This is a genomic window from Sphingobacterium sp. UBA865, from assembly GCF_002295765.1.
In the GTDB taxonomy this organism is placed as follows: domain Bacteria; phylum Bacteroidota; class Bacteroidia; order Sphingobacteriales; family Sphingobacteriaceae; genus Sphingobacterium; species Sphingobacterium multivorum.
Genome location: NZ_DBGB01000042.1, coordinates 346029 through 403699, shown reverse-complemented (window position 1 = coordinate 403699; position 57671 = coordinate 346029). Strand labels below are relative to the sequence as shown.

General features: G+C 38.0%; 38 protein-coding genes and 1 pseudogene (2 of these 39 cut by a window edge). 31 read left to right on the top strand and 8 right to left on the bottom strand.

All coding sequences use genetic code 11. The annotated features are described in order from the left end of the window. The 3 genes in view from B2O97_RS24710 to B2O97_RS24700 are tightly spaced (at most 10 nt apart) and all read left to right on the top strand, a layout consistent with a single transcriptional unit that may run on beyond the window. Nucleotides 1–296: the 3' end of a TlpA family protein disulfide reductase gene (locus tag B2O97_RS24710; RefSeq protein WP_088160802.1), read on the top strand. The gene continues 1057 nt to the left of window position 1, outside the view; 296 of the gene's 1353 nt are visible here — the last part of the coding sequence; its start codon lies off the left edge, out of view; its stop codon occupies nucleotides 294–296. A 7-nt stretch (nucleotides 297–303) separates the two neighbouring features. Continuing rightward, complete coding sequence (locus B2O97_RS24705) at nucleotides 304–3372, top strand: SusC/RagA family TonB-linked outer membrane protein (RefSeq protein WP_088160803.1); 3069 nt, start codon at nucleotides 304–306, stop codon at nucleotides 3370–3372. A gap of 10 nt (nucleotides 3373–3382) precedes the next feature. Next, entirely contained in the window at nucleotides 3383–4762 is a 1380-nt protein-coding gene (locus B2O97_RS24700) for a RagB/SusD family nutrient uptake outer membrane protein (RefSeq protein WP_286768326.1), read from the top strand. Between the two features lie 59 nt (nucleotides 4763–4821). Here the strand turns inward: B2O97_RS24700 and B2O97_RS24695 are convergent, their stop codons facing one another. The 4 genes from B2O97_RS24695 to B2O97_RS24680 all read right to left on the bottom strand — a co-directional run bounded on the left by B2O97_RS24695 (nucleotide 4822) and on the right by B2O97_RS24680 (nucleotide 9428). Further along, entirely contained in the window at nucleotides 4822–5169 is a 348-nt protein-coding gene (locus B2O97_RS24695) for a hypothetical protein (RefSeq protein ID WP_088160805.1), read from the bottom strand. Nucleotides 5170–5748: 579 nt separating this feature from the next. Further along, complete coding sequence (locus tag B2O97_RS24690) at nucleotides 5749–6708, bottom strand: helix-turn-helix domain-containing protein (protein WP_088160806.1); 960 nt, start codon at nucleotides 6706–6708, stop codon at nucleotides 5749–5751. A 112-nt stretch (nucleotides 6709–6820) separates the two neighbouring features. Beyond that, nucleotides 6821–7216, bottom strand: a complete 396-nt coding sequence (locus tag B2O97_RS24685) for a DUF3244 domain-containing protein (protein ID WP_088160807.1) — start codon at nucleotides 7214–7216, stop codon at nucleotides 6821–6823. A 532-nt stretch (nucleotides 7217–7748) separates the two neighbouring features. Further along, nucleotides 7749–9428 (bottom strand): tetratricopeptide repeat protein, encoded by a 1680-nt coding sequence (locus tag B2O97_RS24680; RefSeq protein WP_157698408.1) that lies wholly within the window; start codon nucleotides 9426–9428, stop codon nucleotides 7749–7751. Between the two features lie 704 nt (nucleotides 9429–10132). Between B2O97_RS24680 and B2O97_RS25300 the strand changes: the two genes are divergently transcribed. The 18 genes from B2O97_RS25300 to B2O97_RS24600 all read left to right on the top strand — a co-directional run bounded on the left by B2O97_RS25300 (nucleotide 10133) and on the right by B2O97_RS24600 (nucleotide 40358). Then, nucleotides 10133–10456, top strand: coding sequence for a DUF6660 family protein (locus tag B2O97_RS25300; RefSeq protein ID WP_088160810.1), 324 nt, complete (start codon nucleotides 10133–10135; stop codon nucleotides 10454–10456). Between the two features lie 209 nt (nucleotides 10457–10665). Continuing rightward, a complete protein-coding gene (locus tag B2O97_RS24675) occupies nucleotides 10666–14988 on the top strand; it encodes a CusA/CzcA family heavy metal efflux RND transporter (RefSeq protein ID WP_088160811.1) in 4323 nt (1440 codons plus the stop codon). Nucleotides 14989–14994: 6 nt separating this feature from the next. Beyond that, entirely contained in the window at nucleotides 14995–16338 is a 1344-nt protein-coding gene (locus tag B2O97_RS24670) for an efflux RND transporter periplasmic adaptor subunit (protein ID WP_088160812.1), read from the top strand. Nucleotides 16339–16359: 21 nt separating this feature from the next. Beyond that, complete coding sequence (locus B2O97_RS24665; protein WP_088160813.1) at nucleotides 16360–16956, top strand: HD domain-containing protein; 597 nt, start codon at nucleotides 16360–16362, stop codon at nucleotides 16954–16956. Between the two features lie 249 nt (nucleotides 16957–17205). Beyond that, a complete protein-coding gene (locus B2O97_RS24660) occupies nucleotides 17206–18087 on the top strand; it encodes a bestrophin family protein (protein ID WP_088160814.1) in 882 nt (293 codons plus the stop codon). 38 nt (nucleotides 18088–18125) lie between these two features. Next, on the top strand, nucleotides 18126–18584 hold the full coding sequence (locus B2O97_RS24655) for an MgtC/SapB family protein (RefSeq protein WP_198386059.1): 459 nt from the start codon (nucleotides 18126–18128) through the stop codon (nucleotides 18582–18584). Next, nucleotides 18571–19548: a hypothetical protein gene (locus B2O97_RS24650; RefSeq protein ID WP_088160816.1), complete on the top strand. Its 978-nt coding sequence runs from the start codon at nucleotides 18571–18573 to the stop codon at nucleotides 19546–19548. Before B2O97_RS24655 ends, B2O97_RS24650 begins: the two co-directional genes overlap by 14 nt. Nucleotides 19549–19553: 5 nt before the next feature. Then, the gene (locus B2O97_RS24645; RefSeq protein WP_088160817.1) at nucleotides 19554–21590 is read left to right on the top strand and encodes a heavy metal translocating P-type ATPase; all 2037 of its coding nucleotides are present in this window, start codon (nucleotides 19554–19556) and stop codon (nucleotides 21588–21590) included. A 1088-nt stretch (nucleotides 21591–22678) separates the two neighbouring features. Continuing rightward, nucleotides 22679–24352, top strand: coding sequence for a DUF6377 domain-containing protein (locus B2O97_RS24640; protein WP_088160819.1), 1674 nt, complete (start codon nucleotides 22679–22681; stop codon nucleotides 24350–24352). A 212-nt stretch (nucleotides 24353–24564) separates the two neighbouring features. Beyond that, nucleotides 24565–27558, top strand: a complete 2994-nt coding sequence (locus B2O97_RS24635) for a SusC/RagA family TonB-linked outer membrane protein (RefSeq protein ID WP_286768325.1) — start codon at nucleotides 24565–24567, stop codon at nucleotides 27556–27558. Between the two features lie 12 nt (nucleotides 27559–27570). Further along, nucleotides 27571–29064, top strand: coding sequence for a RagB/SusD family nutrient uptake outer membrane protein (locus B2O97_RS24630; RefSeq protein WP_286768324.1), 1494 nt, complete (start codon nucleotides 27571–27573; stop codon nucleotides 29062–29064). Nucleotides 29065–29103: 39 nt separating this feature from the next. Beyond that, a complete protein-coding gene (locus tag B2O97_RS24625; RefSeq protein WP_088160822.1) occupies nucleotides 29104–30567 on the top strand; it encodes a SusF/SusE family outer membrane protein in 1464 nt (487 codons plus the stop codon). An 80-nt stretch (nucleotides 30568–30647) separates the two neighbouring features. Then, nucleotides 30648–32399, top strand: a complete 1752-nt coding sequence (locus B2O97_RS24620; RefSeq protein ID WP_088160823.1) for a glycoside hydrolase family 66 protein — start codon at nucleotides 30648–30650, stop codon at nucleotides 32397–32399. A gap of 9 nt (nucleotides 32400–32408) precedes the next feature. Beyond that, complete coding sequence (locus B2O97_RS24615) at nucleotides 32409–34913, top strand: glycoside hydrolase family 31 protein (RefSeq protein WP_198386060.1); 2505 nt, start codon at nucleotides 32409–32411, stop codon at nucleotides 34911–34913. Between the two features lie 12 nt (nucleotides 34914–34925). Next, nucleotides 34926–37085, top strand: coding sequence for a glycoside hydrolase family 97 protein (locus tag B2O97_RS24610; RefSeq protein WP_088160825.1), 2160 nt, complete (start codon nucleotides 34926–34928; stop codon nucleotides 37083–37085). A gap of 282 nt (nucleotides 37086–37367) precedes the next feature. Next, nucleotides 37368–38303 (top strand): cation diffusion facilitator family transporter, encoded by a 936-nt coding sequence (locus B2O97_RS24605; RefSeq protein ID WP_198386061.1) that lies wholly within the window; start codon nucleotides 37368–37370, stop codon nucleotides 38301–38303. Nucleotides 38304–38465: 162 nt separating this feature from the next. Continuing rightward, on the top strand, nucleotides 38466–38789 hold the full coding sequence (locus B2O97_RS25295; protein ID WP_353681976.1) for a DUF6660 family protein: 324 nt from the start codon (nucleotides 38466–38468) through the stop codon (nucleotides 38787–38789). A gap of 741 nt (nucleotides 38790–39530) precedes the next feature. Further along, the gene (locus B2O97_RS24600; protein ID WP_286768323.1) at nucleotides 39531–40358 is read left to right on the top strand and encodes a phosphatase PAP2 family protein; all 828 of its coding nucleotides are present in this window, start codon (nucleotides 39531–39533) and stop codon (nucleotides 40356–40358) included. Nucleotides 40359–40635: 277 nt separating this feature from the next. On the opposite strand, the gene B2O97_RS24595 is transcribed toward B2O97_RS24600, so the two are convergent. Together B2O97_RS24595 and B2O97_RS24590 are read right to left on the bottom strand one after the other, a co-directional pair. Continuing rightward, a complete protein-coding gene (locus B2O97_RS24595) occupies nucleotides 40636–41829 on the bottom strand; it encodes an IS256 family transposase (RefSeq protein WP_286768322.1) in 1194 nt (397 codons plus the stop codon). 53 nt (nucleotides 41830–41882) lie between these two features. After that, nucleotides 41883–42590, bottom strand: a pseudogene (locus B2O97_RS24590) (NAD(P)/FAD-dependent oxidoreductase); the annotation flags it as partial. Nucleotides 42591–43348: 758 nt separating this feature from the next. Here B2O97_RS24590 and B2O97_RS24585 point away from each other — a divergent pair. From B2O97_RS24585 to B2O97_RS24570, 4 genes are all read left to right on the top strand, one after another. Then, complete coding sequence (locus B2O97_RS24585; RefSeq protein WP_088160829.1) at nucleotides 43349–43960, top strand: TIR domain-containing protein; 612 nt, start codon at nucleotides 43349–43351, stop codon at nucleotides 43958–43960. 23 nt (nucleotides 43961–43983) lie between these two features. Beyond that, nucleotides 43984–44532, top strand: coding sequence for a toll/interleukin-1 receptor domain-containing protein (locus tag B2O97_RS24580; protein WP_088160830.1), 549 nt, complete (start codon nucleotides 43984–43986; stop codon nucleotides 44530–44532). Beyond that, nucleotides 44529–45989 carry an SIR2 family protein gene (locus tag B2O97_RS24575; protein WP_198386063.1) on the top strand — a complete coding sequence of 487 codons (1461 nt, stop codon included), beginning with the start codon at nucleotides 44529–44531 and terminating at the stop codon, nucleotides 45987–45989. The genes B2O97_RS24580 and B2O97_RS24575 overlap by 4 nt, the downstream gene beginning before the upstream one ends. Before the next feature lie 206 nt (nucleotides 45990–46195). Continuing rightward, nucleotides 46196–46876: a hypothetical protein gene (locus B2O97_RS24570; RefSeq protein ID WP_088160832.1), complete on the top strand. Its 681-nt coding sequence runs from the start codon at nucleotides 46196–46198 to the stop codon at nucleotides 46874–46876. 8 nt (nucleotides 46877–46884) lie between these two features. On the opposite strand, the gene B2O97_RS24565 is transcribed toward B2O97_RS24570, so the two are convergent. After that, nucleotides 46885–47121 (bottom strand): hypothetical protein, encoded by a 237-nt coding sequence (locus B2O97_RS24565; RefSeq protein WP_088160833.1) that lies wholly within the window; start codon nucleotides 47119–47121, stop codon nucleotides 46885–46887. A 565-nt stretch (nucleotides 47122–47686) separates the two neighbouring features. On the opposite strand from B2O97_RS24565, the gene B2O97_RS24560 reads away from it, so the two are divergent. From B2O97_RS24560 to B2O97_RS24535, 6 genes are all read left to right on the top strand, one after another. After that, nucleotides 47687–48754 carry a ComEC/Rec2 family competence protein gene (locus B2O97_RS24560; protein ID WP_088160834.1) on the top strand — a complete coding sequence of 356 codons (1068 nt, stop codon included), beginning with the start codon at nucleotides 47687–47689 and terminating at the stop codon, nucleotides 48752–48754. Further along, the gene (locus B2O97_RS24555; protein WP_088160835.1) at nucleotides 48747–50060 is read left to right on the top strand and encodes an ABC-three component system protein; all 1314 of its coding nucleotides are present in this window, start codon (nucleotides 48747–48749) and stop codon (nucleotides 50058–50060) included. Before B2O97_RS24560 ends, B2O97_RS24555 begins: the two co-directional genes overlap by 8 nt. After that, nucleotides 50038–50595 (top strand): ABC-three component system middle component 1, encoded by a 558-nt coding sequence (locus B2O97_RS24550; protein ID WP_088160836.1) that lies wholly within the window; start codon nucleotides 50038–50040, stop codon nucleotides 50593–50595. The genes B2O97_RS24555 and B2O97_RS24550 overlap by 23 nt, the downstream gene beginning before the upstream one ends. Then, complete coding sequence (locus tag B2O97_RS24545) at nucleotides 50585–53749, top strand: hypothetical protein (protein WP_286768321.1); 3165 nt, start codon at nucleotides 50585–50587, stop codon at nucleotides 53747–53749. The genes B2O97_RS24550 and B2O97_RS24545 overlap by 11 nt, the downstream gene beginning before the upstream one ends. 15 nt (nucleotides 53750–53764) lie before the next feature. Continuing rightward, complete coding sequence (locus B2O97_RS24540) at nucleotides 53765–54826, top strand: restriction endonuclease (protein WP_286768320.1); 1062 nt, start codon at nucleotides 53765–53767, stop codon at nucleotides 54824–54826. An 833-nt stretch (nucleotides 54827–55659) separates the two neighbouring features. Beyond that, nucleotides 55660–55929, top strand: a complete 270-nt coding sequence (locus tag B2O97_RS24535) for a hypothetical protein (RefSeq protein ID WP_286768319.1) — start codon at nucleotides 55660–55662, stop codon at nucleotides 55927–55929. Between the two features lie 328 nt (nucleotides 55930–56257). Here the strand turns inward: B2O97_RS24535 and B2O97_RS24530 are convergent, their stop codons facing one another. After that, on the bottom strand, nucleotides 56258–57671 hold the 3' portion of the coding sequence (locus B2O97_RS24530; protein WP_286768318.1) for an ISL3 family transposase. The gene runs 212 nt beyond the window's last position; the window shows 1414 of its 1626 coding nt (coding positions 213–1626); its start codon lies off the right edge, out of view; it ends in the stop codon at nucleotides 56258–56260.

Sequence of the window (57671 nt, the reverse complement as noted above, 5' to 3'; positions counted from 1 at the left end):
ACAAAACGAAAATGAGGAAGTTGGACAATGTTATTCCCAAGGGAACATATATAACCGAACAAAATGGCTTGCCGGTAACTTTCAACGGCACATTTGGTAAGCTGACAAAATATCTTGAGGATGTGCATAAAATACCTTTTATAAATGATACTGGAATTGAAAAGAGGATATCCATGGTCCTTCCTCCTGAACTTACGGATGTAGTTATGTTAAAGGACTATCTACGGCAATACGGTATTGTTATGCGCGAGGAAGTACGTGAAGTGGATGTTGCAGTCATATCATTAAATAAATAGATAACCGATGAAAATACTTTTAATTATTGTAAGCATCCTATATGGTATGTATGGATTTAGCCAGCAGATATCGGGTACGGTAATGGATGGTGGCGGGAAGAGGTTGTCTTCAGTGACCGTTTCTGTGAAAGGGGGGATGTTAAAAACGCTGACGGATAAAGACGGGCGATTTCGGCTCAAAACGGATCCGAATGGCACATTGGTCTTTACGGGTATCGGATTTGAGATGAAGGAAGAGAACATAGACAAGCGCTCGACGATGAACGTGTACTTGACGGAGAAAAACAATACGCTAGATGAAATACAGGTGATCGGGTATGGTACGAATACCCAAAGGATGAACCTAGGCTCAGTCACAAAAATAAGGGCGGAAGATATAGAAAAGCAACCGGTTTCTAACCCTTTGTCCCTTTTACAGGGGAGGGTGCCGGGTTTGGTCGTTTCGTCGACAAGTGGTATCCCGGGCTCTTCATTCAAGGTGCAGCTAAGGGGCCAGAATACGATCAACACAAATTTTGGTGCTGCGGTACCGATGGACAATCCTCTGTTTATTATTGATGGGGTACCATTTGGCCCTCAGAATGAAAATATCAATAGTTTTGGATCTATGGCAGCTCCGGGTACGGGCCGCATGTTTAATAATTCCTATGGAGGAGTTAGTCCATTTAATACACTTAACCCAAATGATATCGAAAGTATTGAAGTGCTTCGGGACGCGGACGCTACGGCAATCTACGGCGCCAGGGCTGGAAATGGCGTGATCCTTATCACAACAAAAAAAGGTAAAGCCGGAAAAACGGAACTAACACTGAGCAGTAATATGGGAATAGCTTCATTAGGAGAGACAATGCCAATGATGAATACGGAACAATTTCTTGAAATGCGAAAGGAGGCGTATAAAAATGACAACCGTGTTCCCTCGGCCGATCCCGTTTCCAGTACATACGCGCCAGACCTGATGTTGTTTGATTCTGGAAGGGATATAGATTGGATAAGGGAATTTTTCCGAAAACCTTCATTTAGCAGCACTATAAATGCGGGACTGTCCGGGGGGAATTCAGATACTCAGTTTCGTTTTGGAACGAACTATCACAATAGTACATTTATGATGCCGGGGAATTTTTCGGACAGGAAGATTGGACTGAGCTTAGGGATACACCATCGCACTAAGGATCAAAAGTTGAATTTTGATTTTTCAGGTTCTTATAACCATGGTAAAAACAATTCTTCTCTATCCCCAAACTTACTGCTGACAGCAAATCTGCAACCCAATTATCCAGAACCAGTAAATGAGGCTGGTGAACTGGTTTGGTATCATAATGGGGCTGCCTTGAATGGAGTTGGGGCTCCCGTAAATCCATATGCTTACCTGCTGCAGAAATACCAAATTGCGTCCAATACTATTAATTCTAATATGGTAGTGAGCTATACTCCGGTCAAAAACCTGATATTGAAAACAAATTTTGGGATCAGCGACATGTCTACGGATGAGTATAGCGCGACACCAAAAAAATCTCGTTTTCCCGGTTTTGACCCACTTGCTGAGGCAAGTTTTGGTGCGGGGCGGTTTACCTCCTGGCTTATGGAGCCACAGTTAAATTATATGTTCAATCTGAATAGTTTACAGGTTACAACACTGCTAGGTGGAACCTTTCAGAATAGCTCACAAGTAGGGCGGCAGGTTTTTGCGTCAGGCTACCTGAGTGACGAGCTGATCGGTTCTATCTCTGGCGCGCCAGTCAAAAATGCCCAGGACCAATCAAGTATATATCGGTATGCAGCAATTTTTGGGCGTGTCAACCTCAATCTTTCCAAGAAATATCTTTTATCCATAAATTTTAGGCGCGACGGTTCGAGCAAGTTCGGGCCACAGAGGCAGTTTGGTAATTTTGGGTCGATAGCTGCAGGTTGGCTATTTAGCGAGGAAGAGGCCGTGAAAAAGTTAGTACCTGTCCTAAGCTATGGAAAACTACGGATGAGCTATGGTATAACCGGATCTGATGCGACCGGAAACTACAACTACTTGTCTAGATGGCGGCCAACAGACTATAGGTACGGCAATAGCTTGGGATATGTTCCGGTAAATCTAAGCAATAGCCTCTTCAGCTGGGCATCAACAAAAAAAATGGAAGTGGGTGCCGAGTTTGGCTTCATGAAAGATCGGCTTCTTTTTACCCTAGCCTGGTACAGGAATAGGACCGGCAACCAGCTGGTTAATTATACTTTGCCCATGATGACAGGCTTTTCAAGTGTGGTAGAGAACTGGGATGCTATAGTTGAGAATGCCGGCTTCGAAATAGTTGCCCAAGCGTCGTTGATCAAGGGGAAGAATTTTGCCTGGTCCGCAAGCCTAAATATTACGGTACCTAAAAATAAACTGATCTCTTTTCCGGGCTTGGAAGAGAGTGCATATGCAACCACCTATACAATAGGGAGGTCGCTTTCATCACTTTATCTTTTCAGATATGCCGGAGTAGACCACGAAACTGGATTGTTCAGCTTTTATAAAAATGATGGTACGACAAGCAGTACGCCCCAAGATGCTAAAAACGGCAATTTTAATGATTTGAGCTATTTTGGTAATACAGATCCACGTTTTTTTGGAGGGCTGAGCAATACTTTCCGTTATGGAAGGCTACAGCTTGATATCTTGGCGGAATTCAGAAAACAGCTGGGTAAGAATTATCTCGGGCAGGTCTATAACTATCGGCCGGGAGGAAACGCTAATATGCCCGCCGAGCTCCTTAACAGATGGCAGAAGCCGGGCGATATTGCTCAATTTCAAAAATTCTCGACCTACAGCAGTAGTCCGGCTGGTCGAGCGACCAGACCATTTATCGATTCCGATGCCGTATATGGCGACGCTTCGTTTATTCGGCTGAAATCAATATCGTTGTCCTATGGTCTTCCGGTAGCGGTACTCAGACGGATCGGCACGGAACAGCTCCAAATATTCTGTTCGATGCAGAATCTATTTACAATTACAAATTATAAGGGGAATGATCCCGAGACACAGAGTTTTTACGGTGTTCCTCCATTAAAGACATACACTTTGGGCTTTCAGGCCAAATTTTAAATATAGGGCTATGCAGATAAAAAGATTAATGATGGGAGTCATTCTAGGAATGGCATGTTATCTAAGTGCGTGTAAGGATTTCCTGGGCGTTGAATTGCCAAAGAACGAGCTAGTGACTGAAACAGTTTTCAGTGATAGCATTAATGCCAGCCAAGCGGTCCTAGGTATCTACATTGCTATGGTGAATGAGACTGGATTAAGCTTTGGTGGAGGAGCGTTGACTGTCTATCCTGGCCTAAGTGCCGATGAGATCAGGCTGTCCGCGGAAGGAGGAGAAGCAAATGAATTTGAAATTAATAGTATATCACCATTTAATAGCATCAACTATGCGCTGTGGAGCCGGGCCTATGAGTATATTTATAAAGCAAATGCCTGTATTGAAGGCATCAGCAATAGTACCGGCATCGGTAATAGTGCTAAAAACAACCTTATTGCAGAAGTGAAGTTCTTGCGCGCTTTTATTTATTTTAACCTGATCAATATTTTCGGAGATGTTCCTTTGGTATTGGGCGTTGACTATACGATCAATCGTATCATGGGCGCAACTGTAAAAGAGAATGTATATAAACAGATCGAAGAAGATCTTCTTTTTTCCCAGCAAGTGCTAAGAAATCTGTCCTTTAAATTCGAGAGGGCAAATTATTTTGCCGTAGCAGCATTGCTTGCCCGGGTATATTTATTTCAGAAGAAGTATAGCTTGGCAAAGAATGAGGCTGACAAAGTTATCAACTCCGGTAAGTTTTCCCTTGAAAAAGATCTGGAGAAGGTATTTCTATTGGATAGTAAGGAGATAATCTGGGCATTGCTTCCTGTACTTTCTGATAGGGAAACGGCAGAAGGCTACTTTTTTGTTCCTTCTTCTGATGCTGTTGCACCAACATATCTGATCAGGCAAGAATTATATAATAGTTTTGAGGATGGGGATCTGCGTAAAGTTTTGTGGGTTGGTGAACAAAAGATAGGAGGTAACGAGGTTCAATATCCACAAAAATACAGGAACAGGCGACCGGGAGGTTCGGCCAAGGAGATTTATTCGGTCTTGAGGCTAGCGGAACTGTACCTGATCAGGGCGGAAGCGAACCTCTTTATCGGTGACCTAAAATCTGCCTCGGACGATCTGAATATGGTCAGGACACGATCCGGACTAACAAAAAATACTGTTTTGGACGAAAGCAAAATCTTTGACACTTTGGTACAGGAAAGACGTAAGGAACTTTTCTGTGAATGGGGAAACAGGTGGCTTGACCTAAAGCGTTGGGATATGACTGTCGAAGTGATAGGAGATATAAAAGGTGGCTGGGAAGAAAAAAATAAGGTATATCCCATACCCCAAAAAGAACTTTCAGCGAATCCATTTCTAGAGCAGAATACAGGGTACGAAGATCTATAAGTTAAGCAAAACAAAGAAAGGGGAGCCATTGGCCCCCCTTTCTTTGTCATCAGGTGACGTTAATTTCGTGTACGTGGCGTTGACTTCGGTACTTGATTGTCGTCGATCAGTTCATTGGTAGAAGGGTTTACCTGATCAGAACTAAATCCCGATACACATTGATGTGGGTTATTAGTTGAACAGTTATTGCCCATTGGGGGTGTTGTTCCTTCTCCTAGATAGGCTGCGTCCGACTGTGCTACAGGCTCATTGGTGTCATAATCAGTCGATGATGAAATTTGGAACCATTTGTAGCTTGTTTGTTTTACTTCTACCTTTTTTGCCATAGCGTTTACAATGAAAAAACTGCCTAATAGTAATGTTAACGCTGTTGCGCCAGCAATAAATTTTGATTTTAAAGTTTTCATAATTAAGTACTTTAAGTTTATAAGTTTCATGAACTAACGTGTATGTCGATTTAACCTCATAGCCATACGATGGAGGAATTCTATTTGTATGCCAGTCAACTTCCTTGAAGTTGTAATGGCGAAATTATCTGGATACAATATTCTTTTGTTGTATTTTTTCTTTCTTATCTTATGTATCTGTCCTTTTTTGCTCAATTATTTTAAACTATCTCCCCCTGCAATTTTTAAACAGGGGGAGATTTCCCAATTTTCTGATGTCTTTCAATGTACTATCGCAGTAAGTGCGTCTCTGCCCCGACATCCGATCTCGACCCGGTGAAGCATACCAACGGATATTGATAGCAATTAAGATGGCAGCTATCTTGTCGAAACATTACCATCGAGAAATGGCCTGTACCTTGGTATGCAGACTAAATCTAGACTTTATAATAGTCCCTTATGTATTGTTAAAGTTCGGAGTATTAAGTATCCGGGGAGTAGGAAAAAACAAACCAAATTTTTGAATTTTTCAATAATTATTGTGAATAAATGTTTGTTTTTGTTCACTTTATTGAAATTCATGTAAAATATTTTTTATGCTTAGCGCTTTAAGCATTTAGATGGTGGAAAACCAAAGTGTTTTTTAAATTGTCTTCTGAAACTATGAAAATCTGAATAGCCGACAAGTGGATAAACGTGTGAAGGACAAATGCGGTCCGAAATCAATAATGTTTTGGCTTTTTCCATCCTGTAGTTCATTAGATAATAATGAGGTGTTATGCCAAATTCTTGTTTGAAGGTTTTTATGAGAGTTTTTTCGGTGATAAAAAATAAATTTGCGATGACTTTATTGTTTAAGTGGAGAACAGTGTAATTGTTTTCTATATAATCTTTTATCTGATAAACACGTTGGGAATATTTTAAATTCAGTAAGAATTGATATTGGTTAATAATTGCTTGAATGTATTTTGTCAATTCTATTTCCAAATCAATCGGATTTGTGGTTGTTAAATTGAACATTTGTTCTAACAAAGTATGTAAAGTTGGATCTATCCGACACGGAGAAAGGTTGCCAAACACTGTTTTGTCTTTTTTCATACTAGTTAGCAATTGTTCAATATGGGGATAATGGCCTTTCGCTCTATCAAGCCATGCTGTTCTGGGCATAATGTAGCAAAAGCTAGTTCTGCCAGTAGCCAAAGAGTAGTGAAATTCCCCTTTACGATTATATGTTGTGTAACAAGTGTCGTTTTCTATTTGTAAAATTTGTGTACCATCTTCTTTTGATAAAAATATGTTTCCTTCTAACATCATAATTAAAAAAAGCCTTTTCTTTTGGTTGAAATAGCTAGCTTTTAAATCGTTATGTAATACAAAAGTTGTGAATTCTAGAAAGAAGAGAAAGTGGCTGAAATATTGGATATACATTACTCCCTCTTGAAATACAATTTTTTGTGTTTTAGCAAAAGGTAACACCTTCCCGGATGAATCAGAAATACGTCCGGAGATATCTGCTGTTATTGCTTGGGAACTGAATTTATATGTTACCGTTCTACGCATTTTATTACCAAATTCAGATTAGGGAACTTATATCTAAGCTCTGGTAAAGCATTTTAATTCAGAGATCATGATTTTTGGTTTTTTATTCATGGTCTCTGAATTATTTAAATTTTTATAATACGAAATCTCCAGTCACTTCACCTGAGGTAGAAGTAAATGTTATCGAATAGTTTCCTGATGTAAATCCTGAAATTGGTATTAAAAATTCGCCAATTGAAGTGGACACTGTCTGATTATATACCATAGTGCCTGTAGCATTGGCAATGGAAATTTGCAATGTTCCTCCATCAAAATGAAATTGTGATCTAATTACAGTTGTTTCCAAAAATGCTGAGACAGCAGAACCTATTCTACGAATTTCACCAGGTTCGATTCTTCCTCTTAAATCAATTTCGTCAGATTGGGTGATTAAAGCACTGTTGGGAACCGGTGCGATTTGTGAACTTCCTAAAGCAGGAGCAGCAATAACACCTGATAATAATGCGATCAATAATATCTGTTTTTTCATACTAAAAGTGTTGTTGGGTTTAACTTTTAGTGGTCAAATATATTGGTGCGGTTTTTTGAACTATTACATATATAGGTTTAATTTTCTTTGGTATAGGTTTTTATTATTGATAAATTATAAGTTTCTTATTTTCTGTATATTGTGTTTTTTTAAATATAGGTTTTTGATCAGGTTATGGTAGTATCATTTTCTATATTTAACAAATGACAATGGAATTTTATTAATTATTAATGCCGTTGGAGAAAGGATGTGATAAAGTTATGCGGATTTAATTTTTAACTTTTAAAAGATATAATGTGTGAAAGTTTATCATCTGAATAAAATCCTTTTTTCAATAAAATCTTATGAAGCATTAATTATTTTGTTGAAGGGGTAGGTTGATTAAGTTAGGAGATGATATTGTGACGTTTTTGTTAGGGAAAGTCGTTGATTTTAAGTTGTTTTTATCGGATTATATATTTGATTATAAGGTCGATGTATTAGGGGGCTTAGCGCTGATGCCAATTCTTTTGGAATATTTTGATTGAAAAAATCAACCGCATAAGCTGTCTATTGATTCAGAGATGTCTCCGCCTTTAGGTACGCCAAGTTTTTGTCTTAATGACGTTCTTCGCGTCTGTACCGTATTTGGACTTTGTTGAAGAATAAGGGCTATTTCTTTAACACTGAAATCAGCGTAGGTAAGAATACATATCCGAAATTCTGTTTCAGTAATTTCTGGGAATAACTGTTTTATTTTTTCCGAATATTCGGGTCTAGCCTGACGGAAGGCTTGGTGCAGTGTTTCCCACTGTTCATCATAGGAATTTTCTCCATAGACTATAGTATTAAATCGCTTTAGTAACGAGTTACTATCTGATATAATTTTGTTGTTCTTGTTGATTTCTTTATTTAGTTTGATTAATTTTTTAGTAATATCAAATCTCCATAGAATTGTCCTTCGAAGGTCACGCTGTTTTTTTTGTACCATAGATTCTAAGTCGAGTTTCATTCCGTTCAAAGTCTCTATTTTGCCTTCAATTGCATGTAGTTTGTTTTTTTGTCTTGTACTGTAAGTTAGAAATGAAATTCCTCCTAAAATTACAATGCCCATTAACAAAATTATCCATTGTTGTTTTATCGTAAGTGCTTCAAAATATTCCTTTGTAATCTGTTCATAGTTGTATTTTTTTTCTATTTTGTAGATAGACTGCTTCTCGCGTTCTTTCATAATCTGATAAAGAACTTTCATTCGATCTGTTTGATAATCAAAAGCAGTTGAGATCCTGTTATTTTTTTTTTCGTAACGGATTAGGTAGTCTAATATGCTGTATTTTAAATAATTGTCTTTTATTGTGGGTAGCTCTTTTTTTAACTTTGCTGTATAATACGTTGTAGAATCATCAAGTGACATTTTACTGTAGAGTAATGCAAAGTTTAGATAATATCGTGGCAATCTGGTACTGTCAGTATTAAGAGAGATTGATTGCCATAGGTATTTTTGGGAGGCTCTGTATTCTTTTGTCTGTTCATATGCAACTGAGAGGCTTTCTGTCAATTGTCTTCTTAAATTTGTTCCTCCCAGATATTCTGCAATTTTTAGTCCTTTATGGAAAAAAAGAAAGGCGCTATCAGGATTTTGGCGAAATAGATACATTCTACCAATAGAGCTATATGAAAATGCTAGTTTGTCAGGGTATTGCTTATAGTAGATAGCTGCTTTTTGATATTTATTTAATGCTTTTCTGTAACGTCCTTGTTCGGATAAAAGGTCTCCCATATTGAAGTTAATTAGACCGATTGTTGAGGCATCATGAGATAGAAGTGCATATTTTTCGGCGTTTTTATAATATTCCATTGTTACATCATACTTTTTTTGTTCTCTCATGACGTTACCTGCGTAAAAGTATGCTAGTGAGGTTTGCTTGGGATTATTTGATTTTTTTTGATAATAGTTAACAGCATAAAATATAAGTGTATCCTCTTCAATAGGGAGATGATTTTTATAGTATATCTGAGTATGAGCAACTAGATAATACATGTATTGTTCTCTGTTTAAATTGGTTTTTGGTGAAGAAATAGAGTCAATGAATTTTAACGCTTTATCAGGATAATTTTCTGCGAAAATTCGAGCTTTTTGTAGCAATAGCAAATCCAAATTTTGTTGCCCACAGCCAGCCATAAAGAGAATAATGGCATAAAAGGAAAGGATAAACATAAATCTAAATTGCATAATAGTATTTATTAATAATTTATCTTGAATTTTATGATAGTTTGATAATAGTCTATTTTCAAGCCAATCGAACTTGATGTATACTAAAGAGGTTAATTTTATATAATTTTCTACTCTGAATTAAAGTTGAATCAGATTATATCATTACCTGGGCTATTTTTATGACTGTTTAAAATAATTGTTGGAATAGATCATTTCGCTTGTTTACAAGTACTATTCGTAGTTGGTTGATTTAAACTGGACTTTTCCCATAATACTTAAATTTAATTATTTACATCGAACTTTTAAGAAATATAAATAATTCACACAAATCTACTTTAAATACTTATATGGAGATTTAGAGGTATGTAAAGTTGTTCATATACTTTGAAAAGCGTTAGTCAAAAGATATATTACAGTTTTAAATAAAGCCATTTATTTATTGTTTTTTTATTAGAAACAATATGGCTGAATTGTAATATCAATTGCACGATATTAGAATGACTAATATAAATTTAAATACTTCCCCAATATTGATTTAAATAATTACTCTTTTATAGAGTAGGATGTTTGGACGAGAGACAATTGCACTAATGAACTAGTTTTAAAATTGTCGTTGTATTTATAATAGACAACTATAAATATTCTCATATTAAAGCAAGAAAACTATAAAGTCGTCTTTAAATTTAGTTTTGTTTGTTTTTTTTTATATTTTCGTTATAAATATGAGATGGAAAGCTACAATATTATTATTTTATATCCTTGCGCTATTTATGGTGCCTTGTGGGGATACGAATAATACATGTGGAACTCTTTCCAAATTTGCGGACGAAACAACGCATAGGCATAGCAATGATAGTGATGATTATTGTACTCCTTTCTGCCAGTGTACATGCTGTAGTATTTCAGTTGTTTCCTTCAATTTTGAAATCCCTGAATTAGGTGTGCTAACACAGATTTTTTCTAGGGAAAAAGTAATAATTCCGGATTTTAAATTTATCTCCCAGTATTCGGGTTCTATTTGGCAACCGCCAAAATTTTACGTTTAAGTTCATTTTAAAAGAGTATGGGTATTTGTTGCATTTTATAACAATATAAATTGCTTCTGATTTAATACTGATTTATGGCTTTATAAAGATTATAGCCAATCTTTTCAGTGTCTAATCATTCCCCTTACACACTTGTAATTCCTCTCCACCTTCTTTTAAGGTGCTAGAGCAAGCGCGATTTTTTTAATGTTAAAATAACAAAATACATTGTGTTAGACAGTATCATAAAATTCAGTATAAAGAACAAGATCATTATTGGTTTGATGACCCTGTTACTTATTATTTGGGGAGCATGGAGTGCAACAAAGTTGCCTATAGATGCGGTACCCGATATTACCAATAATCAAGTTCAGATACTCACCACTTGTCCCACGTTGGCCGGGCAGGAGGTTGAACAGCTGGTTACCTTTCCTATCGAACAAAGTATTGCAAATGTGCCCAAGATTGAAGAGATCCGTAGTATCTCGCGTTTTGGTTTGTCGGTTATTACCGTCGTTTTCGAGGAGGATATAGACATTTATTTTGCTCGACAGCTTATCAACGAACGATTAAAAGAGGCGGTTGATAAGATTCCACAGGGTATAGGTACCCCGGAAATGGCCCCTGTAAGTACCGGGCTGGGAGAAGTTTATCAATATATAATTCACCCCAAAAAAGGTAGTGAGAGTAAGTATAATGCGAAGGATCTGCGTACAATGCAGGACTGGATCGTGGCAAGACAGCTATATGGGACGCCAGGCATAGCTGAGGTGAACAGCTTCGGTGGTCAATTGAAACAATATGAGGTTGCTGTAAACCCTGATAAGCTTAGGGCTATGGGAGTTAGTATTCCTGAAATATTCACGGCTCTGGAGAAGAACAACCAAAATACGGGAGGAGCTTATATTGACAAAAAGCCTACAGCCTACTTTATCAGGGGTATCGGATTGGCAACTTCTCTCGATGATGTCAAAAAAATCGTTGTAAAAAATTCCGGAGCTGTTCCTATTTATATAGGTGATGTTGCAGATGTTAGGTTTGGTAGTGCTGTAAGATATGGTGCATTAACCTATAATGGAGAGGTTGATGCCGTGGGTGGCGTGGTAATGATGCTTAAAGGTGAAAATAGTAACGAGGTAGTAAAACGGATAAAAGAAAAACTACCGACAATTCAACAATCTTTGCCTGATGACGTGACAATTGAGCCATATTTGGATAGAACCGACTTAGTAGGAAGGGCAATGAGTACTGTGGAGAAAAACCTGATCGAAGGTGCGTTGATCGTAATCTTTGTTTTAGTACTGTTTCTTGGGAATTTCCGTGCAGGACTTATTGTTGCTTCCGCTATCCCATTAGCGCTTTTGTTTGCCTTAGGTATGATGAATGTATTTGGTGTTAGTGCTAACTTGATGAGTCTTGGAGCGATCGATTTTGGATTAATAGTGGATGGTGCGGTTATAGTTGTAGAAGCTACTATGCACCATCTTGGACTGCGGAAATCTACTGAGCGGCTAACGCAAAACGAAATGGATGATGAAGTTTTCCTTTCCGCATCCAAGATTCGTACAAGTGCCGCCTTTGGCGAGATCATCATTCTAATTGTCTATATACCAATCCTCACCCTAGTCGGTGTGGAAGGCAAGATGTTCCGCCCCATGGCGCAAACTGTTGGTTTTGCGATATTTGGAGCGTTGATATTGTCGCTGACCTATATTCCGATGATGTGTGCGTTAATTCTGTCAAAAAAACCAAGTCACAAAAAGACTTTTAGCGACAAAATGATGGATAAGCTTTCTGGTTGGTATCAGCCTCTGCTTCAAAAAGCAATCAGGATCAAATATATCATTGTAGGAGCAACTGTCGCTATTTTTGCAGTTTGTTTATTTTTCTTCAGTAGGATGGGGGGCGAATTCATTCCGCAACTGCAAGAAGGGGATTACGCCTTTCACTGTATTTTGCCGCAGGGAAGTTCATTAAATCAGAGTATCGAAACCTCCATGCAGGCTTCAAGGATAATTAAGCAATTTGATGAAGTGAAAATGGTTGTGGGTAAAACTGGAGCAGCTGAAGTGCCTACCGATCCGATGCCTCCCGAGGCAACCGATTTAATGGTCGTACTAAAGCCGCAAGACGAATGGAAGTCTGGCAGAAATTACAACGAACTTGCAGAGGCGATGATGGAAAAGCTTGAGGTTATACCGGGCGTTTTCTTTGAGAAAAACCAGCCTATTCAGATGCGTTTCAACGAGTTGATGACAGGTATAAGGCAGGATGTAGCTGTTAAGATTTTTGGTGAAAACATAGATTCACTCGCATCCTACGCAAAAGAAGTCAGTGAGGTGATTCAAACTGTCCAGGGGGCAACATCTCCACAGGTCGAGCGGGTAAGCGGTCTGCCACAAATTAATGTCGAGTATGACCGTACCCGGATTGCAAATTATGGATTGACCATTCAGGATGTCAACGATGTTGTCAGTACGGCTTTTGCAGGCAAAAGTTCAGGTCAGATCTATGAAAATGAAAGAAGGTTTGACCTTGTTGTACGTCTTGATAGTACACATCGGAGTAGCATTGATGATGTCAGTAACCTGATGATCCCAACAGATAAGGGAATACAGATTCCACTTTCGCAGGTTGCAAATATAGAGTATAAACTTGGACCTGCCCAGATAAGCAGGGAGGCAGGGAAGCGGCGTATAGTAATTGGATTCAACGTTGCAGGTCGGGACGTACAAAGTGTGGTACAGGATATCCAAAAACAATTGTCCGAAAAGATAAAATTGCCTTCAGGATATTATTTTACCTACGGAGGGCAGTTTGAAAACTTACAAAAGGCGAGTGCACGTCTGATGATTGCGGTACCAGTATCACTATTGTTAATATTTATGCTGTTGTATTTTACTTTCCATTCATTTAAGCAAGCTGCCTTAATATTTACGGCCATCCCAATGAGTGCTATTGGTGGTGTATTTGCCCTTATGGCGCGTGGTATGCCGTTCAGTATTAGTGCAGGAATCGGTTTTATTGCCCTGTTTGGAGTTGCAGTGCTTAATGGTATCGTTCTGATCGGAACGTTCAATCAACTAAAGAAAGAGGGAATAGAGGATGTTTTCAAACGAGTAAAAGAGGGTACAATGACCCGTCTGCGGCCGGTATTAATGACTGCCACTGTAGCATCACTCGGGTTTTTACCTATGGCGATTAGTACGAGTGCCGGTGCCGAAGTGCAAAAACCTCTTGCCACTGTGGTGATCGGCGGATTGATCACAGCAACATTTTTGACACTGTTTGTGCTGCCCCTCCTGTACATTATTTTTAATTCGAAGCTCAAAAAAAATGGAGACGGTAAAATGAAGGCAATAACAATGGTAATCTTAGTGTGTCTGGGAAGTTTATCGACGGTCAAGGCCCAGCAGCGGGAACGGATTTCTATCGAAAAAGCGGTGGGCACGGCGTTGGAAAATAATCAACAGTATGGGGTTAATAGTGCACAGGTAAAAAGTGCTTCCTTGAACGTCAAGACTGCAAACGATATTCCCAAAACGGGCGTGTTTGCTGAAAATGAAGATTTCCGGCCATCAGATAGAGTAGGAATTTTGAAAATCGGAGTTTCTCAAAGTATAGCATGGCCTGGCTTGTATGCTGCAAGGAAAGATTATTTTAAGCAGCAGTTAAAATATGCAGAACTTAATACCGATGTATTGAATGCTGCAATCAAACGTGATGTGCGTACCGCATACTATCAGCTTTGGTACCTGCAGGACAAACAGCTGCTTTTTAAAAAATTGGACAGTATTTACACGATGCTCTTTAAAACTACTGAAGTCAGGGTCAGGACAGGAGATGTCGCTAAATTGGATCAGGTGTCGGCTGAAGCTAAACTTAAAGAACTACGGGCTTTTCTTGAGCAGAACAAGAAAGAAATGACAGTCCAGCAGCAACAATTGATGATGCTCATGAATCAGAACGAATGGTTACTTCCTATTGCTGAATCATTAAAGAAAATCGAAGTTGAACTAGTTGAAAATAATAGTTCGCATCCGGTACTTGCTTTGCAGGAACAAAATGTCAATATTGCTTCTTCCAATATCAAAGTTCAGAAGAATACGAACAAACCGGAGTTTTCTGGAAGGTTTTTTAGTCAGCGTCTGTGGGGTGCCAAAGATCCGTTTACTGGTTTTTCAGTAATGGCTTCTTTCCCGGTTTTTGGGAGCGGCGCCTACCGGAATAAAGTAAGGGTTGCGGTTGCCGAGAAAGAAGTGCAAGAAAAAACACTTGCTTATCAGACCCAGCAGTTCCAGACACAAAGGGCATCGGCTATTGCTGAAATAGAAAAAAACTATTCTCTTCTGAATTTCTATGAAACATCGGGACTACGTCAATCTGAGGAAATAATCAGTGCTGCGACTCTGAGTTATAGAACAGGTGAAATAAGTTTTGCTGAATTAGGACAGTTCCTGAACCAGGCAATAGGTATCCGTCAGAACTATTTGGATGTACTAAACCAGTACAACCAATCAGCAATTCAATTCAATTACTTCAATAACAAATAATACAAAATGAAAATTATAGGAAAAATATTAGTTTCGGGTGTTCTTGTAGCATTTTTATATAGTTGTGGCGGACAGGCTGACAAGAAGGAAGAGAGCGGAGCCAGGAAAGAGACAAAGAAGGCAGAAGCTAGTGGTGAGGAGGGGCATGCAGAAGAAGAGTCTTCTACTATTGCATCACTTACACAAGAACAGATTAAGGCTGTTGGGATCACTCTTGGCGACATCGAAAATAAAAATCTGACAGCAACCGTCAAGGCCAACGGAGCACTTCGGGTTCCTAACAATAAGAAGGCAAATGCGACCTCGCTGTATGGAGGGGTTGTCAAAAGTCTCAAAGTGCAGCTGGGTGATTATGTTCAAAAAGGGCAGGTGATCGCCACAATAGAAAATCCACAGTTTATCCAGCTGCAGGAAGAATACATAACGATTGACAGTCGGATTACTTTAGCACAACAGGAACAGAGCCGTCAACAGGAACTTAATGAAGGGAGTGCTGGTGCATTGAAAAACCTCCAGACAGCTACTGCTGACCTGAATGCACTGATGGCTCGTAAAGCATCATTAAAAAAGCAGATACAGTTGATGGGCATTAATCCATCTAGTATTAACAGGGAGAATCTAAGGTCCGCACTTGTTGTAACAAGCCCTGTCAGTGGTACGATTAGCAATGAGCTGGCCAAGATAGGTAGTTATGTAGATGTTTCCTCTCCGGTTGTCGAAATTGTCGATAATGGTCTTTTGCATCTTGATCTTCAGGTATTCGAACGCGACTTACCTTATATGAAAATTGGACAGGTTGTCAATTTTACCATTACCAATAATCCAAAAGTTACCTACACTGCAAAGGTATTCAATATAGGCTCATCATTCGAAAACGAAAGTAAAACAATAGCTGTGCATTGTACTGTAGTAGGGAATAAAACGGGGCTAATTGACGGAATGAACATTACAGGTATGGTCAGTGTAGAAGATGTAATGGCATCGACTGTTGCTAATGATGCCATTGTAGAAGCTGACGGTAAGTTCTATATTTTTGTTCATACGGATAAGGATCCTGAAGCTGGTCACAAGGAAGGTGGTCATGAACACAAAGAAGGTGAAAGCCATGACCAGAAAGCTGAAGAAGACCATGATCACAAACCGGGGGAAAAACATGATCATGTTGCTGATAATAAGCAAACTGAAAAGAAAATTAATTTTGAAAAGATCGAAGTTGTTAAAGGAGTTTCTGAATTGGGTTACACTGTTATCACTCCTGTAACAGAAATTCCTAAGGGAGTTAAAATTGTTACCAAAGGGGCATTCTTTATCAATGCGAAATTGAGCAATACTGGTGGGCATGAACATTAATTTCTAAGTAAATGTAAAATTATGAAAACTCTGTTGTTATCTGTTGAAAATTATGTTTCCTCATTGCTAAAAGAAAACCTTTCAGGTGATTTGGGTTTTCATGGCATTACCCATACAGTTGAAGTTGCGAAAGCAGCAGTTGAAATTGGACAATTCTATAGTCTTGATGGTGGCCAAATGGAAATATTACTTGTTTCCGCCTGGTTTCACGACTGTGGTTATATTCATACCTACGCCGGACACGAGGAAAAAAGTAAACAGATAGCCAAAAGTTTTCTGACGAGATATAAAGCCGATACCGAATTTATAAATTCGGTATCGGCCTGTATCGAAGCAACAAAGTTTCCGCAGTCGCCGATGAATTTGGTGGAAATGATACTTTGTGATGCTGATTTCTTTCACTTTACTAGACCCACTTATCCTAGATATGCTATGGCGATAAGGAGAGAGTTTGAAATTTTCCTTCACAGGGTTTATTCGGATGAGGAATGGAAGACTATAAATATGGCTATGTTGCGAAACCACACTTATTGGACTTCATATGGAAAAAATGTTCTGGATAGATTTAAACAGGTCAATGTTATATTGATGAACTTTAATAGTCGGGATATACTATGAAGTGATCCGCTGGCAGTATTATGAAAAATTTCGACAACAGCTCCTTCAGGTATGGAATTTACTTGAAGATGTGTTTGACCAGCATTTACACTGTATTTTTGTTTTGCTATGAACAATATTGAAAATATTGAAATCGGTTTCGGAAGGGGGAAACCAAGATTTATAATTAATTGTTCATTATCTAAATGTACATCCGTCTAAAAATATAAAGAATGATTATTGTTCTTCACAAACCTAGAATATTCAGTTATGTTATTAAATCGAAAAATATCAATTTGGTACTTTATAAATGAGATAAAGACACAATTCATTCTGATCTCTATATTCGCCATATCGATCGGCGTGGTTGATATGCATCCGACTTTTAAAAAAGTATCCTTGCCGCTGAGTATTCCTGCTCTGATCGGAACGGCTGTTTCCCTACTACTGGCCTTTAGAACGGCTCAATCCTATGAGCGCTGGTGGGAAGCCAGAACAATATGGGGAGCTATTGTTAATGACTCCAGGAATTTACTAAGGCAGTTTATTCAATATGCTCCCGAAAGTCCCCGATACGAAATAAAAGAATTTGTGGACCGACAAATTATCTGGACTTATGCGCTGGGAGAATCGCTCCGAAAGCTGGAGTTTTCACCTAAAGTTCAGGCTTATCTGCATTTCCACGGGATAAAAGCCACAAATATACCCAATGCAATATTGGATAGACATTCAAATGCAATCAGACATCTCGCTTTCAGTGGAGCGATAACGGATATTCAACAGGTTCAGCTAAATGAAACAATAGGTAGGTTATGCGACAGCATGGGTAAGTGTGAACGTATTAAGAATACGGTCTTTCCCAGATCATATAGCATGATGGTACACACCTTGATCTACGTCTTTGCCGCGATTTTGCCTTTCGGGCTCGAAGATTCTCAGTTAACTATTGAGATCGTAATGACCATGATTATACCAATACTCTTTATTGCCATTGAAAAGACAGCCATCATTATGCAGGATCCTTTTGAGGGTACGCCAGTTGATACACCAATGACTTCGCTTGCACAAACCATCGAGATAAACCTTTTGGAAATGATTGGAGAAATAGATATTCCGGCAAATCCCAAAAATGATTCTTATTATGAAATGTAATATATCTGTAAATAATAAAATCTAAAGACTCTATGGATATGAATTTTGAACTTTTGCTTTCTGCTAAATTGGTACTCGCTCTCGTTTTAGGAAGCATCGTCGGTATAGAACGGGAAAAAGAACAGCAGAATATGGGTATAAGGACATTTGCCTGTATCTGTGTTGCCTCTTGTCTCTTTGTATCTGTTGCAGCCCACTTGACTGAAGACAGGTCTGCAACGGCAAGAATGCTGGCGGCGATTGCAACTGGCCTAGGATTTATAGGAGCCGGTATAGGATTTCGTACTGAGAAAAGTATGCCAATAGGACTGACCACAGCAGCCGGCCTCTGGACAATTGCTGCGGTTGGAATAGCTATCGCACTCAACATGTTTGTTCTTGCAATTTCTGCAACAGTTATTACCCTATTGATTTTCGTAATAAATCAATTTGAGTGGTACAAGCGATTTCTGAGAAAATTATCCGACAATAAAAATAGCGGCCATGAAACAGAATAATAATCAGTTCGATCTGCATCTTCAAAAACTCGCAGATTTGTTTGAAGGGGCGAAGAAAGAGAACAATCCCGGGCGGTATCTTTTTGAGAATGGATTAAGAACACCTTTGTTCCAATTGGAGGCATTGGCCAGGATATATAGTGTTACTGGTCCAAGAACAAAACAGTTTAGAAGAATGCGGGACAAATTTAAACAATTGGAGGACATGCTTGGGAGCATAGACTATTTTACCACTTTTGCTAAATTGTATACCAAAGACAAATGCATTCCAGAAGATGTGGGGATTTATTTTGATGCACAATTAGAAAAAGTCGTGAGGAAACTTAATAAATTACTCAAACGTAAAAACTGGTTGAATGGTAAACAATTAAAAAAAATCATCAGTGACATTGACAAAACCCAATGGAAGGCAAAAGACGAGCAGCACAGACGTCTTGTTAAATTCTATCGTTCAGAAATAGAAAAGATAATGGATTTTTCCCAGAATGGAAAATATGTTTTCAGAAACGTGGAGTCAGATATTCATGAGTTTCGTCGGAAATTACGCTGGTTAAGTATTTATGCACAATCATTACAGGGATGTGTCGAACTAGTAGATATTGAACATGAAAAGTCGGAGTTGAGAAACTACCTTACTGATACTATACTTGAGTCACCCTTTAATCGACTCCCACCTGTTGAAGAAAAGCAGACCCATCCTCTGGCGCTATCCAAGTTTGGTTTTTACGCAGTTAGCTGGATGATCGAACAGTTGGGAATACTGAAGGATCATGGACTCAGCTTACTTGCCCTGGCGGACGCTTTGAAAGAAACAGAGAAAATCAAAAAACAAAGTGATGCAATAATTAGGGCTGAGAAATATTTGGAGAAATCAATTCCTTCAATAGATGTTGTACTAAGTGAAGCAAATAAGGTCTCGAAACAATTCTTTATGGATAAAATATTAAAAAACCTTTTAAAATAAATATTATGGATCACAAACATCAATATGACGCGCAAGGCAAGCAGATCTGTTGTACGCAGACGGAAAAGGTCTATTCTAAAGCCGGAGCAAGAGAATTGGTAAAAGAGGAACATTACAAAAATGACGGACACGATCATGGCCATAGTGATGATGACGGTCATGACCACAGTAATGCCACCGGAAGTCCATTTAAAATGTTTCTACCATCTATTCTTTCTCTTTTACTTTTACTTATTGCAATATCATTGGATAACTGGCTGCCTCAGGAATGGTTTAAAGGAACAGTCAGATTTGTTTGGTATCTGGTAGCTTATGGAATCGTAGGCCTTCCGGTAATTCAAGATGCTTTTAAGAGTATAGCCAAGGGAGAGGTCTTCTCAGAATTCTTTTTGATGAGCATTGCAACCATAGGCGCGTTTTTTATCGGGGAATATCCCGAAGGGGTGGCCGTTATGCTTTTTTATGCTGTAGGCGAAGTATTTCAGACGTTGGCGGTTTCAAGAGCACAGCGTAACATAAAAGCCCTGCTGGACCAGCGGCCGGACGAAGTGAGAATTGTTGAGGAGAATCAGACCAGAGTTATTAAAGCCGAGGAGGCACAGATAGGTATGGTTATCCAATTAAAACCTGGGGAGAAACTGGGCCTTGATGGAGAACTGCTCACGGATAGTGCTTCTTTTAATACTGCCGCACTGACAGGTGAAAGTAAACCGGATACCAAAAACAAGGGGGAATCGGTGCTTGCCGGCATGATCAACCTAAATACCGTTGCTCAGGTTAAGGTGACTACCGCTTATACGGACAGCAAGCTAAGTAAGATTTTGGAATTGGTCCAAAATGCAACATCCCAGAAAGCACCTACAGAACTTTTTATAAGGAAGTTTGCCAAAGTCTACACCCCAATCGTTGTTTTTCTTGCAATCGGAATATGTTTGCTACCTTATTTCTTTTTAGAGAACTACGTATTCAATGACTGGCTTTACAGAGCTTTAGTCTTCTTGGTAATTTCATGTCCTTGTGCATTGGTAATTTCTATTCCATTGGGATATTTTGGAGGTATTGGAGCTGCCAGTCGTAATGGTATTTTATTCAAAGGCAGTAATTTCCTTGATACTATGGCTGCCATAAAGAATGTAGTAATGGATAAAACTGGTACAATGACCGAAGGTGTTTTTAAAGTGCAAGAAGTAGTTTTTAATTCCGATTTCGATAAAGCTGAAATTCTAAAACTCGTAAATGCCATCGAAAGTCTTAGCACGCATCCTGTAGCAACGGCCATACACGAATATGTAGGAGATGTTGATAGTTCCATAAAATTAGAAAACACTGAAGAGATTCCCGGTCATGGTTTGAAAGCGCAGATTGACGGAAAAGAATTACTGGTCGGCAATTTTAAACTGATGGACAGATTCAATATTAAATATGATCTAGATCCATTATCAATTGTCTACACAACTATTGCGGTGGCTAAAGACAGTAAATTTGTGGGCTACATTACCATTGCCGATAGCATAAAGGAAGATTCCCAAAAGACTATTGATATGCTTCATAAGCTCAATGTAAAAGCGACGATGTTGAGCGGAGATAAGACAACTGTTGTTAGATTTGTTGCAGATAAGCTGGGGATCGACAAGGCTTTTGGAGATCTCTTGCCTGAAGACAAAGTAAACAAAGTAAAAGAGATGAAGGCAAAAAATGAAACTGTTGCCTTCGTAGGAGACGGGGTAAATGACGCTCCGGTAGTTGCTTTAAGTGATGTGGGAATTGCTATGGGAGGACTTGGAAGCGATGCGACAATTGAGACAGCAGATGTTGTTATTCAGGATGACAAGCCTTCTAAAATCCCGATAGCCATTAATATTGGCAAGAAAACAAAAAAAATTGTTTGGCAGAATATCATACTAGCGTTTGTGGTGAAAGGCATAGTTCTTATTCTTGGGGCTGGAGGTCTTGCTACTATGTGGGAAGCCGTATTTGCTGACGTAGGGGTTTCGCTAATTGCGATATTGAATGCTATAAGGATCCAGCGGATGAAATTTTAAATAAAATTTGAATGTTATTGGAAACAGTATTCTATAAAACATCATGTTTAGTAGGGTCTTAGCTTTTTTATACAATAAAATGATCATCTAGGATGTTTTGTAATAAAGCAAGACATCCTTATTGTTAGCCTTTGAAAGGAATATCCAATTAGACTGTATTTATCAAATTTACGAAGGAATCAAAAATATGTTGGTATTGTTTAGTCTAAGTATCGGTCATGGCTGTCCGACATTCCTGTTTTCCATCTGTAAATCTTGCAGCATCATGTTGGGGTATCTTTATAATTAATGTGTTAGTGAAGTTTTTCTCATAAGTCTAAACGGTCATTAACTTTTGTAGCTTTTTTTGTTCTAACCTGTGTTGAAAGAAAAATAGGTTTTGAGAAATGTTGTATTAGGAAGTTTAGGATTATAAAATTATTGTTGATGCAAATGAGTATCAATTTATGTTTTTATCAAATTTTAATATAGGATTTCTATTTTTTATTGTTCCAGTTGTATTGAAATGAAAAAAAAACATAATGTACACAAGAGAAAACCTGCTGTTAAGAGGAGAAAGAGAAAACATACCTCTACTATATCCCAGAAGTCTTTTAAAGAGAGAAAATCACCCTTTTTGATTTTTATGGTCATTATACTGTCCATTATAACAATAATTACAATCATCGTTCAGATAAAACATATATATATACATATTTCAGGAAGAGGGCATTAAAATTCAATAATCAACTTAAAATTTTAGTAATGTTAGGTACTGTATTCACAGTATTTGATTGTGTTTTAGAAGAAGTTGATTGTTAGATTAGTAGTTCAAAATTACGAATTCGAATTATTTATAATAATCCCCTCAACTAACATTTATAGAAATAATAAACAGATAATTGAGGTCAAGATTTTAGGTGTTAAAAGTGTGTCAATATTCAATAAAGGTTTTAAGAACGTTTAAGATTTGTATTAATACGCAAAATATTATCAGAATATTTGCAATTTTTTATTTTTGATAAATGTATAACATTAGTATATGCTAGTTTTGTTTTAAGCCTAGAAAATGTTACTATTGTGTTTTGTCACTTTTGGTTTAAAGTATCATGTATAGACGTGTTTTATGTGTCCTGTTGATTGTTATATCGGTTATCTTATGTAAAGCAGGAACTGGACAGGATACTGCGTTGATACAACTGCTTCAGATGATCGACAAAAAGGAAGTGTTTATGGCCCTCAAAGAAGCGAGAATAGACGATTTGGGACGACAACTTCAGAAATCAATAAATAACACTTCCGGACAATACGAATTAAACAAGCTCCTTTACCAAGAATATTCTTCATATAAACTAGATTCTGCGATTATATATGCTAGGGGAAATGTAAAATTAGCCAAAAGAAGTGGCGATTTCTTCCAAATCAATGAAAGTAATCTGGATCTTGCTTCATTTTACTTCACAGCAGGTATGTATATTGACGCCTATAAAATATTGGCCACTGTAGGTAAGAACAAGCTTCCTAGAGAACTGTTGATCAAGTATTACGATGCGTGGAAAAGGCTCTATAAATTTTATTCATTTTCAAATACCGACGATCGGCAGTATGCTATTCGGAGTGACCGCTATCGCGATTCGCTCTTAAGTGAACTGGACACGGCAAGTAGTCAATACCGTATAGTTTATGCCGAAAAGCTCCATGATGAAGGGAAATTTGAGGAAGCGAAAAAGAGTTTGATGTATATGCTTGATCTTTCCCGAAAAGAGGATCATGAACATGCCATCTTATGTTATGCCCTGGCTAATATCTATGAAAAGGAAGGAAATATTGACCTTCAACGCAAATATTTGACGCTATCCGCGATTAGTGATATTAAAAACGCCATCAAGGAGAATGCCTCGATGCAGGCATTAGCGACCTTATTGTATAAGTCAAACCATATTGAAGAAGCCTATAGCTGTATCAAATCGTCAATGGAGGATGCTATATTTTGTAATGCCCGTTTCCGGACCTATGAAGCTTCGCAGATCTTTCCAATCATAAACTCAGCTTATCAAGAAAATGAATTACAACAAAAGGCAAAATTGACAATCTTTCTAGCGATTGTCAGTATCCTATCGCTGTGCCTCATTATAGCAGTTATTTTGATATACAGGCAGATGAAGCGGGTAAATCGCGTCCGTAGAGAGCTCTTCGAACTCAATCAAAAATTGCAGGTGCTCAATCAGCAATTGAATACAGCCAATGACGAACTTCATACCACCAATAGCGAAGTGCTGTCTATGAATAGCGAGTTGGCAGAAACCAATCACATCAAAGAAGCCTATATCGGTGAGTTCCTAAACTTATGTTCCTTATATATTGATAAGCTCGAAAAATACCAGATTTCGCTCAACAAGATGGTCATGGCCAAGAAGATCGAAGAGCTCAAGCAGATGCTTAAATCACGCGATATGATCGACCATGAAGTAAGAGAATTATACGCCACTTTTGATCATGTATTTTTGCACTTGTATCCGAACTTTGTGGAAGATTTCAATGCACTGTTAGTCGCAGATATGCAAGTCGTCTTAAAGCCAAATGAAGTACTGAGCCCGGAACTCCGTATTTTTGCATTGATACGTTTGGGTATTACAGACAGCGCAAAGATAGCCCGTTTCCTGCACTATTCAACCAATACCATTTATACCTACCGGACCAAATTCAGAAATAAAGCTGCCGTCCCGCGCGAAGATTTTGATGAATTGGTCACAAAAATAGGTCGAAAAGCCCTAAATTATTGACCTAATCTTCTATATATTTCTTTGTTGTATTTGATGTAATATTCTGTTTTTTAGGTTTTTACGTTTTTGTTGTTTCTATATTTGGCGATACACCTCTTTTATCTGCTCTTTGATCCTCTTATTTTTGGATAAACCAATTAGGGGGCGATTTGACACTAGTTTCAAATCGAAATTAGATAACAATTATAAGTAATACGTAAAAATCAAATTTTATGAAAAACCAGGGGCGATTACGTTTTACGTATCCCATTCTCATGCTTTCAATGATTTTGATCTGTTTAAATTCATTTGCACAACAAAGGGAGATTCAGGGTACTGTAAAAGACGAAAACAAGCTAGCTATTGAAGCTGTTTCCGTCAACAACAAGGGGACAACCCAACAAGTACAGACAGATCGAAATGGCCATTTTAAAATGACCGTTGCACATGGTTCAGTTTTGAGCATCTCCTATATCGGCTACAAGACTCAGGAACTAAAAGTAGACAATGCATCAATTTATAATATTATATTAGTCAAGGATAACACAGCACTTGACGAGGTGGTTGTTATTGGATATGGGACCGTTAAAAAGAAAGATCTGACAGGTTCTTTAGCGTCTGTGGGTGCAGAGGCAATGAAAGATAAGCCTGTGGCAAATGTTGGCGAAGCGCTTCAAGGACGTGCCTCTGGTGTACAGGTTATCAACTCAGGCGCGCCCGGAAGCAATGTGTCCATACAGATTCGAGGGCTGGGATCAATCAACAATAGTGCTCCATTGTTAGTGATTGATGGCGTCCCAACGGATCTGTCTCTCAATGCGCTCAATCCAAATGATGTGGAGACAATCGATATCCTCAAGGATGCCTCTGCTACTGCCATTTATGGTTCCAGGGGAGCCAATGGTGTTGTATTGATTTCAACAAAAAAGGGTAATAAAAATAAAGGCAGTATTACGGCAAGTGCCAATTACGCGATTCAGCAGGCAACGAGCCTACCCAAAATGCTGAATGCACAACAGTTTGCGTCGCAGCACAATGAGATGATGGCCAACAACAATAACCGTCAACGACCGGATTTTGCCGATCCTACATTGCTTGGCCGAGGAACAGATTGGTTAGATGCGCTCCTACAGACAGGTAAATTAGCTAATTATGCCCTTAGTTATGCTGGTGGTGGAGAAAAGAATACGTACTACGTCTCTGCTGGTATACTCAATCAGGATGGCATCGTGAAAAACACCGATTACAAACGGTATAATTTTCAGTTTAACAATGAAGCTAAACAGACAGCATGGCTCAAATTGGGCAATACGCTCACGCTAAGCCATGATGTAAAACACAATGGTTCCTATAGCGTATTGAATACGCTTGCCTCATTGCCTACACAACCAATTTTTAATGAAGATGGTACCTATTCAGGGCCAGGAAATGAAGCTATATTCTATGGCGATCTGCGCAATCCGATCGGGACTGCCATGCTTGAACAAAATACAACGAAAGGCTATAATCTTCTTGGAAATATCTATGCGGAAGCAAATTTCTTGAATCATTTCACCTTCAAAACTTTGCTTGGCCTTGATTATAAGGCTTGGGACAATATGACCTTTTCGCCTAAATACAATTGGAAACCCATCCCCGTTCCCAATTCCTATCGGAGTGAAAGTTTCAACAAGAGCCTAACCTATTTGTGGGACAATACCCTCACTTATGCAAATACTTTCGGGGGTGGACACGAAATCAATGTGATGATAGGTTCTAGTGCGCAAAACAATGATTATAATTACATGAATGGAAGTATCAAGGAATTTCTTTCCGACAATAATAACCAGTTAAATAATGGCTTGTTAGATCCAACTGTAGGTGGGAGCCGCAACGAATGGGCGTTATTGTCATTCTTCGGGCGCGCCAATTATACGTTTAAAAATCGCTATCTCCTTACGGCCACTGTACGTCGTGATGGTACATCAAGAATTGCTTCGGCCAACCGTTGGGGGACTTTTCCTTCTTTTTCTGCCGCCTGGCGTATCTCTGAAGAGTCTTTTTTTAACAAAAATGATTTTTGGAGTGATGTTAAACTCCGTATCGGTTATGGAGTTACCGGTAATCAGGCCGTGTTGGATAACTATGCTGCATCAGCCCGCTTAAAAACTGGTCAATATGTTTTCAATGGTATTCCCGTTTCGACATTGTACCCACTCGTTATGCCTAACCCGGGCATACGCTGGGAAACGATCAAACAACAGAATGTTGGAATTGATGCAAGTTTTTTCAAAAACAGGATCCAGTTGACGATGGATGCTTACATCAAAAAAACCTCAGATATGCTTGTCAAAATGAGCGTGCCCATTACGACAGGATATTCAGACAGCTATACGCCAATGATCAATGCCGGAGAGGTAGAAAACAAGGGGTGGGAATTAAGTTTACGTAGCCAAAACCTAAAAGGAGAATTGGTTTGGAATACCGATTTCAATATCTCCTATAATAGAAATAAGGTCGTTAGACTTGATGGCGATGTACCTATTTACTACGGTTATCAGTCCCATACCATTGGACAGCCTGTTGGATCATTTTATGGCTATTTGACCAATGGTATTTTTCAAAACTGGGCCGAAGTGAATAGTTATGCTTATCAATATCAAGGGGCAGATCCCGCTAATAGTACGGCACCCGGCGATATCAAATTTAGGGACATCAATAAAGATGGAGTTGTTAATGACTATGACCGGACCTATTTAGGCAATCCAACACCAAGTTGGAGTTTTGCCATGAATAATAAGTTGTCCTATAAAAATATAGATCTTGAAGTATTCTTTCAGGGGGTGTCTGGAAACCAGATCTATAATGCCAATAGGGTTACCTTGGAAGGTATGTATACCATACGAAATCAGACGACTAAGGTTCTTGATCGTTGGACCGCTGAGGGAACCAGCAATGAGGTGCCGAGAGCGATTTACAGCGACCCCAATAAGAATACACGTAATTCAGATCGTTTTATTGAGCAGGGAAATTACCTGCGTCTGAAAAATCTGACCGTAGGTTATACCTTGCCTGAAGCTGTAGCCAAACGTCTGCATGCAGGACGGTTGCGGTTTTATTTTTCAGGGCAGAATTTGTTTACTTGGACCAAGTATTCTGGCTTCGATCCTGAAGTGATAGGAGGTGTTGACAATAGTAACTACCCGATCACAAAAAACTTTAGCTTGGGATTGGACCTTAGATTTTAACTAATTAGACTCATGATGATGAAAAAAATATTTTATATGGCCCTTGCGGCGATGCCCCTTTGGTTGGGCTCATGTTCAAAATTTTTGGATAAAGAACCTCTTGAGGATCCCAGTGCCGAATCCGTCAAGGATGCTTCCGCTGCTGTTGCAATGATCAATGCGGCTTATCAGCCACTCCAACGACCCAAGTTATACAATATGCGTATATGGTCATTAGACATTATGGCAGGGAATAGTGCCGTGGGTGCAGGTGGTGGCGATGATGGAATAGAAACGATCCAATTGTCCAATTTTTCCACTGGCCCAGACAATTTTTCGGCGGTTGATCTTTGGCGAGGACCCAATCCCGGTATTTTATATTGTAATACCGTCTTGGAAAATGTCCCTTCGATGGATATAGATCCCCAATTGAAAAACAGATTGATTGGCGAAGCCAAATTCCTCCGTGCGAACTATTATTTTATTTTGGTTCAGCTGTTTGGCGATGTGCCGCTTTCATTGGTACCCGCGAAACCTGGAGATGATCTCAAACCGGCTCGCGTGAGCAAAGAACGCATCTATAATGAAGTCATTGTACCAGACCTTAAGGAAGCCATTACACTGTTACCTCGTCGTGAGGAATATGCCGATCAGGATAAGGGACGCGTCAGTAAAGGAGCTGCGGCAGGCCTTTTGGCAAAAGTTTACCTCACACTAAAACAATATCAGTTGTGCATTGATCAATGCAATCAGGTCGAGTCGCTGGGGTATGTGCTTAATGCAGACTATAGTGATTGTTTTGGGGGGGAGCCTCGTCATAAAAATACAGCCGAATCGCTCTTTGAAGTACAATATTATGGACTTACCAAGGCCGGATTTTGGGACGATGAAAATCAGGCAAACTGGCTGAGCACCTATATGGGACCACGCAAACCGGGCTGGGTGGGCGGCGGCTACGGTTGGAATCAGCCAACAGCTGAGTTTGTCTCCCAATACGAAACTGGAGACTTGCGCAAAGATAAAACTGTTTTGTATGAAGGAGGACCACTTTTCGACGGTAAGGCCTACAAATCCAATATGTCGTCCACAGGATATAACGTGCGCAAATTTTTGGTTCCATTGTCCATTTCACCCGATTACAATACCAATGCGGCCAATATCGTTGTGTTACGTTATGCAGACGTGCTATTGATGAAAGCCGAGGCACTCAATGAACTCGGCAATACGGCTCAAGCGGTGGATCCCCTGTATATGGTGCGACAACGAGCAGGTTTGACCGACAAAAAGTCAATTACAGGGCTTTCCCAAGCTGATATGCGTGAAAAAATCCGTCACGAAAGAAGAATAGAACTTGCTTTTGAAGGACAACGCTGGTTTGATATGATTCGCTGGGACAACGGGCAGTATGCGCTTAACTTTCTGCACAGCATCGGCAAGCTCAATGCCACCGCAAAACATTTGTTGTTACCCATTCCTCAAGTTGAGATTGACGCCAATCCAAATTTGAAGCAGAATCCCGGTTATTAAATCCATTTTGGTAATTAACCAACTAACAAATTTAAAAAGATGAAAAGACTATATTATATTATCAATTTGATCTTGATCTCGTCCTTGTTCTGTCAGTCCTGTAAAGACGATTTTGGCAATGTCATCTATCCCGATGGTCCCTTAGAACTCAGTGTCTCAACATCAGATATTGTATTGAATGTTGCCGCCCCGGAGCAGGAAGCTGTAGTATTCGACTGGACTTCGGGTTCTAATTTTGGAACGAATGCAGCCATCAAGTATACCCTTGAAATCGGTGAAAAAGGTAAGGATTTTAAGCCTTCCATTAACAGTACTTTTGAGAAAGGATTGCGGTCACAAAGATATGTTACCAAAGATTTTAATCAATTGTTGATTGAAAAGCTTGGCATCACAGCAGGAAGCGGAGCACAGCTGGAAGCGCGTGTCATAGCAGAGACCCAAGACGGACAAAGCGCAACACAGTTGTCTCAAATAATTAGTTTAAAGATCAAAACCTACAAGCCGGTTACCGAAACACTCTATATCCTTGGTAGCGCAACAAGCAACGGCTGGGATGCGAACAAAGCCAGCAGGATGAATCCGATACAGGGTACGCCAGGAGCCTTTATATGGCAAGGTGTACTGAGCCGGGGCGAGTTTAAGTTTATCAGCACCTTGGGCAATTTTACACCTTCATACAACAAAGGAACAAATAATGAAAAGCTCTATTATCGTGAGTCGGAGTCAGATCCCTACGATGTTCCATTTACCGTTGCCAAATCTGGACTATACCAAGTCAAAGTCAATCTGATCGATCGATCTATTGTCATTACTGAAATTGAGGGAGCTATGTATGATGCACTGTGGTTTGTGGGTGGCTTTACCGGTTGGTCCTTTCAGCCTATGGTGAAAGACCCGAATGACCCTTTTATTTTTACCTATCATGCCGTATTGAATTCTAATAATAGCACCGACGAGTTTAAGATTGCAACGAAGCCAGATTTTGATCCAAGCGTTGTCTTTTTGCGCCCAGAGACAGATCAACAAGGCGTTGGAACAGACCTACCTGTCGTCAAGTGGTCCGAAAGTGAAAATAAGAATGATTATAAATGGCGGATTAATAAAGGAATCTATAAGATCAGACTGGATCTACGGGCCAATAAAATTACCATTGCTCCTTTTACATCGTTTCCGGCTATTTATCTTGTGGGCGATGCGACACCCAATGGTTGGGATATTGCCACAGCAACCCCAATGGTTAAGGGTGATACACCCCACAGGTTTACCTGGTCTGGAACACTTAAAGCCGGTGAATTAAAGTTTAGTTGCGATAAACAGGCCGATTGGAATGGCGCATGGTTTTTGGCTTCACAAAATGGCAGGACACCCTCAGGGCAGACCGAGCAGATGATCTTTAGCAAGTCTGGCTCTAATCCAGATAATAAGTGGAAAGTGACCACTGCGGGTACATACAGTATCATACTGGATCAGCTACAGGAAACAGTCACAATTATCAAACAATAAATCAATCTTAAGCTTTTTCCTCCATCAACAAAATGGAGGAAATTAATAAGCTTCTGTGTGCATGATATAATTATTTACAGATGAAACGAATATTCAGACTTGTGGTTGCCGGCGGAATCCTTCTAAGCGCGAGCTGCAACAACTATTACGATATTGAAAAAGACCCGATCACCTATGGGCAGACCTATTTTAAGCCTGTCATCAATACAGATAAAGCTGTTTATAAACCTGGGGAAAAGATCACATTTACAGCTGCCATCTCCGACAATAATTTGAGTGTCGCCTATACCTATCTGGGCGAATTGATCAAAGAGGAGCCGCTTTCGCAGCTGAGCTGGACCTGGACACCACCTACAACAGACTTTCGGGGCTACATGGTCTATCTTTTTAAAACTGATGATACAACTAAAAAGCCGCTCTACAGCATAGCCGTTGATGTATCTTCTGACTGGCGCAAGTTTCCACGGTATGGATTTGTATCCAATTACGATCGCCTTGATCAGCAGGTAATACAACGCAATGTCGAAACGCTCAACCGTTTCCATATTAATGGAATCCAGTTTTATGACTGGCAGATGGATCAGCATAAACCTTTGGCCGGTTCAGTATCCAATCCGGCTGATTCCTGGCTGGATCTCATCGGCCGGACTAATTACAAATCTACCGTGGATGGCTATATTCAGGCCGCTCATGATAAAGGGATGAAAGCGATGTTCTACAACTTGTTGTATGGCGCTTTGTCCAATGCGGCAAGTGATGGGGTATCCGAACAATGGTACCTTTTTAAGGATAATCAACATCAGGAGAAAGATAGGCATTCGTTGAATGCACCCTTTCGCAGCAATATCTATTTGGTCGATCCCGGCAACTCCGACTGGCAGACCTACATTAACAAAAGACATCAAGATGTATTTGCGGTCTATAATTTTGACGGCTATCATATTGATCAGTTGGGAGACCGCGGAAAACTATATGACTATACTGGCAAAGAAGTGAAACTAGAGCAGCGCTACGCCCCATTCATAGCAGCGTCAAAGAAGGCTTTTCCGGGCAAGTATCACGTGATGAATGCAGTTAATCAATACGGTCAGGAGTCTGGGATAGCACCATCTGCTGTTGATTTTTTATATACCGAAGTTTGGGATCCTAACAAATCATACGATGAATTGGTGAAAATTATTCAAGACAATGACCGTTTTAGCAATTACAATAAGAATACCGTATTAGCAGCTTATATGAACTATGCTAAGTCCAATCAGGCAGGCTTTGTCAATGAGCCAGGCGTGTTGCTGACCAATGCGGTCATCTTTGCCAATGGAGGGGCTCACCTTGAAATGGGAGAACATTATTTGACCAATGAATATTTTGCAAATAACAACCTGCAGCTTAAAGGAACAACAAAGGAAAAGCTGATCCAATATTATGACTTTATGGTCGCTTACCAAAACGTATTGCGAGATGGTGGTACAGCCGCGGTCTTTAGTGTCACCGGTACAAACGCTTTGACTATCAGTAATGGTAAAGCAAGATCAGGCAGTATTACAAGCTATGGGCGATATTTTGCTAACCGCGATGTAATCCATTTGATCAATTTTAAGGATGCCAATACTATGGAATGGCGTGATACCAATGGGACCCAACAGGAACCCTCCAGTATCGATGGCCTACAGATCAAGCTCGACGTGACACGTACTGTCAAGCGTGTATGGCTGGCATCGCCCGATATGCAAGGGGGCGTCGCTATTCCGCTTACTAAAGCGCAGACAGGAAATAAATTGACCATAGATCTGCCGGGGCTCAAGTATTGGGACATGGTTGTGATCGAATATTAAAAACCTATTATGCATAAACTAAAATCTTTTTATTTGATGCTGTTTTGCCTGATCTCCATCGTTCATGGAGCAGCAGGGCAGATGATGAAAGCGACACAATGCCAAGATTATCAGATCGAGGGGCGAAAGGTGACTTTCAATTGCAGCGACGGCGCTAAGTTGGAGCTTTATTTTTGCAGCAGTTCTGTTGTTCGGATATGGTATGATGTCAGCGGCACATTGCAAAGGAAGAATTCTTCCTTTGCAGTAGTTCATGAACAGCTTGAAGACATCGGTGAAATCAAGGTGAATAACGAACCGGCAACCTTCGAAATCTTCACCGGAAAGCTGCGTGTCCGTCTCAACAAGAATCCCATGCAATTGCTGATTTACGATAAGTGGCAAAAGTTGGTTTTCAGTGATTATAAAAGTCTTGGGCACAGCACGAGCGGTACCAAGACGGTGGCACATAAAGTACTGCGTCCCGATGAACAATTCTTTGGCCTAGGCGAAAAGACTGGGCCGCTCAATCGAAGAGGCCGGTCTTACAAGATGTGGAATAGCGACAAACCCTGTTATAGCAGTCAAGAAGATCCATTGTATAAGAGTATTCCTTTTTTCATGAGCAGCTACCATTATGGTATTTTTTTGGACAATACCTATAAAACAGCTTTTGACTTTGGAACCAGCAGTACAGAATCCTATTCCTTTGGAGCACCAGATGGTCCCTTCATCTACTATTTTATCTATGGAAAGGATTATAAAGAGATCCAACAGCAATATATCGCATTGACTGGGAAACCGATCATGCCACCGAGGTGGGCGTTTGGTTTTGCACAGAGCCGTGGACTTTATACACGGGAAGACCAAGCTTTGGAGATCGCTTCCGAATTTCGAAAGCGGGAAATTCCCTGTGATATCATCTATCAGGATATAGGCTGGACACAGGAACTGCAAGATTTCAACTGGCGTAAAGGAAATTATAAAGATCCTAAAGGAATGCTCAAAAAGCTGAATGAAAAAGGCTTTAAGATGATTCTCTCACAAGATCCAGTGGTGTCGCAATCAAATAAGAGTCAGTGGCAGGAGGCCCATCAAAAAGGATATTTTGTCAAGGACCGTCGTACGGGTACATCTTATGATATGCCTTGGCCATGGGGTGGTAATTGTGGTGTCGTTGATTTTACAAATCCATCTGTGGCCGACTGGTGGGGGCAGCTCCAGCAGAAGCCCCTAGCCGATGGTGTGAGTGGTTTCTGGACAGATATGGGGGAGCCTGCCTGGAGCAATGAAGAGGATGTTGATAGACTTCATATGCAACACCAGTTAGGCATGCATGCCGAGATCCACAACGTATACGGTCTTACCTGGGATAAGGTGGTGAAAGAGCAGTTTGACAAGCGTAATCCCAACAAGCGGATCTTTCAGATGACACGCGCAGCATATGCTGGACTTCAGCGCTATACCTTTGGTTGGTCTGGCGATAGTGGCAGTGGAACCGAAGTGACTGAAGGCTGGAGTCAATTGGCCAATCAGGTTGCGGTCGGATTATCGGCGGGGCTTGGCGGTATTCCATTCTGGACGACAGATATTTCAGGTTACTGTGGAGACATTACAGACTACCCTGCTATGGCGGAGCTGTATACACGTTGGATGCAATTTGGTATTTTTAATCCATTGAGCCGTGCCCATCACGAAGGCAACAATGCGGTCGAACCCTGGTTATTTGGTGAGGTCGCCGAAAAAAATGCCAAGACAGCCATTGAACTCAAATATCAACTGTTTCCATATCTCTATTCCCATGCGTACAAAGCGCATCAGACAGGTCTACCTATATTAAGGGGCTTGTTTATGGAATTTCCACAAGACGACCAAGTTATCGGGATCAATGATCAGTTTATGTTTGGACAGGAAATCCTCGTGGCCCCTGTACTGAAAAAAGGCGAACGGATCAAAAAACTCTATCTGCCCGATGGCGAATGGATTGATTTTAACGACAAAAAGACGGTATATCTGGGTGGGCAGCAGATTGCCTACCGAGCACCTCTGAATCGAATTCCGATGTTTGTCAAAAAAGGTGCTATCGTACCCATGATGCCGATCATGCAATATATCGGTCAGGATCCAATACATCCGCTTTATATCCATATCTTCCCCAATTATGAAGGAGAGTCCGCTACATTTGAACTTTATGAAGACGATGGTGAGACACAGGATTATCTCAAAGGTATTGGTGCTACGACACGCTTTACCTGCACAACCCTGGCAGAAAGAGATTTTGAAACAGCGATTCAGCCCCAGGATAAAGGCTACATACCTGCCAAAGGAAGACAGCTCTACTTAAGCTATCATCTTGAAAGCAAGCCCAATGTCGTCACCATTGATGGTAAGACCATACCCTATGCTGTGGCGGACAATAATCAAACGTCAACGATAAAGAAAAATGAGTCCAGTTGGACATGGGATGCCCAACAGGGGAGCTGTATCGTTAAGTTGACGGATAATCGAAATGCGAAAAATATAAAAATCCACTAATTATCATAAAAAATGAAGAAAACGACGCTCTTGATGAGTTTATTTTTAATCACTTTGGGACTGCAAGCCCAAGAGCTGCTTTCGCCTTCGGGAAAATTGAAACTTCAGTTTTCACTGGATGCATCAGGTGCACCGACGTATACCTTGAGTTATAAAGGCAAAGCTGTAATCAAACCCAGTAAGTTAGGATTGGAATTGACCGGCAATACCAAGAAAGTTGAATTTTCAGGGGCAGGAGAAGGCAATGGAGAACCGTTGTCCAGTTCACTGTATGACGAGTTTGAACAGACGGCACAAGAAAGCAAACATGTTGATGAGCGCTGGAATCCTGTTTGGGGCGAAGAAAGTGAGATTCGAAACCATTACAACGAACTAACCATTAGCTTGCAACAGAAAACGTCCAAAAGAAAACTTGTGGTCCGTTTCAGATTATTTGACCAAGGTTTGGGATTTCGCTACGAATTTCCCGAGCAAAAGGAGATGACTTATCTCGTTGTAAAAGAGGAAAAAACGCAATTTGCAATGAATGGCGATCATACAGCTTTTTGGATTCCAGGAGATTACGATACCCAGGAGTATGATTACACCAAGTCTCGTCTGTCTGAGATCAGAGGATTGATGGCCAAAGCGATTACGCCCAATGCCTCGCAGACCCCATTTTCGCCTACAGGTGTACAGACGGCTTTGATGATGAAAAGTGACGACGGGCTATATATCAATATCCACGAAGCGGCTTTAATTAATTATGCCTGTATGCATCTTAATCTGGATGACAAAAATTTTGTGTTTCAATCTTGGCTGACACCCGATGCCAATGGGACCAAGGGCAATTTGCAGACGCCTGCTCGGAGCCCCTGGCGCACAATTATGGTGAGTGATGATGCCAGAGATATTTTGGCTTCCCGGATGACGCTCAACCTCAATGAGCCCACTAAAATTAAAGATCCTTCGTGGATAAAGCCTACTAAATATGTAGGTGTATGGTGGGAGATGATTACCGGAAAGAGCGAGTGGTCCTATACCTATGATCTTCCTAGTGTACATCTAGGTGAAACGGACTATAGCAAAGTGAAGCCTCATGGCAAACATGGTGCTAAGACGGCGAATGTAAAACGTTACATTGATTTCGCAGCAAAACACGGGTTTGATGGCGTATTAGTCGAGGGCTGGAATATTGGCTGGGAAGATTGGTTTGGCAATGCCAAAGATCATGTGTTTGATTTTGTTACGCCCTATCCCGATTTTGATCTGGCAGGCATCCGGGATTATGCCAAGCAAAAGGGCGTTAAGATGATTATGCATCACGAGACCTCGGGAGCAGTCCGCAATTATGAGCGTTATTTGGATAGCGCTTATAGATTTATGAAAGACAATGGTTATGAGGCTGTCAAAAGTGGCTATGTAGGCAATATTATTCCCCGAGGCGAATATCACTATAGTCAGTGGATCAATAACCATTATCAATATGCCTTGGAGAAAGCTGCTAAATATAAGATCATGGTCAATGCGCATGAAGCCGTACGTCCGACAGGTTTATCACGTACCTGGCCCAATCTGATCGGTAATGAGTCTGCACGTGGCACAGAGTATCAGGCATTCGGGGGTAACCATGCAAACCATGTTACCATTTTACCTTTTACGCGGCTTATCGGTGGACCGATGGACTATACACCGGGCATCTTTGAGATGGACATCCAAAAGATCAATCCTAAGAATACATCCCATGTCAATTCTACTTTAGCCAACCAGCTGGCATTGTATGTGACCATGTACAGTCCATTGCAGATGGCAGCCGACCTCCCTGAGAATTATGAGCGTTTTATCGATGCTTTTCAGTTTATCAAAGATGTTGCCGTCGATTGGGACAGTAGCCTATATCTCGAAGCAGAACCGGGAGAATACCTAACGATAGCCCGTAAATCAAAAGGTAAAAATGAATGGTTTGTCGGGAATGTCAGCGGGGAGAAAGGACATGAATCTATCTTGGATTTTGGTTTTTTAACAACGGGCAAAAAATATGAAGCTACGATCTACGCTGATGCTCCAGATGCTCATTACAAAACCAATCCCCAGGCTTATGTGATAAAAAAGCTTAAAATAAATAATAAAAGTAAATTAAAACAAAGGTCTGCACCTGGCGGTGGCTTTGCTATTCGGATCGTGGAACTATAATTAATTTTCATTCATATAGCATATTATCTTGACTCGTTTGTCTATATTTTAAAATTTGTATAAAAATTGACCACGAAAAAGATATTAGTTATATTTAAGGAACATACTATCGCTAAAATTATTTGTAGCACATTTTTATAAAAAATACTGAAATTTGAATTATTTGATTTTAACAATTGTCACTTATGTACATATAAATAGAAAGAATTTGTTAGTGGTAATTAGCAGTTGAATATTAAGTTCTGTATCAATTAATTTCCAAAGTGTTCTTAATGCCGTTGCTTGTCAGTTAAATTGTACTATTTTATTATTGGTAAATATTTTATGGAGCAAACTTATAAAGAGCCTTCTGCATCCAGTAGGCATAAAAGGAATCTACTAATCGTTTTAGGATTAAGTGGAACCTATTTAATTGCAGAGGTCGTAGGAGGTATATTGACAAAAAGTCTAGCCTTGTTGGCAGATGCAGCACACATGTTTACGGATGTAGCTGGACTTTTTTTGTCATTTATTGCTATTAAGATTGGCGAAAGAAAAGCCAATTCTAAAAAGACTTTTGGATATTTTAGAACAGAGATATTGGCTGCAGTTATAAATGCTGTCGTACTGCTTGCTATCTCAATTTATGTTCTTTTCGAATCTTGGCAGCGATTTATGGATCCTCCCAAGGTACAGAGTGGCAGCATGATGTTAGTCGCGGGAATTGGCCTTATAGTAAATATAATAGGAATCATAATCATACGAAAAGATTCATCTGAAAGTTTGAATATGAAAGGTGCTTATTTTGAGGTTTTATCTGACGGGTTAACATCAATAGGGGTGATGATTGCGGGTATTATCATGCTGATTACAGATTGGTATTATGCCGATCCTCTCATTTCCGCTGCTATTGGCTTACTTATTTTCCCTAGGACTTGGAAACTTTTGAAAGAAGCTATAAATGTCTTGTTGGAGAGCACCCCAAAGGATGTCGATATAGAAAAACTGAGAAATACACTTGAACAAGTGGATGGCGTAATAGAAATACATGATCTCCATGTCTGGTCTCTCACATCAGGCGTCAACGCTATGAGTTCTCATGTTTTGGTGCACAGTAAAATGGATACAGATATTATCCTTGCTGCTTTAAATGATAGGGCTACAAAGGATTTTAAACTGTCGCATACAACTTTTCAAATTGAATCAAAGAGGCAGCAAGACATTAACGTACATGACTAATTTATTAAAAAGCTATTTTTATAAGGCTTTGCAAACAAAAATGAAATAAGAGATTATATAAGGTCTCAATAAAAAATAGTGTTGCTAATACTTAAGCATAGTAAGTATAATTTTATTCAAAATTAATAAGAAAGGAGTTTTTTTATTACTTTTGTTTTAAATATGAGATGGAAAGCAGCTATATTGTTATTTTATATCTTAGCACTCTTTACAGTGCCTTGTGGGGATATTAATAATAGTTGTGAAGCTCTTTCCAAATACGCGAATGAAACTAGCCATAGACATGACAAGGACAAGGACGATTATTGTACACCCTTTTGCCAGTGCACATGCTGTAGTATCTCAGTTGTTTCCTTCAGTTTTAATGTTCCTGAATTGCACGTTCCAATACAGTTATTCTTAAAGAAAAAAATGAGAATGTGGGATTGTAGCTTTTTCTCCCAGTATTCAGGTACTATCTGGCAGCCGCCAAAATTTTTCTCCTAAATTCATTTGAAATTTAAGTGAGTTAGGGTATAATGTATATTTATATATTACTTTTGATTTCTTACTGCGTGATGCCAAAAGATTAATCAATGTCATCAAGCAATATTTGATTCTTCCTACCTTATACTACTTTCTTTTATTCCTTACCTTTTTTGTTCACGAGATATGGGCAAGCTTGATTTTTAAATGTTAACTAGCGATATACATTGTGTTTGGCATAATCATAAAATTCAATATTAAGAACAAGGTCATTACTGGTTTTGGCATCCTGCTATTTATTTTCTGAAGCATGCTATTTTCCTGAAAGTAATATAGTAATTGGCGGTCGTCTGATAACGAATATCCTTAGCAATGTCTTCTACACGAAATCATCGATTTATTATTATTAAATAACAGAATGCTTTAACATCTGAAAATTGGAATGAAAAAAAAGCAGAAGTATTATCGAAGACAATCTCCTACTAAAAAAAGGAAAAGAAATGTTGTAAAAAGTGTTCCTAATCACTATAAGAGAAGAAAAAGATCTCCACTCATGGTGTTTTTTATAATTGTAATTCTAATAGCATTGATTATAGCTTTTATTGTTCAAATAAAACATACCTATTTACACTATAGAGGGATAAGACATTAAAATTTTCATAAACGCAGTGTAAAGTTATTCTTAGACAAGATTACTGGTGTATTTGGATAAGAATAAGTATTTAAAATTTTTAAGCCTAATATTTTAAGATTAATCAAACAATGAAAGAAAAAACCGTTTTAAATGTAAATAGAGTAAAACTCACTTATCTTTATTTGCCACTTATTCTACTGTTAATAATAACCATTTATATTTATTTAAATGATGCTTTTTCTATTAATTCGTATATAGAAATTCAGAAGGAAGCTTTTTTTTACCTAAATTTTGAATTAGCAAAATTTCCACTAATTCAATACAATCTGACACAACTAGGAGATGCTTTTATTTTTCTCTCCTTACTCACACCTTTATTAGTTTATATACCTAAATTATGGGAAGCACTTATATCAGCTAGTATTATTTCTGGTTTAATATGCTCCCCTTTGAAATGGTTATTTAAAGTTCCAAGACCAGCATCAGCGTTTCATGAAAATAGTTTTGTGATTATAGGTAAAGCATATTATGGAAGCAATAGTCTTCCTTCTGGGCATTCGATTACAATTTTTACTGTCCTGACTGTTGTTCTTTTAGTTTTAATGCCTGCAGATAAGTATTTTAAGCTTCTTTGGACGTCATTTATTGTTTGTTTAGGAATTATATTATGTCTAACGCGAGTCGCGGTAGGAGCTCATTTCTTATTAGATGTTTTATTCGGAAGTATTATAGGCTATATTTCTGGAATACTAGGGATTTTATTTATTAAAAGATATGGAATGTGGAATTGGATTGGTAAAGGAGAAAACTATCCATTATTTATTGCTCTATTTTTTGGATCTATTGTATTTGGGATTTTTAAAATTGTAAATAGTAATTTATTTATCTTTTATTTTTCTTGTTTAAGTTTGTTTGTTTCGTCATTTATTCTTTTGATGAGATATATTAAAAGGTGACATTTTTAAAAATTGTGGAATTAACAGATGGTATATTTCTGAGGAAGTAAAATTGTTAGACTGGAGTGAACATTAAGGTAAGAGAATTTAACAACTTAACAGAGTTATGTCAAGAGAAAGAAAGGTTTACACCAATAGCAATAAAGATTCCAGATATGGGAATAGTATATTTCGTGGGAGTGTAAAATAAACTGTGTCATTGGCTGAATTACCTCCTCGCGAGAAGGTAATTCAGCCACTTTGCTTATTGCAAATCTAACACCATTCTTCCCGAAAATCAAATTGCTAATTTCTGTGCCGTAGTTCCCCAATTGGCCAGTGGCATCGTCCATTTTTTCTTAATGTTTTTATGTGCTAAATAAACCAATTTCAATAACGCCAAGTCTGAAGTGAACGCACCTTTGGTTTTAGTGACCTTACGGACCTGGCGATGGAATCCTTCGATCGTATTGGTGGTGTAGATCAATTTTCGGATGGATTTATCGTATCGGAAATAGATGGTCAGACGATCCCAGTTACGCCGCCACGAGTCGATGACCACCGGATACTTTTCACCCCATTTATCCTGAAGTTCATCCATCCGCAGTCCGGCAAGATCCAATGTATCGGCTCGGTAAACTGGTTTTAGGTCGTTCATAAATTCCTTTTGGTCCTTACTGGTCACATACTTTAAGCTATTACGGATCTGGTGCACGACACAGGTCTGTACTTCAGTGTCGGGAAAAACACTCTGTATCGCTTCAGAAAAGCCTTTTAGATTATCGATACAGGCGATTAAGATATCCTCCACACCCCGGTTCTGTAAATCGGTCAGTACGCTCAGCCAAAAGTTAGCACCCTCATTTTCCGAAACATACATCCCCAGTAAATGCTTGTGCCCTTTTCGATCAACGCCAAGGATATTGTATACTGCTCGAGAAACAAAACGATGGTCTTCTTTAACCTTGTAATGCATGGCATCCATCCACACGATCGTATAAAGAGAATCCAGGCTTCTTGATTGCCATTCCTTGACCTCAGGAATGATCTTATCGGTAATGGAAGAAAGCGTACTGTGGCTGATGTCCGTATCGTACATTTCCTTGATGTGATTCGAAATATCACGCAAACTCATACCGAGCCCATACATACCCAAAATCTTCTTCTCAAGGCTCTCAGCTAAGATAGTCTCACGTTTCTTAACGAGCTGGGGCTCGAAGTTGGATTGACGGTCACGGGGTGTTTCAATATCGATCGTACCCTCCGAAGTTCGGATCTGCTTAATGGACTTGCCATTACGCCGATTACCACTGGAGCGCTGAGCCGCGTCCATGTGGCTCTCCATCTCTGCTTCTAACGCTGCTTCTAAAAACTTTTTCATTAATGGAGCAAAAGCTCCGTTATTGCCATAAAGTGATTCTCCGCTCCCTAACTGTTTCAGGGCTTTATCCTTCATGGACTCAAAATCAAAATCGCTTTCTTTAATATTCATAATACTATGTCAAAAATAATACTTCTATTTATTATCCTTGACACAGTCTATTTTACAGTCTCTTTTTCGTGGCTAATATTATTCTTAACAAGTACAGCATTGACTGCTCTTCCATCGCCAAGTATTTCTTGAACTTCCGTATTCAAATGTACTTCAATATTTGATGTGGCCATCACTCTAGCGAACATTGCTTTTTATGCTTTAAATTCATCTTTTCTAACCAACATGTGAACTTTATTATAAATCTTTGAAAAATAAGTAGCTTCTTCCGCGGCAGTATCTCCAGCCCCGACTATTGCAACATCTTGTCCTTTGAAAAAGAAACCGTCACATATAGCGCAGGCAGATACACCGAATCCATTATATTTTTCTTCCGATTCTAAACCTAACCATTTAGCTGTTGCGTTTGTTGCAATTATTACTGTTTGTGCAATAATTTTCTTTTATCCGTCGATTTCCAATATATGATTGCCGTCTGTTTTTGAAAAGTCAACTTTAGTTACATATCCAAATCGTATATCTGTGCCAAACCTTTCTGCTTGCATTCTGAGATCTTCCATCAGAATTGGTCCAGTTACTCCTTGAGGATATCCAGGGAAATTATCAACTTCAGTAGTTTGAGTCAGATGTCCTCCCGGAGTCATCCCAGTAAACATAACAGGAGAAAGATCTGCGCGAGCGGCATAAATTGCTGCTTTATATTCTGCTGGACCAGAGCCAATAATTACGCATTTTACGAACTCGTTTTCGATTGTTTTCATTGTAATGTTAATCTATTATCATATGTGTTGAAATCAAAATTAGAGCAAAAAAAATAAGAATCTATGTGAAATAAAACTTCCGAATAATTCGTCGAAATAGTCGATTATCAAATCTATTTTTTTTTAAAATTGATTTTCTATTCTTTGTGCTTTTCTAATCACAATTTTTGGAACTACTTTCAGAGGTTTATTATATTACTAAGATTTAAGAATCTGAATGCAATTTGGCTAATCCTTTTGGTAAGTCTTTTGAAAGATATGTTGGCGTAATTCTCAATAAAAATAGTCAAGGGAAAGAATATACTATTTCTGAAGAGATCGTATTTGAATACAAACGGAATTCACTCAAGACCTCTGATTGGATTGTCTTGTCAGATAACGAGAAAATATTCATCGAATGTAAAACAAAGAGATTAAGAATGCCTTCCAAAACATTAGAGAGATTTTCTGAAACATTGGAAGAGGATATTGATTTTATTGCCAGGCTTATATATGAATTTTATTCAACGTATACACACATTTAGTGTAAAATTTTGGTGTATTTGACTATTTAAATGTGTTAAAATTTTTCTTATCTTAGTGAAAGTATAGTAGTAGCCATAAAACTTGTTTGAATTTCAATTCCAGCGATTATTTTAGTAACCGGGGATATTTTTATTAATTATATTCGTTTAAGGTAATAGAGTTGCGGTTTTCGTATGAAAGTGTGTTGCTAAACTATGCTTAATTCTATAGGTTTTAATATTTTTTATTAGAAAATGGCAAGAGAGACTTTTATTTCCTACAAATATAGCGAGGCTAGGGGATTACGGGATAAAATTATTGATAAGTTAGGGAAGGACGCTGAATATTATAGAGGGGAAACTGCAGACTCTCCTAATTTGGTTACTACTTCGGTGGAAAACATAAAAAACAATCTAAAAGATATGATTTATGGAACATCGGTGACCATAGTTATAATATCCCCTAATATGATAAAAAGCGATTGGATAGAGTGGGAAATTGAATATTCTTTAAAAGAGATTAGCCGGGATGGGAGAGCGTCAAAAACAAATGGAATATTAGGTGTCATTATGAAAGTAAATGGTAATTATGATTGGATTGTTTCAAGGAGGAAAAATCAAGATGGTTGTATTTCAAGATATTTGGATACTAATTATCTATTTGACATAATTAAAAATAATCGTCTTAATTTAATAACTAATGATAGGTACACTTGTAAAACTTGTAAAACATTCGATCAATTGACTGGCTCATACTTTTCTATTATCGAAGAAGATGATTTTCTAACGGATCCAGCAAAATATATTGAAAATGCATATATGAAGAGTAAAAATTTATGGGACTACAAATTATGTAAAATAAGTTAAGGGGCATTTATTAAACTATTCACGTGAAAAATTTACTATCTAAAAAACTTTTATCAAGTGTTGCTAGCAGCTTAAATGAATCTGTTCAACTAAAAAATCAAGCTGAGAAAAAAAGGGAACGGAAAAAGTTTTCTTACGAGACGTCAGTATTCCTTTCACATAAGCATGATGAAAAGGACATTATTCAGCAAGCTATTGTACTTCTTAATAAACTAGGCGTGGACGTATATGTCGATTGGCTTGATTCGGGCATACCTGCCAATACGAATGAATATACGGCTACAAGAATTAAGGAAAAGATCAGAGAAAATGAAAAATTTATATTGTTAGCAACTGAACAAGCTATACGCTCGAGATGGTGCAATTGGGAACTGGGATACGGAGATGCATTTAAATATGGTGAAAATATAGCCATTATGCCTATTACAGAAAAGGAAGATAATATTTTCAGTGGATCTGAATACTTAAAAATTTATCCTATCATAACTTCTGAATATACATTCGTGCCTGGAACTTATTACGTTGAGCATAAAGGATCAAGGATACCATTACAAAAATGGCTACAAAAATGAAATTTACAGCAGAGCAAAAACTATTTATAAATCAATATATAACAGAAATTAACAACGGAGATGCTGCCATTTTTGCTGGAGCCGGGCTTTCTGCTGCTCTTGGTTTTGTTGATTGGAAAGGATTATTGAAAGATCTTGCAGAAGAGTTGAAACTGGATATAAAAAAAGAGCATGATCTTATTTCAATTGCACAATATCATACAAATAAATTCAATAGAGGTAAGATAAATGAAAAAATTAAGAATGAATTTACCTCACTTAGTAAGGGCAGTGAAAATCATTTTATTCTCTCTCGCTTAGACATTGATACTTTCTGGACAACTAATTATGACCAATTAATAGAAAAAACTTTAGAATCTTATGGGAAGACTGTTGAAAGAAAAATACGCAATGTAGATTTTGGTAGCAACATAAAGAAGAAAGATGCAATTTTATATAAGATGCATGGCGATAAAGACTCTCCGGATGAAGCGGTTTTGACAAAAGACGATTATGAAACATATAACGATAAGAAGGAGCTATTTTCTACTGCATTAAGGGGCGATTTGCTTTCTAAAACTTTCCTTTTTATTGGTTTTAGTTTTGATGATCCCAATCTTGAATATATATTAAGTAGAATAAGGATATTATTACGAGATAATACACCAACCCATTTTTGTTTTTTCAAAGAGGTCAATGAGGATGACTTCAAGGATGGGGGAAAAAAGCCAGAGGAAAATCATCAAGATTACATGTATGCCCATATCAGACAAGAATTAAAAATTGAAGACCTGCGACGTTATGGAATTAAGGCAATTCTTGTTAAATCATATTCAGAAATAACTGACATTCTTTCTGAGATAGAAAAAAGGATTAAAAGAAAGAATATTTTCATTTCCGGAGCTTCAGATGATTATACACCGTTTAGTGAGGAAAATGCTAAAAATTTTGTGCACTCTTTGAGCTATAAATTAGCGAGCAAAAAATATAAAATAGTATCAGGTTTTGGTATTGGTATTGGGAGTATTGTAATTAATGGTGCGTTGGATTATAAGTTAAATTCAAATTTTAGAAGTTTGGATGATCTATTAATTTTGAGACCTTTTCCTCAAGTTCAAACTGGAAGTTTAAGTTTAGAAGAAATGCGTACCATTAATCGAAATGAAATGATTTCAATGGCTGGAATCGCTATTTTTATTTTTGGAAACAAAAAGGAAGGAAATGATATCGTTAAAGCTGATGGAATGCTGGAAGAGTTCGATATTTGTTTAAAAAACAATATCATTCCAATCCCTGTTGGTGTCACGGGGTCAGTAGCTAAGGAATTATGGGAGACAGTCGTTAATGATCTTCCATCTTACTATCCTGACAACAATGAATTATATTCTAAGATTAGGGATTTGGGAGAAGAAAATCTTTCTATAAATTCTTTAACGGATAAAATTATCGAAACAATAGATATATTACAGAAGGTTTAGAAGGCGTTTGAGTTTTGTATACAATGAGGTGCTGTGGTCTCAAGTATTAAACAGAATGAACTGATATTAGGTAACGAGGGTATATTAAAATTTATAATTGTAGGTTATGATTGCCTACTTGATAATGATCGAAAAGAAAAAATTCTTTGATGTCTCGATCGATTTAAAAGTTTTGAAGTATCTACTAAACCTATAAATAGTGCTCAATGACAGAGGAAAATTTACAAGAAATTCTGGATGATGCAAATACAGGGGAATCAGCATCTATTCATAGAAGAGAATTGAAGAAGAATGTTGACATTGCAAAAGTGTGGTTAGAAAAAACCAAAAATGGAGTTCAGTTCGATCCACTTCCTTGTTTTTTTATCAAAAATGATGACGGTTTATACGTTGGGATAGTTTATGATATGATTTATGATCTCCATTGGTACATCTCACCTAATTTTAGAAAGAGAGGCCTTTTGACAAAGTCAATGAGGGAAATCATATTGCCATACCTGTCTCAGACTAGAGAGAAACAATCGATAAGCATCGATAGTTCACAATTGATCGATTTAAATTACGAGGCGTCTTTAAAAGTTGCTCAAAATTTAGGCTTTCAATTTGAATCCGGAAAAAGCTATGTTCTTGATTTGGAAAAATATTCTTTGGAGGAGTGGATTGAGGGAGAAAATAATGACCTTAGTCAAGAGCGGATTGAGTTTTTTAAAAATCAGCTTGAAACGATTTCGTATTCTCTCTGGAAGATTCAAACAGAGGTGGAAATGAATCTTGGCGAATCTGTTTTTACAGAAGAGGTACTCCAGTTAGTCGAAGAAATTAAAAGTAAAAGAGATATCCTTCAGGATGAATATTGGGATTTTAAGGGAATAAACTTATTGAAATAAAATTAGCTCTATGCTTCCAAAAAATTCTTCAAATTTTGCTCAAAACGAGGCGAAAAAGAGTTTGATCTATGATAGATGCTTATACGGTAGTGATTTAAGTCCGATCGATTATGGTGAAAAGTTTTGATCACTTCAACGATTGAAATGGAACAGAGGTCAAAGCTTGAATCTTTTTCGTAATCTGTATTAATCAATGCTATATACTCGTTGTAAGATATTTTAAAGTAATCTCTATCACTACTCATAAATTTTTGGTTTTTGAAAATTTATATGTCAATAGAATTTATATCTAAGATTAGTAAGTTTAAAGATTGAAAAATGTATTTTCAAATTTCTGCTGCTTTAGAATACTATTCTGAATCATCATTTATTCTTTTTGACCGAAAAATGAAATGTTGTTTTATTAAATCAATTAGATAATTATTTTTGTATATTACAAATTTAGTTCAGCTCTTTGCAATTTTGTGCATCATGATGTTACTTGGATAAAATCATCATTCAGTCAAGCTAGATGTTTTGTCTGCCGTGTATAATAGTGATCCTAGTTCGCCTCTAGAGAATTGGGTACTAATTCGATGTAAGGTGGCTTTATCAACGTGTTGTAAAACAGGTGAATAGTTTTCCGTGGTTTGAGAAATAATCTTGATTGAGGGTAAATCGAAAATAGCACATTTAAGAAATGAACTTAGGGAGACACAAATAGAAACTTGATGTGTTAAATAGGGCATGTTGACCACAAGAATATTGTACAGCGCACGTTTACACTTATTAAAAAAATCATTGTTATCTTAGTAAACATAAACTTTATTAATGCAAACTAAATTTTTACCAGCCGTCAATGGCGACTGTATTTGGATTTCCTTTTCCGATGAAAACGACCAGATTAGAAACATTATAATAGACGGGGGAACTGCGGAAACTTACTGCGAAAAGGATAAGAAAGGTAAGATTATAATGGGAGCTTTTGGTGATACTGTTGAGCTGATAAGAGATAAAGACCAAAGAATAGATTTGCTAATTTTAACCCATGTTGATAATGATCACATTGAGGGTCTTACTACTTGGTTCGAAAATGATCCCCAAGCGACTGATCTTATAGGAACTGTATTATTTAATTCAGGGCAGTTGATTTTTGAATATTTTAGAAAGCCGGATATATTAGAAAATCATATCATTTTAACGCCCTCTTACGTGACTGATACAGGGATTGTCGAAGGTGTAACTTTTGAAAAAACAATCGGTGATGCCGGAGTTTGGACTAGGAAGATTATTAAGGCTGAACAAGTGATTAAGTTTTATGGGGTTGAATTAAAAATATTATCGCCTGATGAGAGCGGACTTGAAGCTTTGCTAACTAAATGGGAAAAAAAAATGCCTGAAAGTGTGACTTCAAGACCAACAGACTACAAACAAAGCTTACTCTCTCACATTGAAAATGATCTTTTCGTCAAGGATAGATCGCCTCATAATGGCAGTTCAATTGCTTTTGTATTAACTTTTAAGGGTAAAAATATGTTATTTCTCGCAGATGCTCATCCTGAGAAGATCATTGCCGGCCTAAATTATTTTGGCTTTACGGAAAAAAATAAATTGGAATGTGAGTTTGTGAAAATGGCTCATCATGGTAGTAAGTTTAATACTAATGTGGAACTTTTACGTCTTATTGAGTCACCTGTTTATGTGATTAGTAGTGATGGTTCGGGAAGCGCCCTTCCCCATAAACAATGTCTTGCAAGATTGCTTAATGAGAAAAAAACTCTGAGTCTCTACTTTAATTATGACCACTTAGCTGAAGAGATATTTTCTAAAGCAGATTACGTATCATTTCCAAACCTTGAAATATTGCCTATTGATCACGAATTTATAATACATGAATAAGTTACCCATTTTTACTGTCAAGGTGGGATCTGGTAGTGGTTGTTTATTTCAACCAATGTCTGATCAATATTCTTATGTATTAACCGCCAGGCACGTTATTAAAGATTCTCCACTACCCTTATCGATAGTTAGGCAAACTGTTAATGAAGAAGGTGATTTGGTGAACGAAGAACTCGAGATGATAGGGGAACCATACTATCATAACGATTTTAAGAATATTGACGCAGCCATCATAAAAATTCAGAAGGTTGATGATAGTATTACTGAATTGTTGCGATTGGATAAGCCTTTTGCTGCATTGGGAACCTTTGTTTTGGCAGGTCACCCTAATTCAAGAAGTAGAGAGGATTTCTCTTATCGTGACAATAATCTTACTCTTAAGATAAAGAAGCCCTTAAACTACATTGAAGGTGAGTTAGAACGTGTGGCCACGCATAAAGAAATCGTTGGGCAGTCTGGTGGTGGCATAATAAATATAGATAATGGACACTATTATCTTGCTGGAATACAAAAAAAAATGTCTGTTCCAGATGGGCAGGAAACCTTGGGAAGAATCGATTTTATGCCGATGGCTTTCTTTGACGAGATAGTCGCTGTTAATGATGATCTAATAGAGCTGCTGCCTTATTATCTTACCTCCTTCTCGTTATTAAAAAATCAGGTGATGAAGATTGAAAATTGCCTAGTACCAGGAAACGTCGCCTACACCAGGGATTTTTTGAGGAATATCACAGACAAAATTGTCAACAATAATCTTACACCACTATTCGTAAAGAATTTTTTCAATGAAAAATTGCTAATCGGGAATAAGCCAAGTAAAAATGATTTGTTATCAAAAGAACTTTGGATAACTTGGCTCGAGTACCTGATCATCTTAAATTTAGTGAAGGATAACGATATTACCGAAGGCACCTTAGAAGAGAACTTTAATTCCTTTAGGATACTTTTTTCTAACACAACGAAGGACTGGTCTGCACAGTTTAAAGAAATTACACAATCGGATTTTCGTGGCTTGTCACAAAACGGATGCATAATCGTTAGTACAAAATCCAAGCCGGATAAATATATCATCCCATCTAACGCAATAGATGACATTATTCGTGCTAATAATGTTCAAGCAGTGGAGATGCTTATTGATGAAGGGGTCGAACATCCTTTTAAAAGTTATAAATTAATACATCTATATGCTTTTCAAAAGAAATGTATCATTGAAAAGGAAGAAGATTATCGTGATTATAATAGTTTGTCGGAACAGGAATTAATAGCAAAATTAAAAGCAGAATATGAAGAATTGCTCAGACACTGAGAACGTGAAATCCATAGAAAAAATATACCCAGGTGTAAAGGTCGGCCTTTATCAGGTATCCTTTTTGGGTACTATTAACGTATTTACACTGTTGTTTCCAACGGAAAATCTTCTGAAAGAACAATGGAAAGATCTTTACAGCTCCATTGCTGCGTATTTTCAGGCTGACTTGCCCTCTTCTGCCGAATTTGAACGGTGGAATATGTATATTTTCTACGTCTGCCGTGAATCAGTTGAAAAAGAACTGCAATATAAGATTGAAAATGATAGGTTTGCATGCAGGAAAATTGTATTAGGGAATTATAAAGAAGAGGTAAATGACGAGGCAGTGGAAAAAATAATTAGCCATCATATAACAAATACTGATCTGAATATAACAGCGACTGTTCAAAATAAATCGATAACTTTTAAAAAAGATGAACAATTAACAAAGCTGATCAGTACACACAAATTGACCACTACCAAGAAAAATGCCGAAACTGATATTCAAAAAATACTAACTGAACTAGAAGAGAAGTATAATAATGAAGTTTAAAAAAGTTGAAATACAGGCTTTTAGGGCTTATGATAAGGTTGAAAATGGGACTTTCGACTTTTCTGATCAAGAAACTGGCGAAATAGCCGACTTTATTTCTATTTATGCACCAAATGGTTTTGGTAAGACCTCTTTCTATGATGCAGTAGAATGGGGATTTACCAATAACATTAATAGATTTCTCAGGAAGCATGGTAAGAATGCTGATGCTGCAAAAGCCGAAAGAACTTATAAAGCAGATTTCGGAACTAAAGAAAAGCAGCATATTATTCGTAATAAATTTTCCGATCCAGATTTGGAAGGATTCGTAAGACTTTCTACAACTGTTTCCGATAAAACCATTGTAAATACTATTCCTGATGTTCGATCAGGTCAACCGGATTTCAAGTTTAAACTGTCGGAGACAAAGAAAGGTACAGAATATTTTCAAGACGTTTTACTTTCCCAGGAATGGATAGATGCTTTTCTTAAAGAGGATGATTCAAATATACGATATGAGAAATTTATAACCTATTTCGGGGATAAAAATCTGGATGAGTACTATAAAAACGTTGTCGGTTTGATCAAAGCTAACGATGTTAACATCACCAGTTTAAAAACTGAACTTCAAAAATGTCAATTGAAGTTGAATTTTGAAGGTGACAAGGACATTTTAAAGAAGATCAATTCCCATATAGATTTGTTGAATCAGGATAATTTGGGGTTTAGAAGAATAGACACTGATTTCACTGATAAAGACTTTCTAGAATTATCAGATTTAATTGATACTCGAATGTTAAAACTGAACTTTTCACTCGAAAAAGTCATTGAAAATGAAAAGAAAATCGAGAGTTTGTTAATTGGTTCAACAGAAGAAGCTGGTATCGCCGAATATATAGATGCTGCTAAAAAAATAGCGGAAGGAATTAAACAGTTAAATGAGTTTCAAAATACTTTGAAGCAACTGTTAGCGACGAAAACTGATAGAAGCGAGTTGGACAAGATAAATAGGAATCTTGAATCGTTGTCGAAGCTGACATTAGAAGCAAATCAAATCAAATCGGCTTTTGGTAAATACGTTACCCAGATTTTTCAACAAGCTGAAGTTTTGGCTTTATCAAAGGCGGAAGGTGAAAAGCTTGTAAGTGAACAAAATAAATTATTAATATCAGATCTACAGATAAAACGGGGGGATGAACGAATTAAAATAATACTTGCAGAAATTGAGGAAATGCGTCAACAATTCGTAAATCCTGAATTAGAAGAATATACAAGATTAGAATTGATTTCAAAGCAGTCTCAATTTAACAAAGAGTTGGAGGAAATTACTAAAGCTCTGAATGGGAGAAAAGCTGAGAAGAGTGCTTTGTCGAATGGCTTAGCTGAACTTAAACGAGCCCAAAGTTGTTTCATTGAGCATAAATTTTCATTAATTCCACAAGATCTCCGCACAGAATTTGCAAAGCAGATCGCCAGTGCGGAAAAACTCATACAAAGAAGGGAGAAAATTTTGTTCGAAATAGATGGAATTCAACGGGCAATCACCCAGCAGGAATTGTTAAGTGAGGATATCCAGCAGTTTATTTTAAGAGGAGCAGAAATAGTTAATAATGCCAAAAGTAATCACTGTCCACTATGCGATAGTGAATTTGAGTCATTTGAAGATTTGACCTTTGCCATTAATAACAACACTGCACTCAGTCAAGTGATGCAAGCCTTAATTGAAGAAAGATCGAATAAGGGAGAACTTTTGGATGAAATTAGCAATCGTATAGTTTCCGAACTAAAACTTTTGGCAGATCGTATTGATGGTTTGATTAATAACGCAAATTATGAGATTAAAGTGCGAGACGAACTTATTGAAGGACTAGATAATCAAAGCAAAAATTTACAGAAAAAAATTGAAGATAATACCGAAGCATTGGTCAAATGGTCAGCTAAACTACAAGGTTTGACACCAGACCATTTCAATTCGAATAAACAGACCACGATAGATTTGCTAACATCTGAGCTATTAGAATTACAAACTACAACCAAAAACATTAGGGAAGAAATCGCGATAGTAGAGAAATCTATCAACGATCTTAAAAATAGTGTTGCCGAAAGAGAAGAGACATTGAGGCAATTACGGGAGGATTTAGAATACTCGTCTGTTGTATTATTTTTTCGTAAACAATTTCCCGGAAAAGCTATTTCGCTAGAATTATTGGATGAACTTATAGCAAAAATACAAGAAGATCAGAAAAAGGCAGATTCTAGGAAAAGTCATCTCACGAAATCTTTGGAGACATCAAATGGCCAGAATCTTTCCATATTAATAGATGAAGTAAATGCAGATATCGTAAAGCGTGAAAGATTAAATAGTGATTTGTTAAGGGTTATCAACAAATTTGAACAGTCTGCAGAATCTCTTGCGCTAAAATTTGAAAGATCGATCTCTTTAGAACACCTAGAATTCCTCCTAAAAGATGAAATGGCAGATCTTAAAAAACGCATAGAGATGAATAAAGTTACTACGCAAAATTTACTGCTTCTGAAAAGGCTTCAGGAAAACGTAATGCCTTATTTAAATCATCAAAAATTTGTCAAAACAGCAGATGGGTTAGAAAAACGTATTAAGTTACTACGGGATAAAATCGGGAAAAATTTATGTGTAGAAAGAGATCGAATATCCAAATTTATACATGAACAGGTAGAATCTTTCTTTTATGAGGATCTGATAAATGTGCTCTACCGAAAAGTTGATCCACACCCTGAATATAAGAAAATCAAATTTAAATGTGATTTTAGTAATGACAAGCCTAAGTTAAATGTTTTTGTAACTGGAGAAAATGGAGATAACCCGCTGGTGCCAAATTTGTACTTCAGTACGGCACAAATGAATATTCTAAGTCTCAGTATTTTTTTAGCGAAAGCATTAAATGCTGAGGATAATGATGGAAATCCTGTAAATTGTATTTTTATTGACGATCCAATTCAATCAATGGATAGCATTAATATTTTGTCAACAATAGATTTATTCAGAAGTATTGTTGTCAAATTCAACAAGCAGATTATTCTGTCCACTCATGATGAAAACTTTCATAACTTACTTAGAAAAAAAATACCGGCGTCGCTGTTCAACGCAAAATATATTGAGTTAGAGACCTTCGGAACTGTTCGATCAACTTATTAACGATTAATATTGTTCATGCAACCTACAAAAACGACGAATAGGCTACATTTTTCAGACCTTGATCCTTTAAGATTTGAGGATATCTGCTTTATGTTGGTAAATGCTAAATGTAAGGGAATAAAACTGGAACATACTGGTCGCACTGGAAATGATTCAGGAATAGATATTAAAGGAAATATTACGCTACCTTCTGGTAAATCTGATGTTTGGATAATCCAATGCAAAAGACAAAAAAGTATTTCTGGAAATGAATTAAAAGTAATTGTTGATCTTATTGAAGCAAGTGGAGTATCACACGATAAGCTTTTGATAATTGTATCTTGCGATGTGTCGAAAAGAAATCGAGAAATTCTGGAGGTACATTGTAAATCTAGGGGAATTGCCATTCCCGAAATTTGGACCGCTACAAATTTGGAAACTTATCTTTATGAGTATCCAAAAATACTTAAAGTGGCATTTGGTATTGACAAAGAAAAAGAAATAAAGAAAAATGTTCAACGGCTAAATCGGGGCTTGAAGATGAAGGAACGGCTGCTGAAAGCGATTATAGATCATAAATTTATTAAAGCCCCAGCTAATGGAAATTCCTTGATAAATAAACCTAGTTCGAAATTTATTTGTGAGGAAGTTTATATTAGGGCAGTGGATGATATTACTTACGGTACAGGAGTCTCCAGTCCATCGGGAACGTTTAATACATCTTACCGAACGTTTTTTCATGATATATATTTTAATGGTGTCGAATTTCTACTAAATGCAGGTATAGGTTCGTTTGTTATCATGGATGATGATGGTTACTGGGAGCCAGTACATACTTTTTCTGATCCGCGGCTCAAGCAGGCTAAATATAAGGTTATACCTGCAAAAATGATCGGCCGCATTCCTTATCATAGAATCGTTAATTTCATTAAGGACGGTGATGAATATACCTCATGTCCGCATCTTTTTTGCCAGTTTGACGGTTTGGACGGAATGCCTTATGAAGAAATTTACTACAAGGAAGACCATTACAAAACTGGCGGGATTGGTTGGGATTTTGATCGTAAAATGCAGACAGTGTTTGGTCCCGAAAGTTAAAATCTATAATCTGTAAGTTTGTCTTGTTAAATAATATTCTTCTCTGGCAGGGAGAAATCTGAAATACTCACTTAAATGTGATTGGGATTTCCGCCGTGCTAATACGATTGCTTTCTTTTGATGGGTGCTGTCTCCTTTACAAGGGAAGTCGACAATGGTATATTTGTCCCCCTTTGCGAAATTTAGATGTCAATATAAGTGTTTTATTTTCAGTAGTATGTGTTTCGGACGTGGTGTCTAAGACATTGCTCAAATTACCTAACTTATGACTGAGCCTAGTATAGGCTTTTGGTTGGCGGCACTAAATAGATAATTAATTTCATTAGACGCTTCATTCAATTATCCCAAACTTAATGATAATGAAATAATAAATCCTTAAGATTAGCTATCTTGATTTTATCAAATATTTCCAAATTTACACTCAGGCCTTAATATGAAGCTATTCTTCGTCTATTCGGTAATGTTTGAGAAAAAAAATCAGTGCTTCCATAGGATAAAAATGCTAAAATAAATTATATATTATTTTTAAGAAACAATGCGATTGAAATTGCAAAGTATTGGACAGTTTTAATATTTCTGATATAGATTGAGTATTTTAGCTCCTATGAAACCTACTAAATATTTTTCTTCGGTTCTACTTCGATTTCGTTCTCATGATAGATTTCTTTATCGCTTTGCTGATAGAAATGAACTGGATGGATTTTTTACAGAAATAACCGAAAGATTGAGGAATTGTATGATCTATTTAATTTGCAGTAGGCCTATAATCTCGATTGTACCAGAAACATTTAAGAAAGATGGTGATCAATTTAAATTTGACTTGAAATTTCGAAATGATGGTGCTGAAACCCCCGGGATTAATAGCAGATTTTGGAGGCCGGGTAAAAGTTTCAGCTTATCCCTATAACTCTATTTTAAACTATGATGAAAATGGAAATCTTGTTTCAACAACCCTAATATCAAATTTTGTTCATTTATTGCAGGGAATTCCAGATGTAATCTCAAACCATGAAGTCCTTTACGTTGGAAAAGGAACATCTGATTGCGCTATTGATAGACTTGACGGACACTCAACTTTGGAACGTATTTTGGCTAATGTTTAAGGAGGTTGCAATTATTATATATAATTTCAAGATGCAGAAGGATATTCTCCAAATTCCGAATATTGGAAAATATGCTGAAATACGTGGGCCAAAGGCTAAAGCACATTTTGAATGCATATACCGGAGCATGCTGCCCCCCTGATTCCGGACATAATTTAGGATATCATGTTTGTTTAAGCGCTGCTATCGCATGGCATTCCGTCAGATAATGACCCCTTTGTTGTTCAATCAGTATGATATTTGGAGGCATTTTTACCTCTCCAAGTAATATCTTTCTGTTTAACAACTTATATTCCGGAGCATATTGGTTCTTCCCCACTTTTGGTGGTCAAGACGGAGCGTATACTACACGTTTCCTCAATAAGTCAAACCCCGCTCTACCATACATCTGCCTCTTAATCATTTTCAGTCGGTTCACGTTTCCTTCCACGGGACCATTACTCCATGGTAAGGTGAGCGCATTTTCAACAGCGGGGCAATCGGCGAGCAGTCCTTTTGCGAATGATGCTATTTCTTTTAGTCCCGAGGTGCTTGATTTCTCGATCCACTCCCTCAATTTTGTATCGCCCGACTTCTCAGCCATTATTTTACGGAAGGATTGCACTAGGATAAAAGTCTTATTCAGCTCTTTGGAGGATTTGCATAATTCGCGGATGATATTCCGTTGGTCATCCCACAGATTTTGTTGATCTGACAGAAACCATATCGCCGCTGATGATGGTTTAAAAGTTGCTGCACCATGATTCGGTAATTCTTTAGTGAACCCAGCTTTTTTGCCCACTCGGATCCCATAGAATTTCAAGCCTTCTGAGAAAGTTGAATAGGCTCCTTTATATCCTTGGGTTCTGAGCTCCTGCCACAATGTGGTGATCAATATGCTCGGCTCTTCCTCCATACGCTTTTTTATATGCGTAAAGAATTTTTCAAGCGGATTAATCTTGCATTGAGATTTCCGGGGCAAGGTCTCCATGTCCAGATAGTTTTTGACGGTTTGTCTGTGCATGCACAGATGCCGTGCCATGGCACGTATGGAATATCCTTTTTTCTGTAATTCCTTCAGTTGCTCAAACCGCTTTAAGCGGATCCCGCCATGAGCTGAATCCGGAGAGCTTCTGTTTTCAGATAGTGTGCTTTGATTTTCAGCTATTTGTTGATCGTCAACCCGCAACTGCTTATTGGCCAACAAAGCTGTGGCTTTGCTGTAATGCCTGATCAAAACTTTCTGTACCGCCTCACTTAAATTTTTCAACAAGTGCCAACGATCGGTGACCTGGATAGATTGGGGAGCACCCAAAGTAATAGCTTTTCGATAGTTACTGTATCTATCCCGGCTCATTACTTCAATCTCTGGACGTTCCTGTAGCCATTTACGCAATGTCTCCTGTTCACGGTCTGGTAATAGATCTATCACTTTCCCTGTGTGGAGATTGACCAAAATACTACCGTAACTTTTCCTTTTTTTGTAAGCCCAATCGTCTACGCCAATGGCGGTTACACCTTTTGCTGGTGAAAAATCGCATTTTTCAATCAACCGTAGTATAGTCGTATCGCTCGTGGGTATCGACAATATGGTACAAATCCGCTGAGCAGGCCTTCCTCCGGCAAGAAGCCCAAGTTGTCTGATCTTACTTTCCAGACGCTCAGTCCTCCGTTTATATGGCCTGAAATGACTCTCGAACCTCTCGGTGAATATTTTGAACGGACATTCGTCTTGATGACAATAAAATTTACGAGAGCGAAGA

What these genes read in the sequence shown, in the direction of transcription:
- B2O97_RS24705 (WP_088160803.1), top strand. Translation starts at nt 304, where the DNA reads ATGAAAATACTTTTAATTATTGTAAGCATCCTATATGGTATGTATGGA.
- B2O97_RS24700 (WP_286768326.1), top strand. Translation starts at nt 3,383, where the DNA reads ATGCAGATAAAAAGATTAATGATGGGAGTCATTCTAGGAATGGCATGT.
- B2O97_RS24695 (WP_088160805.1), bottom strand. Translation starts at nt 5,169, where the DNA reads ATGAAAACTTTAAAATCAAAATTTATTGCTGGCGCAACAGCGTTAACA.
- B2O97_RS24690 (WP_088160806.1), bottom strand. Translation starts at nt 6,708, where the DNA reads ATGCGTAGAACGGTAACATATAAATTCAGTTCCCAAGCAATAACAGCA.
- B2O97_RS24685 (WP_088160807.1), bottom strand. Translation starts at nt 7,216, where the DNA reads ATGAAAAAACAGATATTATTGATCGCATTATTATCAGGTGTTATTGCT.
- B2O97_RS24680 (WP_157698408.1), bottom strand. Translation starts at nt 9,428, where the DNA reads ATGCAATTTAGATTTATGTTTATCCTTTCCTTTTATGCCATTATTCTC.
- B2O97_RS25300 (WP_088160810.1), top strand. Translation starts at nt 10,133, where the DNA reads ATGAGATGGAAAGCTACAATATTATTATTTTATATCCTTGCGCTATTT.
- B2O97_RS24670 (WP_088160812.1), top strand. Translation starts at nt 14,995, where the DNA reads ATGAAAATTATAGGAAAAATATTAGTTTCGGGTGTTCTTGTAGCATTT.
- B2O97_RS24665 (WP_088160813.1), top strand. Translation starts at nt 16,360, where the DNA reads ATGAAAACTCTGTTGTTATCTGTTGAAAATTATGTTTCCTCATTGCTA.
- B2O97_RS24660 (WP_088160814.1), top strand. Translation starts at nt 17,206, where the DNA reads ATGTTATTAAATCGAAAAATATCAATTTGGTACTTTATAAATGAGATA.
- B2O97_RS24655 (WP_198386059.1), top strand. Translation starts at nt 18,126, where the DNA reads ATGAATTTTGAACTTTTGCTTTCTGCTAAATTGGTACTCGCTCTCGTT.
- B2O97_RS24650 (WP_088160816.1), top strand. Translation starts at nt 18,571, where the DNA reads ATGAAACAGAATAATAATCAGTTCGATCTGCATCTTCAAAAACTCGCA.
- B2O97_RS24645 (WP_088160817.1), top strand. Translation starts at nt 19,554, where the DNA reads ATGGATCACAAACATCAATATGACGCGCAAGGCAAGCAGATCTGTTGT.
- B2O97_RS24640 (WP_088160819.1), top strand. Translation starts at nt 22,679, where the DNA reads ATGTATAGACGTGTTTTATGTGTCCTGTTGATTGTTATATCGGTTATC.
- B2O97_RS24635 (WP_286768325.1), top strand. Translation starts at nt 24,565, where the DNA reads ATGAAAAACCAGGGGCGATTACGTTTTACGTATCCCATTCTCATGCTT.
- B2O97_RS24630 (WP_286768324.1), top strand. Translation starts at nt 27,571, where the DNA reads ATGATGATGAAAAAAATATTTTATATGGCCCTTGCGGCGATGCCCCTT.
- B2O97_RS24625 (WP_088160822.1), top strand. Translation starts at nt 29,104, where the DNA reads ATGAAAAGACTATATTATATTATCAATTTGATCTTGATCTCGTCCTTG.
- B2O97_RS24620 (WP_088160823.1), top strand. Translation starts at nt 30,648, where the DNA reads ATGAAACGAATATTCAGACTTGTGGTTGCCGGCGGAATCCTTCTAAGC.
- B2O97_RS24615 (WP_198386060.1), top strand. Translation starts at nt 32,409, where the DNA reads ATGCATAAACTAAAATCTTTTTATTTGATGCTGTTTTGCCTGATCTCC.
- B2O97_RS24610 (WP_088160825.1), top strand. Translation starts at nt 34,926, where the DNA reads ATGAAGAAAACGACGCTCTTGATGAGTTTATTTTTAATCACTTTGGGA.
- B2O97_RS25295 (WP_353681976.1), top strand. Translation starts at nt 38,466, where the DNA reads ATGAGATGGAAAGCAGCTATATTGTTATTTTATATCTTAGCACTCTTT.
- B2O97_RS24600 (WP_286768323.1), top strand. Translation starts at nt 39,531, where the DNA reads ATGAAAGAAAAAACCGTTTTAAATGTAAATAGAGTAAAACTCACTTAT.
- B2O97_RS24595 (WP_286768322.1), bottom strand. Translation starts at nt 41,829, where the DNA reads ATGAATATTAAAGAAAGCGATTTTGATTTTGAGTCCATGAAGGATAAA.
- B2O97_RS24585 (WP_088160829.1), top strand. Translation starts at nt 43,349, where the DNA reads ATGGCAAGAGAGACTTTTATTTCCTACAAATATAGCGAGGCTAGGGGA.
- B2O97_RS24575 (WP_198386063.1), top strand. Translation starts at nt 44,529, where the DNA reads ATGAAATTTACAGCAGAGCAAAAACTATTTATAAATCAATATATAACA.
- B2O97_RS24570 (WP_088160832.1), top strand. Translation starts at nt 46,196, where the DNA reads ATGACAGAGGAAAATTTACAAGAAATTCTGGATGATGCAAATACAGGG.
- B2O97_RS24565 (WP_088160833.1), bottom strand. Translation starts at nt 47,121, where the DNA reads ATGAGTAGTGATAGAGATTACTTTAAAATATCTTACAACGAGTATATA.
- B2O97_RS24560 (WP_088160834.1), top strand. Translation starts at nt 47,687, where the DNA reads ATGCAAACTAAATTTTTACCAGCCGTCAATGGCGACTGTATTTGGATT.
- B2O97_RS24555 (WP_088160835.1), top strand. Translation starts at nt 48,747, where the DNA reads ATGAATAAGTTACCCATTTTTACTGTCAAGGTGGGATCTGGTAGTGGT.
- B2O97_RS24550 (WP_088160836.1), top strand. Translation starts at nt 50,038, where the DNA reads ATGAAGAATTGCTCAGACACTGAGAACGTGAAATCCATAGAAAAAATA.
- B2O97_RS24545 (WP_286768321.1), top strand. Translation starts at nt 50,585, where the DNA reads ATGAAGTTTAAAAAAGTTGAAATACAGGCTTTTAGGGCTTATGATAAG.
- B2O97_RS24540 (WP_286768320.1), top strand. Translation starts at nt 53,765, where the DNA reads ATGCAACCTACAAAAACGACGAATAGGCTACATTTTTCAGACCTTGAT.
- B2O97_RS24535 (WP_286768319.1), top strand. Translation starts at nt 55,660, where the DNA reads ATGATGGTGCTGAAACCCCCGGGATTAATAGCAGATTTTGGAGGCCGG.